Origin of the sequence: Pseudomonas sp. BF-B-26, from assembly GCF_019956495.1 — a bacterium.
Taxonomy (GTDB): Bacteria; Pseudomonadota; Gammaproteobacteria; order Pseudomonadales; family Pseudomonadaceae; genus Aquipseudomonas.
Genome location: NZ_JAHBDP010000053.1, coordinates 1 through 57671, shown reverse-complemented (window position 1 = coordinate 57671; position 57671 = coordinate 1). Strand labels below are relative to the sequence as shown.

The 57671-nt window shown below is 57.7% G+C and carries 52 protein-coding genes, 1 other RNA gene and 1 pseudogene (1 of these 54 running past the window's edge); 25 read left to right on the top strand and 29 right to left on the bottom strand.

What is annotated here, in order from left to right; translation table 11 throughout:
• The 4 genes from glmM to rlmE all read right to left on the bottom strand — a co-directional run.
• Positions 1–217, bottom strand: partial view of a phosphoglucosamine mutase gene (gene glmM, locus KGB03_RS04515; RefSeq protein WP_111450463.1) — the beginning only. 1121 nt of this gene lie to the left of the window's left edge; only the first 217 of its 1338 coding nucleotides appear in the window; its start codon is at positions 215–217; its stop codon lies off the left edge, out of view.
• Positions 218–233: 16 nt separating this feature from the next.
• The gene (folP, locus tag KGB03_RS04510; RefSeq protein ID WP_192410117.1) at positions 234–1085 is read right to left on the bottom strand and encodes a dihydropteroate synthase; all 852 of its coding nucleotides are present in this window, start codon (positions 1083–1085) and stop codon (positions 234–236) included.
• An 8-nt stretch (positions 1086–1093) separates the two neighbouring features.
• The gene (gene ftsH / locus KGB03_RS04505) at positions 1094–3004 is read right to left on the bottom strand and encodes an ATP-dependent zinc metalloprotease FtsH (RefSeq protein WP_111450465.1); all 1911 of its coding nucleotides are present in this window, start codon (positions 3002–3004) and stop codon (positions 1094–1096) included.
• 202 nt (positions 3005–3206) lie between these two features.
• Entirely contained in the window at positions 3207–3836 is a 630-nt protein-coding gene (rlmE, locus tag KGB03_RS04500; protein ID WP_008005470.1) for a 23S rRNA (uridine(2552)-2'-O)-methyltransferase RlmE, read from the bottom strand.
• A gap of 105 nt (positions 3837–3941) precedes the next feature.
• Here rlmE and KGB03_RS04495 point away from each other — a divergent pair, with 105 nt between their 5' ends.
• Positions 3942–4250, top strand: coding sequence for a YhbY family RNA-binding protein (locus KGB03_RS04495; protein WP_008005472.1), 309 nt, complete (start codon positions 3942–3944; stop codon positions 4248–4250).
• 9 nt (positions 4251–4259) lie between these two features.
• Here KGB03_RS04495 and KGB03_RS04490 read toward each other — a convergent pair whose 3' ends face one another.
• The 8 genes from KGB03_RS04490 to grpE all read right to left on the bottom strand — a co-directional run bounded on the left by KGB03_RS04490 (position 4260) and on the right by grpE (position 14881).
• Positions 4260–4664 (bottom strand): MFS transporter, encoded by a 405-nt coding sequence (locus KGB03_RS04490; protein ID WP_192410116.1) that lies wholly within the window; start codon positions 4662–4664, stop codon positions 4260–4262.
• Between the two features lie 28 nt (positions 4665–4692).
• Positions 4693–5169, bottom strand: coding sequence for a transcription elongation factor GreA (greA, locus tag KGB03_RS04485; protein WP_007933522.1), 477 nt, complete (start codon positions 5167–5169; stop codon positions 4693–4695).
• Positions 5166–8387, bottom strand: a complete 3222-nt coding sequence (gene carB, locus KGB03_RS04480; RefSeq protein ID WP_192410115.1) for a carbamoyl-phosphate synthase large subunit — start codon at positions 8385–8387, stop codon at positions 5166–5168. The genes greA and carB overlap by 4 nt, the downstream gene beginning before the upstream one ends.
• A 118-nt stretch (positions 8388–8505) precedes the next feature.
• Positions 8506–9642 carry a glutamine-hydrolyzing carbamoyl-phosphate synthase small subunit gene (carA, locus tag KGB03_RS04475; RefSeq protein ID WP_123365215.1) on the bottom strand — a complete coding sequence of 379 codons (1137 nt, stop codon included), beginning with the start codon at positions 9640–9642 and terminating at the stop codon, positions 8506–8508.
• Positions 9643–9901: 259 nt separating this feature from the next.
• The gene (gene dapB / locus KGB03_RS04470; RefSeq protein WP_223526448.1) at positions 9902–10708 is read right to left on the bottom strand and encodes a 4-hydroxy-tetrahydrodipicolinate reductase; all 807 of its coding nucleotides are present in this window, start codon (positions 10706–10708) and stop codon (positions 9902–9904) included.
• 9 nt (positions 10709–10717) lie between these two features.
• Positions 10718–11842, bottom strand: a complete 1125-nt coding sequence (gene dnaJ / locus KGB03_RS04465) for a molecular chaperone DnaJ (protein WP_008149037.1) — start codon at positions 11840–11842, stop codon at positions 10718–10720.
• 453 nt (positions 11843–12295) lie between these two features.
• A complete protein-coding gene (gene dnaK / locus KGB03_RS04460) occupies positions 12296–14212 on the bottom strand; it encodes a molecular chaperone DnaK (RefSeq protein WP_008149038.1) in 1917 nt (638 codons plus the stop codon).
• A gap of 102 nt (positions 14213–14314) precedes the next feature.
• Positions 14315–14881 carry a nucleotide exchange factor GrpE gene (gene grpE, locus KGB03_RS04455; RefSeq protein WP_223526447.1) on the bottom strand — a complete coding sequence of 189 codons (567 nt, stop codon included), beginning with the start codon at positions 14879–14881 and terminating at the stop codon, positions 14315–14317.
• Between the two features lie 241 nt (positions 14882–15122).
• On the opposite strand from grpE, the gene recN reads away from it, so the two are divergent.
• Positions 15123–16796 carry a DNA repair protein RecN gene (recN, locus tag KGB03_RS04450; RefSeq protein WP_192410113.1) on the top strand — a complete coding sequence of 558 codons (1674 nt, stop codon included), beginning with the start codon at positions 15123–15125 and terminating at the stop codon, positions 16794–16796.
• A gap of 75 nt (positions 16797–16871) precedes the next feature.
• Here the strand turns inward: recN and fur are convergent, their stop codons facing one another.
• Positions 16872–17276, bottom strand: a complete 405-nt coding sequence (gene fur / locus KGB03_RS04445) for a ferric iron uptake transcriptional regulator (protein WP_003197684.1) — start codon at positions 17274–17276, stop codon at positions 16872–16874.
• A 97-nt stretch (positions 17277–17373) separates the two neighbouring features.
• Between fur and KGB03_RS04440 the strand changes: the two genes are divergently transcribed.
• Complete coding sequence (locus KGB03_RS04440) at positions 17374–17901, top strand: outer membrane protein assembly factor BamE (RefSeq protein ID WP_008149042.1); 528 nt, start codon at positions 17374–17376, stop codon at positions 17899–17901.
• A 61-nt stretch (positions 17902–17962) separates the two neighbouring features.
• Here KGB03_RS04440 and KGB03_RS04435 read toward each other — a convergent pair whose 3' ends face one another.
• Genes KGB03_RS04435 through KGB03_RS04425 form a run of 3 tightly spaced genes read right to left on the bottom strand, consistent with a single transcriptional unit; the run spans position 17963 to position 20115 of the window.
• On the bottom strand, positions 17963–18277 hold the full coding sequence (locus KGB03_RS04435) for an RnfH family protein (protein ID WP_223526446.1): 315 nt from the start codon (positions 18275–18277) through the stop codon (positions 17963–17965).
• Positions 18270–18704 carry a type II toxin-antitoxin system RatA family toxin gene (locus KGB03_RS04430; protein ID WP_008149044.1) on the bottom strand — a complete coding sequence of 145 codons (435 nt, stop codon included), beginning with the start codon at positions 18702–18704 and terminating at the stop codon, positions 18270–18272. Before KGB03_RS04430 ends, KGB03_RS04435 begins: the two co-directional genes overlap by 8 nt.
• 7 nt (positions 18705–18711) lie before the next feature.
• Entirely contained in the window at positions 18712–20115 is a 1404-nt protein-coding gene (locus KGB03_RS04425; protein ID WP_223526445.1) for a sodium-dependent transporter, read from the bottom strand.
• A 118-nt stretch (positions 20116–20233) separates the two neighbouring features.
• On the opposite strand from KGB03_RS04425, the gene smpB reads away from it, so the two are divergent.
• Entirely contained in the window at positions 20234–20716 is a 483-nt protein-coding gene (smpB, locus tag KGB03_RS04420; protein ID WP_008149046.1) for an SsrA-binding protein SmpB, read from the top strand.
• Positions 20717–20863: 147 nt separating this feature from the next.
• Here smpB and KGB03_RS04415 read toward each other — a convergent pair whose 3' ends face one another.
• Positions 20864–21631, bottom strand: a complete 768-nt coding sequence (locus KGB03_RS04415; RefSeq protein ID WP_008149047.1) for a GntR family transcriptional regulator — start codon at positions 21629–21631, stop codon at positions 20864–20866.
• Between the two features lie 262 nt (positions 21632–21893).
• Between KGB03_RS04415 and KGB03_RS04410 the strand changes: the two genes are divergently transcribed.
• The 6 genes from KGB03_RS04410 to KGB03_RS04385 all read left to right on the top strand — a co-directional run bounded on the left by KGB03_RS04410 (position 21894) and on the right by KGB03_RS04385 (position 29896).
• Positions 21894–23588, top strand: a complete 1695-nt coding sequence (locus tag KGB03_RS04410) for a lactate permease LctP family transporter (protein ID WP_192410111.1) — start codon at positions 21894–21896, stop codon at positions 23586–23588.
• 153 nt (positions 23589–23741) lie between these two features.
• A complete protein-coding gene (locus KGB03_RS04405) occupies positions 23742–24566 on the top strand; it encodes a (Fe-S)-binding protein (protein WP_111450476.1) in 825 nt (274 codons plus the stop codon).
• Complete coding sequence (locus tag KGB03_RS04400; RefSeq protein WP_076028708.1) at positions 24563–26017, top strand: LutB/LldF family L-lactate oxidation iron-sulfur protein; 1455 nt, start codon at positions 24563–24565, stop codon at positions 26015–26017. Before KGB03_RS04405 ends, KGB03_RS04400 begins: the two co-directional genes overlap by 4 nt.
• Entirely contained in the window at positions 26017–26688 is a 672-nt protein-coding gene (locus KGB03_RS04395) for a lactate utilization protein C (protein ID WP_218538069.1), read from the top strand. The genes KGB03_RS04400 and KGB03_RS04395 overlap by 1 nt, the downstream gene beginning before the upstream one ends.
• Entirely contained in the window at positions 26685–29525 is a 2841-nt protein-coding gene (locus KGB03_RS04390) for an FAD-binding and (Fe-S)-binding domain-containing protein (RefSeq protein WP_218538070.1), read from the top strand. Before KGB03_RS04395 ends, KGB03_RS04390 begins: the two co-directional genes overlap by 4 nt.
• 98 nt (positions 29526–29623) lie before the next feature.
• On the top strand, positions 29624–29896 hold the full coding sequence (locus tag KGB03_RS04385) for a hypothetical protein (RefSeq protein WP_111450479.1): 273 nt from the start codon (positions 29624–29626) through the stop codon (positions 29894–29896).
• A 72-nt stretch (positions 29897–29968) separates the two neighbouring features.
• Here KGB03_RS04385 and KGB03_RS04380 read toward each other — a convergent pair whose 3' ends face one another.
• Complete coding sequence (locus KGB03_RS04380) at positions 29969–30175, bottom strand: hypothetical protein (protein ID WP_218538071.1); 207 nt, start codon at positions 30173–30175, stop codon at positions 29969–29971.
• A gap of 37 nt (positions 30176–30212) precedes the next feature.
• On the opposite strand from KGB03_RS04380, the gene KGB03_RS04375 reads away from it, so the two are divergent.
• From KGB03_RS04375 to KGB03_RS04335, 9 genes are all read left to right on the top strand, one after another.
• Positions 30213–30464 carry a hypothetical protein gene (locus KGB03_RS04375; protein ID WP_223526444.1) on the top strand — a complete coding sequence of 84 codons (252 nt, stop codon included), beginning with the start codon at positions 30213–30215 and terminating at the stop codon, positions 30462–30464.
• Positions 30465–30578: 114 nt separating this feature from the next.
• Positions 30579–30972, top strand: a transfer-messenger RNA (tmRNA) gene (gene ssrA / locus KGB03_RS04370).
• 187 nt (positions 30973–31159) lie between these two features.
• Complete coding sequence (locus tag KGB03_RS04365) at positions 31160–32416, top strand: integrase domain-containing protein (protein WP_223526443.1); 1257 nt, start codon at positions 31160–31162, stop codon at positions 32414–32416.
• 948 nt (positions 32417–33364) lie between these two features.
• Positions 33365–34345, top strand: a complete 981-nt coding sequence (locus KGB03_RS04360; protein WP_223526442.1) for an integrase domain-containing protein — start codon at positions 33365–33367, stop codon at positions 34343–34345.
• Positions 34342–34617 carry a hypothetical protein gene (locus KGB03_RS04355; RefSeq protein WP_223526441.1) on the top strand — a complete coding sequence of 92 codons (276 nt, stop codon included), beginning with the start codon at positions 34342–34344 and terminating at the stop codon, positions 34615–34617. Before KGB03_RS04360 ends, KGB03_RS04355 begins: the two co-directional genes overlap by 4 nt.
• A 445-nt stretch (positions 34618–35062) precedes the next feature.
• Positions 35063–35932 carry an HNH endonuclease gene (locus KGB03_RS04350; protein WP_223526440.1) on the top strand — a complete coding sequence of 290 codons (870 nt, stop codon included), beginning with the start codon at positions 35063–35065 and terminating at the stop codon, positions 35930–35932.
• Positions 35933–36748: 816 nt separating this feature from the next.
• Positions 36749–37822 carry a DUF6575 domain-containing protein gene (locus KGB03_RS04345; RefSeq protein ID WP_223526439.1) on the top strand — a complete coding sequence of 358 codons (1074 nt, stop codon included), beginning with the start codon at positions 36749–36751 and terminating at the stop codon, positions 37820–37822.
• A gap of 515 nt (positions 37823–38337) precedes the next feature.
• A complete protein-coding gene (locus tag KGB03_RS04340; protein ID WP_139648155.1) occupies positions 38338–38721 on the top strand; it encodes a nucleotide pyrophosphohydrolase in 384 nt (127 codons plus the stop codon).
• 24 nt (positions 38722–38745) lie between these two features.
• A complete protein-coding gene (locus KGB03_RS04335; protein WP_223526438.1) occupies positions 38746–40614 on the top strand; it encodes a DNA/RNA helicase domain-containing protein in 1869 nt (622 codons plus the stop codon).
• A 63-nt stretch (positions 40615–40677) separates the two neighbouring features.
• Here KGB03_RS04335 and KGB03_RS04330 read toward each other — a convergent pair whose 3' ends face one another.
• The gene (locus KGB03_RS04330; protein WP_223526437.1) at positions 40678–41055 is read right to left on the bottom strand and encodes a hypothetical protein; all 378 of its coding nucleotides are present in this window, start codon (positions 41053–41055) and stop codon (positions 40678–40680) included.
• Here KGB03_RS04330 and KGB03_RS04325 point away from each other — a divergent pair.
• The 4 genes from KGB03_RS04325 (at position 41054) to rimJ (ending at position 44526) form a co-directional block, all read left to right on the top strand.
• A complete protein-coding gene (locus KGB03_RS04325; RefSeq protein WP_218538073.1) occupies positions 41054–41515 on the top strand; it encodes an isochorismatase family protein in 462 nt (153 codons plus the stop codon). The genes KGB03_RS04330 and KGB03_RS04325 overlap by 2 nt on opposite strands.
• Positions 41516–41595: 80 nt before the next feature.
• Positions 41596–42345: a hypothetical protein gene (locus tag KGB03_RS04320; protein WP_223526436.1), complete on the top strand. Its 750-nt coding sequence runs from the start codon at positions 41596–41598 to the stop codon at positions 42343–42345.
• Positions 42342–43748: a DUF2252 domain-containing protein gene (locus KGB03_RS04315; protein WP_223526435.1), complete on the top strand. Its 1407-nt coding sequence runs from the start codon at positions 42342–42344 to the stop codon at positions 43746–43748. The genes KGB03_RS04320 and KGB03_RS04315 overlap by 4 nt, the downstream gene beginning before the upstream one ends.
• A gap of 211 nt (positions 43749–43959) precedes the next feature.
• On the top strand, positions 43960–44526 hold the full coding sequence (rimJ, locus tag KGB03_RS04310) for a ribosomal protein S5-alanine N-acetyltransferase (RefSeq protein ID WP_223526434.1): 567 nt from the start codon (positions 43960–43962) through the stop codon (positions 44524–44526).
• 12 nt (positions 44527–44538) lie between these two features.
• On the opposite strand, the gene KGB03_RS04305 is transcribed toward rimJ, so the two are convergent.
• From KGB03_RS04305 to KGB03_RS04295, 3 genes are all read right to left on the bottom strand, one after another.
• A complete protein-coding gene (locus tag KGB03_RS04305; protein WP_223526433.1) occupies positions 44539–45471 on the bottom strand; it encodes a metallophosphoesterase in 933 nt (310 codons plus the stop codon).
• 364 nt (positions 45472–45835) lie between these two features.
• Complete coding sequence (locus KGB03_RS04300) at positions 45836–46669, bottom strand: phosphatase PAP2 family protein (RefSeq protein ID WP_218538075.1); 834 nt, start codon at positions 46667–46669, stop codon at positions 45836–45838.
• Positions 46670–46695: 26 nt separating this feature from the next.
• The gene (locus KGB03_RS04295; protein WP_218538076.1) at positions 46696–47367 is read right to left on the bottom strand and encodes a histidine phosphatase family protein; all 672 of its coding nucleotides are present in this window, start codon (positions 47365–47367) and stop codon (positions 46696–46698) included.
• A 258-nt stretch (positions 47368–47625) separates the two neighbouring features.
• On the opposite strand from KGB03_RS04295, the pseudogene KGB03_RS31295 reads away from it, so the two are divergent.
• Positions 47626–48687: pseudogene (locus KGB03_RS31295) on the top strand (methyl-accepting chemotaxis protein); the annotation flags it as partial.
• On the top strand, positions 48682–49545 hold the full coding sequence (locus KGB03_RS31290; protein WP_411739894.1) for a methyl-accepting chemotaxis protein: 864 nt from the start codon (positions 48682–48684) through the stop codon (positions 49543–49545). The pseudogene KGB03_RS31295 and the gene KGB03_RS31290, both read left to right, overlap by 6 nt.
• A gap of 124 nt (positions 49546–49669) precedes the next feature.
• Here the strand turns inward: KGB03_RS31290 and KGB03_RS04285 are convergent, their stop codons facing one another.
• From KGB03_RS04285 to KGB03_RS04255, 7 genes are all read right to left on the bottom strand, one after another.
• Complete coding sequence (locus tag KGB03_RS04285; RefSeq protein WP_223526431.1) at positions 49670–50038, bottom strand: glyoxalase superfamily protein; 369 nt, start codon at positions 50036–50038, stop codon at positions 49670–49672.
• Positions 50039–50158: 120 nt separating this feature from the next.
• Positions 50159–51616, bottom strand: a complete 1458-nt coding sequence (locus KGB03_RS04280) for an N-acyl-D-amino-acid deacylase family protein (protein WP_218538082.1) — start codon at positions 51614–51616, stop codon at positions 50159–50161.
• 1 nt (position 51617) lies between these two features.
• Complete coding sequence (locus KGB03_RS04275) at positions 51618–52478, bottom strand: MurR/RpiR family transcriptional regulator (protein ID WP_223526430.1); 861 nt, start codon at positions 52476–52478, stop codon at positions 51618–51620.
• A 15-nt stretch (positions 52479–52493) separates the two neighbouring features.
• The gene (locus KGB03_RS04270) at positions 52494–53843 is read right to left on the bottom strand and encodes a GntP family permease (RefSeq protein WP_218538084.1); all 1350 of its coding nucleotides are present in this window, start codon (positions 53841–53843) and stop codon (positions 52494–52496) included.
• 186 nt (positions 53844–54029) lie between these two features.
• On the bottom strand, positions 54030–55475 hold the full coding sequence (locus KGB03_RS04265; RefSeq protein WP_223526429.1) for a SulP family inorganic anion transporter: 1446 nt from the start codon (positions 55473–55475) through the stop codon (positions 54030–54032).
• A gap of 195 nt (positions 55476–55670) precedes the next feature.
• Positions 55671–56564, bottom strand: a complete 894-nt coding sequence (locus KGB03_RS04260) for an NAD-dependent epimerase/dehydratase family protein (RefSeq protein ID WP_223526428.1) — start codon at positions 56562–56564, stop codon at positions 55671–55673.
• A 103-nt stretch (positions 56565–56667) separates the two neighbouring features.
• A complete protein-coding gene (locus tag KGB03_RS04255; RefSeq protein WP_074873581.1) occupies positions 56668–57579 on the bottom strand; it encodes a LysR family transcriptional regulator in 912 nt (303 codons plus the stop codon).
• Between the last annotated feature and the right edge of the window lie 92 nt (positions 57580–57671).

The following is a 57671-nucleotide window of genomic DNA, read 5'->3' as shown; positions in this document are numbered from 1 at the left end:
TGACATCGGCACCTGCTGAAGTAAGTCCGGCCTCGAGCGCAGATTCGAACATATAGCCAGAGATCCGAGTGTCCTTGCCCACCAATACCTTGCAGGCGCCCATTTTGCGGAACGCCATACCAGCAGCCCAGCCGAGCTTGAGCATGAAGTCAGGAGTAATCGGATATTCGCCGACCCGACCACGAATGCCGTCGGTGCCAAAGTATTTCTTAGTCATAAGTACTCCATCATTCTTATTCGGCTGATTCCACTGCGGCGATCATTCGCACCACATCGACGGTTTCGGCCACATCATGGACGCGCAATATACGCGCCCCCTTGGCCGAAGCCAGCGCTGCGAGCGCCAGACCGCCATACAGGCGCTCTCCGACCGGGCGATTCAACGCCTGACCTATCATGCTCTTTCGCGAAACCCCGACCAACAGGGGCCGCCCCAAGGCATGCAAGGCTTCCATATGCTTGAACAAGCTTAGATTGTGCTGCAAGGTTTTTGCGAAGCCAAAGCCCGGATCAAGGATGACCCGGTCCGCTGTAATTCCTACCGACGCACACTGCGCCATGCGCTCAGCGAGGAACTCGCCCACCTCTTTCGTGACGTCCTGATACTGCGGATTGTCCTGCATGTCGCCCGGCTCACCGAGCATATGCATCAGACAGACTGGCAGGCCAGTGGCTGCGGCCGCATCCAGAGCGCCATCGCGCCGCAGCGAGCGCACGTCATTGATCAACCCAGCGCCAAGTCGTGCGGCTTCGCGCATCACAGCTGGCGTGGAAGTGTCGACCGAGATAATGACATCCAGCTCTCGGTGAATTCGCTCGACGACCGGAGCTACGCGCTCAAGCTCTTCCAGCGGTGAAACCACCCTGGCACCCGGCCGGGTCGATTCGCCACCGACATCAATCAACGTCGCGCCAGCCGCCACCATAGCCTCAGCGTGGCGCAAAGCCGCATCGAGCTGGCTATATTGGCCGCCATCAGAGAAGGAATCGGGAGTGACATTGAGAATACCCATGACGTGCGTCAGGGCTAAATCAAGAACCCGATTGCCGCAAGGCAACCGGGTCGAGGACTGAACAGAAGTCATTTCAAACCTTAAACGTCAGCAGCCGGACCGCCGATCGGTGTTTCCGGACGCGGATCCTGTGCCACCGGAGGCGTTCCGGAGGTACCGGTGCCGCCCGACCAGTCGCGAGGCTCACGAGGCGTACGCCCCGCCATGATGTCGTCGATCTGATCAGCATCGATCGTTTCGTACTTCATCAAGGCATCAGCCATGGCGTCGAGCTTGTCACGGTTATCGGTGAGGATCTGCTTGGCTGTGCCGTAGCACTGATCAATGATGCTGCGCACTTCGGAGTCGATCAACTTGGCTGTCTCACCGGAGAAGCTTGCACCCTGACCGCCACCGCCGCGACCGAGGAACACTTCACCCTCTTCTTCTGCGTACATCAACGGACCGAGTTTTTCCGACAAGCCCCACTTGGTTACCATGTTCCGTGCAATCTGGCTGGCACGCATGATGTCGTTGGACGCACCGGTGGTCACACCATCGAAGCCCAGGGTCATCTCTTCAGCAATACGGCCGCCGTACAACGAGCAGATCTGGCTGATCAACGCACGCTTGGACAGGCTGTAGCGATCTTCTTCCGGCAGGAACATGGTCACACCCAGCGCACGACCGCGAGGAATGATAGACACCTTGTAGACCGGATCATGCTCAGGCACGACACGACCAACAATTGCGTGACCTGCTTCGTGATAAGCGGTGTTCTGCTTCTCTTTCTCGGACATGACCATGGATTTGCGCTCGGCGCCCATCATGATCTTGTCTTTGGCCAATTCGAACTCTTTCATTTCGACGATGCGCTTGCCGGCACGGGCCGCGAACAACGACGCTTCGTTCACCAGGTTAGCCAGGTCAGCACCGGAAAAACCAGGGGTACCACGAGCGATCACAGCCGGAGCGACATCGTCACCCATTGGCACTTTTCGCATGTGAACCTTGAGAATCTGCTCGCGACCACGGATATCCGGCAGACCGACGACAACCTGACGGTCGAAACGGCCCGGACGCAGCAACGCAGGGTCCAGTACGTCCGGACGGTTGGTTGCAGCGATGACGATAATACCGTCATTCATTTCAAAGCCGTCCATCTCTACCAGCAACTGGTTGAGTGTCTGCTCGCGCTCGTCGTGACCGCCACCCATGCCGGCGCCACGGTGGCGACCGACGGCGTCGATTTCATCGATGAAGATAATGCATGGAGCGTGTTTCTTGGCCTGTTCAAACATGTCGCGAACACGGCTGGCACCGACACCGACGAACATTTCGACGAAGTCAGAACCGGAAATGGTGAAGAACGGCACTTTGGCTTCGCCGGCAATGGCCTTGGCCAGCAAGGTTTTACCGGTACCCGGAGGACCCACCATCAGCACGCCGCGAGGAATGCGACCGCCCAGACGCTGGAATTTGCCCGGATCACGCAGGAACTCGACCAACTCACCAACCTCTTCCTTGGCTTCGTCGCAACCGGCAACGTCACCCAAGGTGGTTTTCACCTGATCTTCGGAGAGCAGGCGCGCCTTGCTCTTGCCGAAGCTCATTGGCCCGCCCTTTCCACCGCCGCCGCCCTGCATCTGCCGCATGAAGAACATGAATACGGCAATGATCACCAGGATCGGGAAGCTTGCGACCAGGAGCTGAGTCCAGATGCTTTGCTGTTCAGGCTGTTTGCCTTCGACTACGACATGATTGTCCACGAGGTCGCCGATCAGACCGTTGTCCTGGATGGCCGGACGAATGGTCTTGAAGCTGTCGCCATCGTTGCGTTTGCCGGTAATCACGTAGCCGTCAACTGCTACGCGCTCGACCTTGCCATCCTTGACCTGCTGGATGAAGTCGGAATAGTTGAGGGTCTGCGGCTCATTAGGGCTGGAGAAGTTGTTCATCACTGTCACCAGGACAGCCGCGATGATCAACCACAGGATCAGATTCTTTGCCATATCGTTCAATTAACTACCCTCTGAAGCAAGCTCCGCTAATGGCGCGCGCTTCGCATGATATTCACCGGCCTAACTTACTACATTACCTACGACTCTGGCAGGCGCCGTCTGTAACCCTTTGTGAAACACTTTCTACACAATATTCGCTAATGCTCACGGGGCGAAATACGAAAATCCTATCGACCCGCAAAAAAACCTCGATTTACTCACTACGGCCGCGGTAGCCCCAAGCCAGCATGTATTGCTCGCGGGAACTGCCACGGGAAGAGTCCGGCTTGATCATCTGGACCTTGTCGAATTTCTGACGAGCGTCCTTCACGTAAGCATCAAACCCTTCGCCCTGAAACACCTTGATCACGAAATTACCACCCGGCTTGAGTATCCGGGCCGCCAGATCAAGAGCCAGCTCACATAGAAACATGGCTTTTGGCATGTCCACCTCAGGCGTACCACTCATATTGGGGGCCATATCGGAAATCACAAGGTCCACCTGCGAATTACCCACGGCTTCAAGGATCTGAGCGAGCACTTCGTCCTGGGTGAAGTCACCCTGGATGAAAGTCACGTCCGGAATGCTGTCCATTTCCAGGATGTCCGAGGCGATCAGACGCCCCTGACCACCGATCAGCCGACTAGTGACCTGCGACCAGCCGCCGGGCGCCGCACCCAGGTCGACAACACTCATACCCGGACGGATCAGCTTGTACTTCTCCTGGACCTCCAGAAGCTTGTAACTCGCACGCGAGCGGTAACCATCCTTCTGCGCCTGCTTCACATAGGGATCATTGACATGTCTTTGCAGCCACTTAAGGCTTGTCTTGGAACGGGCCACGGGCCACCTCGAAAATAAAACGGGTCGTGATTAACTGGGCGGTCCCGTACTCGCTCGGGTAAACTGGCCGCCGCTTTTTACAAGATCAGACGCAGGGGTCAGATTATGCCGCTCACTCAAGAGCAGAAGAAACAGTACAAATCCATTGGCCACCATCTGAAACCAGTTTTGACTGTGGCTGACAACGGTTTGACTGAAGGTGTGTTAGCCGAACTTGAACGCGCTTTGGCGGATCACGAGCTGATTAAAATCAAGCTCAACATCCTCGATCGCGAGTCGCGCCTGGCGAACATTGCAGAACTGTGCAAGGTCGGCAAAGCGGACCTGGTTCAGGTCATCGGCAAGATGGCACTGATTTACCGCAAGAACTTCAGCGTCAACAAGCAGCTGTCGAACGTTCATCGCTTCAAGTGATGACAAGGGTCAAGGGTGTGCTTCGCGCACCCTGCCACTCCATCCAGGCACCGGTTGCAACACCAGCACCAGCCCGGAAAACCCCAGAACAAGATAGCTGAACACCTGCCAACGCACGGCATCCGGCCAGCCGATACGCACCGCGACATACATCGCACACGCATACAGCGCCATCATCAGCAGTTGCCCGCGAATATCGCGCCATAGACTGGCAAGGCCCTCGGCCTGAACCAGCACCAAAGCCTGAAAAATCACACACGCTGCGGCGAACCCCACCATCAGCGCATCAAGCATGCCTGCAATTTCGTCGATCAGCAGCGGTGCCAAACCAATTCGGCCCAGCACCGGCAGCAGACCAATGTGCAACAGCCACAGGCCGCCGACCCACAACATCTGAGTCAGCTGCCAAAGCATGGCACCCGCACGTAGCGGGCGCCTGCGTTTAGATGTGGCGTACTTCGACAATCTCGTACTCGATAACGCCGCCAGGCGTTTTCACGGCAACCACATCACCCTCTTCCTTGGCTATCAAGGCGCGGGCCAGTGGCGAGCCGACCGAAATCTTGCCGAGTTTGAAGTCAGCCTCATCCTCACCCACGATGTGGTAAGTGACGCGCTCGTCAGTCTCGACATTGGCGATTTCAACGGTGGTACCGAAAATCACTTTACCGGTGTGAGGAATGGTCGTGACATCAATGATGACCTGATTCTGAATCCGGCCTTCAATGTCACGAATCCGCGCCTCAACCATACCTTGCTGCTCACGAGCAGCGTGGTATTCGGCGTTTTCCTTCAGGTCACCCAACTCGCGGGCCGTGCCGATGTCCTGGCTGAGCTTCGGGCGGACGACCTTGGTCAGGTGAGTGTGTTCTTCTTCCAGGGCCTTTGCGCCCTTGACGGTCATTGGGTACTTGATCATGCCTTCAATCCTGCGTGTAGATCCTGCAAGCGGCGCACGGTCTTCTCGGGACCGAACTTCAGCGCTTCGCAGATAGCTTCGCCAGCAGCAATAGTTGTGGTGCAGTAAATCTTGTGCTGCAAGGCATTACGACGAATGGAATAGGAATCAGCGATCGACTGACGGCCTTCGGTGGTGTTGATGATCAGAGTGACTTCGTCGTTCTTGATCATGTCGACCACGTGCGGACGACCTTCGGTCACCTTATTCACACGACGCACTTTCAGGCCTGCGGCTTCGATCAGCTTGGCAGTACCGGCAGTGGCGACCACTTCGAAACCCAAGTTGATCAGATCACGGGCCACGCCTGCAACCAGTGGCTTGTCGTCGTCACGCACGCTGATGAACGCAGTACCGCCGGTCGGCAGCACTTCGCTGGCGCCCATCTGGGCCTTGGCGAATGCTTCGCCAAAGGTGTCGCCCACGCCCATCACTTCACCGGTGGACTTCATCTCTGGGCCCAGGATCGGGTCCACGCCAGGGAATTTGGCGAATGGGAACACCGCCTCTTTCACACTGTAGAAGTTCGGAATGATTTCTTTGGTGAAGCCGATTTCCTTCAGGGTCTTACCGGCCATCACGCGAGCAGCGATCATTGCCAGGGAAACACCGATGCACTTGGACACGAACGGTACGGTACGGGAAGCGCGCGGGTTGACTTCGATGACGTAGATGTCTTCGCCTTGCAGCGCCAACTGAACGTTCATCAGGCCGACAACGCCCAGTTCCAGGGCCATTTTCTTGACCTGTTCGCGCATCTCGTCCTGGATGTGTGCAGGCAGCGAGTACGGCGGCAGGGAGCATGCGGAGTCACCGGAGTGAACGCCAGCCTGCTCGATGTGCTGCATGATCGCGCCGATCACCACGTCGGTGCCGTCGCAGACCGCATCCACGTCCATTTCGATGGCGCAGTTGAGGAAGTGGTCGAGCAGCACCGGGCTGTCGTTGGACACTTTCACCGCATCGCGCAGGTAGCGCTTGAGCTCTTCTTCTTCGTAGACGATTTCCATCGCACGGCCGCCCAATACGTAGGACGGACGCACCACCAGCGGGTAACCGATCTTGGTGGCGGCACGAATCGCTTCGTCTTCGCTGCGCACGGTGGCGTTTGGCGGCTGACGCAGGTTCAGGCGCTCAACCATTTGCTGGAAGCGCTCACGGTCTTCGGCACGGTCAATTGCGTCAGGGCTGGTGCCGATGATCGGCACGCCAGCTTCTTCCAGGGCACGCGCCAGTTTCAGCGGGGTTTGGCCGCCGTACTGGACGATCACGCCTTTTGGCTTCTCGACGCGGCAGATTTCCAGCACGTCTTCCAGGGTCACTGGCTCGAAGTACAGGCGATCGGAGGTGTCGTAGTCGGTGGAAACGGTTTCCGGGTTGCAGTTGACCATGATGGTCTCGTAACCGTCTTCGCGCAGGGCCAGTGCCGCGTGCACGCAGCAGTAGTCGAACTCGATGCCCTGGCCGATACGGTTTGGACCGCCGCCGAGGATCATGATCTTGTCGCGGCCCGATGGTGCGGCTTCGCACTCTTCCTCGTAAGTCGAGTACATGTAGGCGGTGTCGGTGGCGAACTCGGCTGCGCAGGTGTCAACGCGCTTGTAGACCGGGAAGATCTCCAGCTTGTGACGGTGGCGACGCAGGGCTTTCTCGGTCACGCCCAGCAGCTTGGCCAGACGCATGTCGGAGAAGCCTTTGCGCTTGAGGCGGAACATCAAGTCGCGGTCGATGCTGGCCAGACCCAGGGTCTTGACCTTCTCTTCTTCCTTGATCAGATCTTCGATCTGCACCAGGAACCACGGATCGATCATGTTCATGCCGAAGATGTCTTCGACCGACAGGCCGGCGCGGAAGGCGTCAGCCACGTACCAGATACGCTCGGCACCCGGCACGGTCAGTTCGCGCTTGAGCACGCTCATGCTTTCCGGGTTGCTCAGGTCGAGCTTCTCGTCCAGACCGCAAACACCCACTTCCAGACCGCGCAGGGCTTTCTGCAGAGATTCCTGGAACGTCCGGCCGATGGCCATGACTTCACCGACCGACTTCATTTGAGTGGTCAGGCGTGCGTCGGCTTTCGGGAATTTCTCGAAGGCGAAGCGTGGCAGCTTGGTGACGACGTAGTCGATGGACGGCTCGAAAGATGCGGGAGTAGCGCCGCCGGTGATTTCGTTCTGCAGCTCGTCCAGGGTGTAGCCGATCGCCAGCTTGGCGGCAATACGCGCAATCGGGAAACCTGTGGCTTTCGAGGCCAGTGCCGAAGAGCGGGATACACGCGGGTTCATCTCGATCACGACCATACGGCCGGTGTCCGGGCAGATGCCGAACTGAACGTTGGAGCCGCCGGTTTCCACGCCGATCTCACGCAGTACCGCCAACGAGGCGTTACGCATGATCTGGTATTCCTTGTCCGTCAGGGTTTGTGCCGGAGCAACGGTGATCGAGTCACCGGTGTGCACGCCCATTGGGTCAAAGTTTTCGATCGAGCAGACGATGATGCAGTTGTCCTTCTTATCGCGGACAACCTCCATCTCGTATTCTTTCCAGCCGATCAGGGATTCATCGATCAGCAGCTCTTTGGTCGGCGACAGGTCGAGACCGCGGGCGCAGATTTCTTCGAACTCTTCACGGTTGTAAGCGATACCGCCACCGGTGCCGCCCATGGTGAAAGACGGACGGATGATGCACGGGAAGCCGAGCTTCTCGAGGACCGCGTTGGCCTCTTCCATGCTGTGGGCGATACCCGAACGCGGGCAGTCCAGGCCGATGGATTTCATCGCCTTGTCGAAGCGCGAACGGTCTTCAGCCTTGTCGATGGTGTCAGCGTTGGCGCCGATCATCTCTACGCCGAACTTCTCCAGAACGCCTTCGCGCTCCAGGTCCAGTGCGCAGTTCAGAGCGGTCTGGCCACCCATGGTTGGCAGCAGCGCGTCCGGGCGCTCTTTCTCGATGATCTTGGCAACGGTCTGCCACTTGATCGGCTCGATGTAGGTGGCGTCGGCCATGTCCGGGTCGGTCATGATGGTCGCTGGATTGGAGTTCACCAGGATGACGCGGTAACCCTCCTCGCGCAGGGCTTTACAGGCCTGGGCGCCGGAGTAGTCGAATTCGCAGGCCTGGCCGATCACGATAGGGCCAGCGCCGAGAATCAGGATGCTTTTAATGTCTGTACGTTTTGGCATGGGTTTGTCACTCAAATCCGCAGGTCAGTCGGCAAGCCGTCTTGTTCAATCTTTGAAGTCTTGAGGGGGCCACCGGTGTCGGGACCGCCCCCAAGCTTTGCTACATCACGGCGAGCGATTAGCGTCGCTTGGCCATTTCATTGATGAAGCGATCAAACAGTGGTGCTACGTCGTTCGGGCCAGGGCTGGCTTCAGGGTGACCCTGGAAGCTGAAGGCGCTCTTGTCGGTAAGCTCGATACCTTGCAGGGTGCCGTCGAACAGCGATTTGTGAATCGCCCGGACGTTGGCTGGCAAGGTTGCTTCGTCTACCGCAAAACCGTGGTTCTGGCTGGTGATCATCACCACACCGGTATCCAGATCCTGGACCGGGTGGTTGGCACCGTGGTGACCGTGACCCATTTTCAGGGTCTTGGCGCCGGAGGCCAGGGCCAGCAGTTGGTGACCGAGGCAGATACCGAACACCGGAATGTCGGTTTCCAGCACGTCTTTGATCGCCTGGATCGCGTAGTCGCAAGGCTCCGGATCACCAGGGCCGTTGGACAGGAACACGCCGTCCGGCTTCAATGCCAGCGCTTCAGCTGCTGGTGTCTGTGCAGGCACTACGGTCACGCGGCAACCGCGCTCGACCAGCATGCGCAGGATGTTCAGCTTGACGCCGTAGTCGTAGGCAACCACGTGGTACGGCAGCTCGGAGGCTTCGATAGTCGCGTGGCTGTCGGTTTTCAAATCCCAGACAGTCGAGCGCCACTCGTACTTCTCTTTGGTGCTGACGACTTTCGCCAGGTCCATGCCTTTGAGGCCAGGGAAACCCTGGGCGGCGGCGATGGCGGCTTCTTCGGAAATGTTGTCACCGGCCATGATGCAGCCGTTCTGCGCGCCTTTTTCACGCAGGATGCGCGTCAGGCGGCGAGTGTCGATACCGGCGATTGCCACAACGTTGTTGGCTTTCAGGTAGTCGGACAGAGACATCGTGTTACGCCAGTTGCTCGCAACCAGCGGCAGGTCACGAATGACCAGGCCAGCGGACCAGACTTGGTTGGACTCGGCGTCTTCCGGCGTGGTGCCGGTGTTGCCGATGTGCGGGTAAGTCAGGGTAACAATCTGTTGGGCGTAGGAAGGATCGGTAAGGATTTCCTGATAGCCGGTCATGGCGGTGTTGAACACCACCTCACCAACGGTTTGACCGTCGGCTCCAATGGCTTCGCCGCGAAAAATGCTGCCATCAGCAAGGGCGAGTATGGCTGGCTTAGTCAAGAAGACCTCCCGTAAATAAAGCCTGAAAGGGCGATCGCAGGTTGTAAAAAAGCGGAGTGACGTATGGACACGTCACCCCGCTTCTTCACCGAATAATTCTGCGCGCTTTTAGTGGACACACTAAAGCTGTAGCTTACAGAAAAAGGCATTTTTGGTCTACCGCCAATGAGCCTAAAAGGCCGGGGAATGCGACAGGACGTCGCTTGGCGAAGTAAAACCGGGCTCAAACTCACGATTTGAACCCGATTTCGGGCGCATCTTAACGCAGATCGAGTACGTCTTGCATGTCGTAAAGACCCGGCTCACGACCGTCCAGCCACAACGCAGCACGTACCGCGCCTTTGGCGAAGGTCATGCGACTGGACGCTTTATGCGTGATCTCCAGCCGCTCACCCTCGCAGGCGAACAGCACCGTATGATCGCCAACCACATCACCACCGCGAACAGTGGCAAAGCCGATCGTTTCACGCTCGCGAACACCGGTATGACCTTCGCGACCATACACCGCGACCTTCTGCAGATCACGATCCAGGGCGCTTGCGATGACTTCACCCATACGCAGAGCCGTACCTGAAGGCGCATCGATCTTGTGCCGATGATGAGCCTCGATGATCTCGATATCCGCGTCATCACCCAGCACACGAGCAGCCATGTCGAGCAGCTTCAGCGACAGGTTTACACCGACACTGAAATTGGCGGCGAACACGATCGGAATATCCTTGCCGGCCTCGGCCAGCAGCTGCTTCTGCGCGGCGTCCAGCCCAGTCGTGCCGATCACCATGGCCTTGCCCGCCTTACGGCAGAACGCCAGGTTTTTCAGCATGACTTCCGGGAGCGTGAAGTCGATCAGCACGTCGAACTCATCTGCCACCGCGTCCAGATTGCCGGACAGTGGAACGCCGATACGTCCCAGCGAGGCCAGCTCACCAGCGTCCACGCCAATCAGCGTACTGCCAGAGCGTACGATGGCTGCCGTCAGCCCGGTCAGCGGCGCGCGTTGCTGCACCGCCTCGACCAGAATCTTGCCCATGCGCCCGGCAGCGCCCATCACAGCTATACGTCGCATGCCGACTCCTTACAAATCGCCGAAGAAGCGCTTCACGCCTTCGAACCAACCCGTGGTTTTAGGCGAATGGCTGTTGTCGTCCGCCAGCGAACTGCGGAACTCTTCCAGCAATTCGCGCTGACGACGACCCAGGTTGACCGGGGTTTCGACCGCCACACGACACATCAAGTCACCAGCACCGCCGCCGCGCACTGGCGCAACGCCCTTGCCGCGAACACGGAACTGCTTGCCGGTCTGAGTGCCTTCAGGGATTTTCAGTTTGACTCGGCCATCAAGGGTCGGAATCTCCAGCTCGCCACCCAGCGCAGCATCGACAAAGCTGATTGGCACTTCGCAGAACAGGTGCTTGCCGTCGCGCTGGAAGATCGCGTGCTCACGCACGTTGATCACCACGTAAAGGTCGCCAGTCGGACCACCCTGAGCCCCCGCCTCGCCTTCGCCGGACAGACGAATTCGATCACCGGTATCAACGCCCGCCGGCACTTTCACCGAGAGGGTTTTGTACTCTTCGACACGACCTTGACCGTCGCACGAGTCGCACGGATCGGAAATGATCTTGCCCTGGCCATGGCAGCGCGGGCATGTCTGCTGCACCGAGAAAAAGCCCTGCTGCATACGGACTTGACCGATACCGCCACACGTCGGGCAAGTGATCGGCGAGGAGCCTTTCTTGGCACCCGAACCGTCGCACGGCTTGCAGTTGACCAATGTCGGAACACGGATATTCACGGTCGTACCGCGCACCGCTTCTTCCAGATTCAGTTCCAGGGTGTAACGCAGGTCGCTGCCACGCTGAGCGCCGCCACGAGAACCGCCGCGACCGCCGCCGAAGAAGTCACTGAAGACATCACCAAAGATGTCGGAGAAGTTCTGACCGCCAAACCCGGCACCGCCGCCACCCATGCTTGGGTCGACACCGGCATGACCGTACTGGTCGTACGCCGCTCGCTTGCTGGAATCGGACAGGACTTCGTAGGCCTCGTTGGCCTCCTTGAACATATCTTCCGACGCTTTGTCATCGGGATTACGGTCTGGATGGTGCTTCATCGCCAGGCGGCGGTAGGCCTTTTTCAGGTCTGCTTCGCTTGAGCCACGCTCAACACCCAACACTTCGTAATAGTCACGCTTTGCCATAAGTCTTTGCACTCTTAAGGACGTTCGGCAAACCTCTCCTGAGCCTTGCCAAACTCGTTGAGCCCCAATACAGGCCCGGACCCAACTCACGTCAATTCAACGATCCTGGTCTTTGATTCATTGCGGTACTTTCGGCTCGAAAAGCAGGAGCATTTCCGGCCATACCGCCAACACGGGGGCGGACTGAATGGCTTGTTCGTTAGGCAATTCCGGCGCCTGAACACCAAACCCTGCGTTGCCGCTCCTCCCCATAGCGAGCTATGAGTCGTCGCAGCGCCTTGGCTATGGCGCCCAAGCATCCGAACTTGCTCTAACGAACAAGCCACTCACTCCGCCTTTGTCGCATGCTGTAAAAATTCGCTAACTCCAGACACGCCAACGCGGGAGCAAGCCCCCGCGCGGCGACATCCTACCAGTCACCGCCTAAAGGCAGTCAACCGGCCGACCAACAACTTACTTGTGGTCTTTGACTTCTTCGAACTCAGCGTCGACGACGTCGTCAGCCTTCTCAGCCGATTCGCCTTGCGGTGCAGCACCTTCAGCAGGTTGAGCCTGCTCGGCGTACATCTTCTGCGCCACTGGAGCGGAGACTTTCGACAGTTCTTCAACCTTGGCTTCGATCGCGGCCTTGTCGTCGCCTTTGACAGCGGCTTCCAGCGCAACAACAGCAGCTTCGATTGCAGTCTTCTCTTCAGCAGTCACTTTATCGCCAGCGTCTGCGACCATTTTGCGAGTCGAGTGAACCAGCGCATCGCCCTGGTTGCGAGCGGTTGCCAGCTCTTCGAACTGGCGATCTGCGTCGACGTTGGCTTCAGCATCGCGAATCATCTGCTGAATCTCTTCCTCGGACAGACCGGAGTTGGCCTTGATCACGATCGACTGAGTCTTGCCGGTAGCCTTGTCTTTGGCGCCTACGTGCAGAATGCCGTTGGCGTCGATGTCGAAGGTCACTTCAATTTGTGGCACGCCACGTGGAGCTGGTGGAATCTCGGCCAGGTCGAACTTGCCCAAAGACTTGTTCTGAGCGGCTTGCTTACGCTCACCTTGCAACACGTGAATGGTCACAGCGCCCTGGTTGTCGTCGGCAGTCGAGAACACTTGCGATTTCTTGGTAGGAATCGTGGTGTTTTTCTCGATCAGCGCGGTCATCACGCCGCCCATGGTTTCGATACCCAGGGTCAGCGGGCTAACGTCCAGCAGCAGAACGTCTTTCACGTCACCGGCCAATACTGCACCCTGGATAGCAGCACCCATGGCAACGGCTTCGTCCGGGTTCACATCTTTACGCGCTTCTTTACCGAAGAACTCGGTCACCAGTTTCTGAACCAGTGGCATACGGGTCTGACCGCCGACCAGGATCACGTCGTTGATGGCTCCAATGTCGATGCCAGAGTCTTTCAGAGCGATGCGGCAAGGTTCGATGGTGCGCTGAACCAGGTCTTCTACCAGCGCTTCGAGCTTGGCGCGGGAGATTTTCACGTTCAAGTGCTTAGGACCGGTGGCGTCTGCAGTGATGTACGGCAGGTTCACGTCGGTCGAATTGCTCGAAGACAGTTCGATCTTGGCTTTTTCAGCGGCTTCTTTCAGGCGCTGCATGGCCAGCGGATCACCCTTAAGGTTCATGCCGCTTTCTTTCTTGAATTCGTCAACGAGGTAGTCGATCAGACGAATGTCAAAGTCTTCACCACCCAGGAACGTGTCACCGTTGGTGGCCAGAACTTCGAACTGGTGCTCGCCATCGACTTCAGCGATTTCGATCACGGAAACGTCGAAAGTACCGCCGCCCAAGTCGTAAACGATCACGGTGTGATCGCCCTTCGCCTTGTCCATACCGTAAGCCAGAGCGGCTGCGGTTGGTTCGTTGATGATACGTTTTACGTCCAGGCCCGCAATGCGGCCGGCGTCTTTGGTGGCTTGACGCTGGCTGTCGTTGAAGTACGCCGGAACGGTGATTACCGCTTCGGTCACTGGCTCGCCGAGGTAGTCTTCGGCGGTCTTCTTCATTTTCTTCAGAATTTCAGCCGAGATTTGTGGCGGCGACATTTTCTGGCCGTTCACTTCAACCCACGCATCGCCGTTATCAGCCTTGGCGATTTTGTACGGGACCATCTTGATGTCTTTCTGTACGACTTCTTCGTCGAACTTACGACCGATCAGACGCTTCACCGCATACAGGGTGTTGTGCGGATTGGTCACAGCCTGACGCTTGGCCGATTGACCAACGAGGATTTCGCCATCGTTGGCGTAAGCGATGATCGACGGCGTGGTACGCGTGCCTTCAGCGTTTTCAATAACTTTGGCTACGCCGTTTTCAAGCACGGAGACGCAGGAGTTGGTAGTCCCCAGGTCGATACCGATAATTTTGCCCATGTTCACTCTCCCGAAACTTTGGATTTTGTTGCCGCAGCAGTGGTGGCTATCTGCGGTAGCACTTAAACGCTTGACTTCTAAATGGGGGCCTTGCGGCTAATTTCAAGCCTGCTCGTCAATCGAAGGCGAAACCGGTGCCGGCGCCTTGCTGACCACGACCATGGCCGGGCGCAACAGGCGACCGTTGAGCTGATAGCCCTTCTGGAACACCTTGAGCACGCTGTTCGGCTCGACATCGGCGCTTTCCTGCATGGCCATTGCCTGATGCTGAACGGCGTTGAACGGCTCGCCATGCGGATCGATCGCTTCCAGGTGATAACGCTTCAGGGTGTCCTGGAACATTTTCAGGGTCAGCTCGATGCCTTCGCGCATTGGACGAATGCTTTCATCGTCCGGGCTGGACAACTCCAGACCACGCTCCAGGCTGTCGATGATCGGCAACAAGTCACCGGCGAATTTCTCCAATGCGAACTTGTGAGCCTTTTCTACATCCTGCTCGGCGCGACGGCGGACGTTCTGCAGATCAGCCGCTACACGCAAAGCCTGATCATGAGCGCCAGCCAATTGCTCTTCGAGCACTTGAACACGAGCCGCCAGTTCATCACCCGAGTCCTGGGCAGCCTGATCGGCGTCTAGATTTTGCGTATCCACTGTCTGTTCGTCAGCCATAGATTTCTCCTTTCAATATCGTCCGCGAGCTCAACTCGCGCTTCTGCCCAGCTATATGGGGCCGCAAAATTCAGCTTCAAGGGGCGCTTATTTATTAACCCTACAAACAACAGCTGCATTGTCATTCCCTGGCGCACTAAGGATTTCGTCGGATCAAGCAAATCGAGCTAAGGGAGGGCATTGTCAGCCAGAAACAAAACACTGTATAAATAACCAGACCTAAAGCCTGGGAGCGGCCTTTATGCTGGTGCACCTGTCCGTACATAACTACGCCATCGTTGAACATCTCGATCTCGAACTCGATCGCGGGATGAGCGTGATCACCGGGGAAACCGGCGCCGGCAAGTCGATCATGCTCGACGCCCTCGGCCTGACCCTGGGCGATCGCGCCGACAGCGGCGTGGTCCGTCCCGGTGCCGACAAGGCCGATATCCTGGCAACCTTCGATTTGGTCGATATCCCGGAAGCCAGTGCCTGGCTGGCCGAGCGCGACCTGGAGAGCGATGGCCCGTGCATTCTGCGCCGGGTGATCACCGCCGAAGGGCGCTCGCGTGGCTACATCAACGGCACGCCCTGCCCTCTCGGCGACCTCAAGGCCCTGGGTGAACTGCTGATCGATATCCACAGCCAGCATGAACATCAATCCCTGCTCAAGACCGACACGCACCGCCGCCTGCTCGACGAGTACGCGGGTGCAACAGACCTTGCCCGCCAGGTACACCTGGCCGCCCAACGCTGGCGCCAGACCCGCCAGGAGCTGGAACGCCTTTCCAATTCCGGCGATGAGCAACGCGCTCGCCATCAATTGCTCAGTTATCAACTCGAAGAGCTGGAAAACCTCGGCCTCGGCGAAAGTGAGCTGGAGCAGCTGGAGCAGGAACACAAGAACCTGACCAACGCCGAAACCCTGCTGGGCATTTGCCGGCAAGTGGTCGAACAATGCAGCGAAAGTGATTCAGGGAATGTACTGAACGCCCTCACTGCCAGCCTCAATCGCCTTTCGAGCGTCAACAATTCGATTGGGGCCCTGGGCGAAGCCAGCAGTCTGCTGACCAGCGCACAGATCCAGGTCGAAGAAGCCGTGGGAGAACTGAACCGCTTCCTTGATAACTTCGATGCCGATCCGGCGCGTCTTCAGTACCTGGAGGAACGTCTTGATGCGATCTATACCATGGCGCGCAAACACCGCATCCAGCCGACCGAAGTGGCCGAGATGCAGCAGCGCTTGCTGGATGAAATCGAAACCCTGAATGCCAACGACGAATCCATCGAGCGACTGAGCGATGAACTGGCCTCCTATGCCCGCCACTATCAGGAAAAGGCTCGCGAGCTCAGCGATTTGCGCCATCAGGCCTCGAACAGCCTGGCCAGCGCCGTGGAGCATGAAATCCAGCGACTGGGCATGCCTGGTGGGCGCTTCACTATCGAGCTGCGCCCCAATAGTAGTGATGAACTGCTACCCAATGGTCTTGAGCAGGTAGAGCTGCTGGTGAGTGCTAACCCGGGCCAACCTTTGAAAGCGCTGGCAAAAGTGGCATCCGGCGGCGAATTGTCACGGATCAGCCTGGCGATTCAAGTGATCACCGCGCAGACCTCCCGCGTACCGACCCTGGTGTTCGACGAAGTGGACGTGGGCATTGGCGGTCCGACCGCCGAAATCGTGGGCCAATTGCTGCGTCGACTTGGGGAGCGCGGGCAGGTATTGACGGTAACTCACTTGCCGCAAGTAGCTGCGCAGGGACATCAACATCTATTCGTACACAAAGTGCGCGGCGAAGATGCCACTCACACAGCCGTCGCCAAGTTGAGCAAGAACGATCGTGTCGAAGAAGTGGCGCGAATGCTGGGAGGCATCGACCTTACAAAGGAATCTCTGGCTCACGCCAGGAAAATGGTCGTCACCGCCAAAATTTAAGAACGGCAGAAAGCACGAAGGCGACCCTGGGGTCGCCTTCGCTCGTTTCGCGAACCTTAAGTTCGCGCGACATGCTTACTTTTTCTTGCGCACGTACAGCACAAGATTGTGATCAACCATCTCGAAGCCATACTTGTCGACGATTGCCTTCTGCAGTCGCTCGATTTCTTCGTCGAAGAATTCGATCACTTCACTGGTCTCGACGTTGACCATATGGTCGTGATGCTTGCCGTCGTCCAGCTCGAAGACCGCATGGCCTCCGTCGAAGTTGTGCCGCACCACAAGGCCAGCTGCCTCGAACTGGGTCAGAACACGGTAAACCGTGGCCAGACCGACGTCCTCACCAGCCTCCATCAGCGCCTTGTAGACGTCCTCGGCACTCATGTGGCGTTGCTCGGCGGAATCGAGCATTTGCAGAATCTTGACCCGTGGAAGGGTCACTTTGAGGCCGGCTTTGCGTAGTTCGCTATTTTCAACCATGGTCAGCTTTCTCGCGATGCTGCTTCGCAGCTTCTCTTAATGCGGGTATGATCGGCGTTTACGTTGTCCCAGCCAAGATAGTGGAAGTCGCCCACCGATGCAAAACACCAAGCTCTTGCTAACCAGTTTCACCTTTGTGGGACTGCTCGCACTCGCCGGTTGTTCATTCCCCGGGGTTTACAAAATCGACATCCAGCAGGGCAATGTCGTCACGCAGGACATGATAGACCAGTTACGCCCGGGAATGACCCGCAAGCAAGTACGGTTTATCATGGGCAACCCTCTGTTGACCGACACGTTCCATGCCGATCGCTGGGATTATCTGTACAGCCTGCAACCGGGTGGCGGCGAACGCCAACAGGAACGCATTAGCGTTATCTTCAACCCAAATGACCAGCTTGTCAGCCTCTCTGGTGATTTCATGCCAGGCGTGAGCCGCGACGAAGCCATTCTCGGCAAGGACAGCGGCACTACAGTTGCTGCGCCAGCAGAAAACGCCGAGAAGCCGAAACCAGAAAAACCGGTCAAGCCAGGTTCGTTGCTGGACCAGATCCAGAAGGATGTCGACGGTGTAGAAACCGTTCCAGTCCCGACTCCAGAACCTTTGGAAACCTCGCCGCAATAATTTGCGACGCAATAAAAAACCCGGCATGTCCGGGTTTTTTATTGTCCAGCATTTGAGCGAGTCACTGACTCCGGTTTTTGGCCTCAGCAGCCTTGACTGCGCGCAACCGACGAACTTCTTTCGGATCAGCCAGCAATGGCCGGTATATCTCAATGCGATCTCCAGCCTGGACAGGATGCTTGTCCGGATCAGCGATCACTTTACCGAAGATCCCCACCGGGCAACTGGCCAGATCCAGCTCCGAAAACGCCTCGCCAATGCCTGATGCCAGCAAAGCCGCCCGCACGGTTGCTCCTGCTGGAACCGTCACCGAGAGAAGCACCTGACGATCTATGGCGGCATACACCACCTCAACGTCGATCATGGCCTCAACCATGCATCTGCTTGGCGCGCTGGCAGAAGGCATCCACCAGCGTATTGGCCGCCTGATTGAACAACGGCCCCAGGGTCGCGCGGACAATCGGCCCGGCGTAATCGAACGACAGGTCCAGGCTGATCTTGCAGGCTTTCTCGCCCAACGGCTTGAACACCCAGACACCATGCAACTGATTGAACGGGCCTTCCTCGAGGTTCATCTCGATCGAATGCCCGGGCACCAGTGTGTTGCGTGTCACGAAATGCTGGCTGAGGCCACCCTTGGCCACGCCGACGCTAGCGCGCATATGCTCAGGAGAACTCTCCAGGACTTCCGCCGTTGAGCACCACGGCAGAAATTCCGGGTAACGCGCCACGTCGTTGACCAGGTCATACAGCGCTTGCGCCGGATACGGCAGCAGGGCCGAACGTTGAATGTGTGTCGTCATGTCAGCGTCACTTCCACAGCTGGGCGGCAAATACTACGAGAATGCCGATGGGCGCCACATAGCGCATCAAGAACAAGGACAGAGCGAACAACGCAGGGTTGCGGATCGACAATTCGTCGCGTACCGCTTCACGGCCCATCACCCAGCCTGCAAACACCACGAAACACAAACCACCGAGTGGCAACATGATCCGCGAGGTGAAGAAATCGATTACACCAAAGAAGTCCAGGCCACCGGCCGCGCCCCATTGATAGAGGTGGAACATCCCGCCTTCGCTCACGAAAAATTTGGCTTCCTTCCAGATATTGAAGGAAAACACCGTGCCCAGACCGACAAACCAGCAAATGAAGGCCAGCCAAAAAGTCACCCAGGCGCGGCTGACTTTCGTGCGTTCAACCAGGTAAGCCACCATCGGCTCAAGCAGGGAAATCGCCGAACTCCAGGCTGCAATCGCTACGAGCACGAAGAACACTACGCCCATCAACTGGCCGAACGCTACGTTACCAAACGCAAAGGGCAGACTGACGAACATCAAGCCGGGACCTTCGCTTGGGTTCAGGCCGCCAGCGAACACAATCGGAAACAACGCCAGACCAGCCACCAGGGAAACGAAGGTATCGAGCAGTGCCACGCCAACGATGGTGCCGGAAATCGACGAATTCTTTGGCATATAAGCGCCGTAGATCATGATGGAACCGACACCCACGCTCAGCGAAAAGAACGCGTGCCCCATGGCTGGCAGCAAGCCGTCGAGTACTTTTTCCGGGTGGAAATCAAACATGAAATGCACGCCTTCCATGAAATGCCCGGTCGTCATGCTGTAACCCAGCAGAACAATCACCATCACAAACAGCAGCGGCATCATGATTCGCAAGCTGCGTTCCAGCCCCGCAACCACGCCTTTAGCGATCACCACGGCCGACAGCAGCATGAAAATCGTGTGCCAAAGTGTCAGGCGCCACGGATCAGCGATCACATTGCCGAAGTAAGCGCCAACCTGGTCGGGCGTTGCACCCTGGAAGTCGCCACGGCCCATATCGATGATGTAATCCAGCGACCAGCCACCCACCACACTATAGAAAGACAGGATCAGCAAGGCCGTGATCATCCCGGCGAATGCGCCCCAGGACCATTTACCCGAATGCCCGGCTTCCAGCGCCAAAACCTTCAAGGCGTTGGCCGGGCTTTGACGTGCACGACGGCCGATCAAGGTTTCGGCCAGCATGACCGGCACACCGATCAGCGCGATACAGGCCAGGAACATCAGCACAAAGGCGCCACCGCCGTAGACACCGACCATGTACGGGAATTTCCAGATACTACCCAGGCCCACGGCCGAACCGGTCGCGGCGAGTATGAAGACCCAGCGGCTAGCCCAACTGCCGTGGACAGAAACCTTGTCTGTCGACATCGTTATCACGCCCAAGCGTTCAAAAAAGAGGCCGCATTGTCCGGGATTCAATCAACCTGCTCAAGCACGTAGCGATACCGTAGCCGACTCGCTTGCAACTCCCTATAATGCCGCCCCTATGGCTAAACAGAAGAAACACCCAACAGGGACCATCGCGCAAAATAAAAAGGCGCGACACGATTACTTCATCGAGCATAAGTTCGAGGCTGGTCTGGTCCTGGCCGGCTGGGAAGTAAAAAGTCTGCGGGCAAGCAAGCTGCAACTGGTTGACAGTTACGTACTGCTCAAGGATGGCGAAGCCTGGCTGCTCGGCAGCCACATTACGCCACTGATGACCGCCAGCACCCACGTCATCGCTGATCCGACCCGCACCCGAAAGTTGCTGCTCAACCGGCGCGAGCTGGAAAAACTGGCCACGGCCGTGCAGCAAAAAGGTTACGCCTGCGTATGCCTGTCCTGGTACTGGAGCAAGCACATGGTCAAGTGCGAGATCGCTCTGGGCAAGGGCAAGAAGGAATACGACAAGCGTGATACCGAACGCGAGCGCGACGCCGGTCGCGAGTTGCAGCGCGCGGTGCGCAACAAGGGCAAGGAAGATTAATTTTCCTTCTGCCCGAAGCCGCCTTCGCGAGCAAGCCCGCTCCCACACTGGACCTTGTCTGGAGATAAATTGATGCCTGACATCGATCTAATGTGGGAGCGGGCTTGCTCGCGAAGGCGATCGCACAATCACCACAGTACTTACTGACTACATCCCCTTGCGCCGCTCCGCCCGAGCCATGCGCTGTACTTCCTGACGCACTTCTTCCAGCACTTCCTGCACATACAAAATGTGTCGACTGGAGACTTCCCGCGCCTGCTCGGCCCTTCCTTCAATAATCGCCAGGTACAACTCCCGGTGCTGCGTGATCAGCATGTCGCGGGTTTCCGTACGCTGCTTGTACATCCCGCCGATGTTGGTCACCACGTTACGCTTGAGCAGATCGAACAACCCGCGAATGGTGTGCAGCAACACCGCGTTGTGACTGGCCTCAGCAATGGCCAGGTGGAATTTCGCATCCGCCGCGCCCTCTTCCGCCCGACTTACCTCGTCGTGACGCGTATAGCAGTCCTGCAATTCGTTGAAGGCCGCGGTCAATCGCTCGCGATCAACGTCCGTAGCACGCATGGCTGCGTAATAGGCACAGGAGGCTTCCAGGGTGTGACGAAATTCCAGCAGATCGCGCTGCGCTTCAGGGTTGCTTTCCAGCAGATGCAGCAGCGGATCGCTGAAGGTTGACCCCAGCGACTCCACCACATAATTGCCCCCGCCCTGGCGACTGACCAGCAAGCCTTTGGCCGCCAGTTTCTGAATCGCTTCGCGCAACGAGGGGCGTGACACGCCGAACTGCTCAGCCAACGCACGTTCGGCCGGCAAGCGCTCACCCGCCTTCAGCGTGCCCTCGAGAATCATCCCCTCGAGCTGCTCGACAATATCGTCAGACAAACGGCGCTGACGAATCTGATCAAACCCCATAACTCATTTCTCCACGATCCCGACGGCTCGCCGGGGTGTCTATTCTGGCCTATCAGGGCTGTGTCAGCACCTGCCAGACGGCATTTGGTCGAGCGGACCAAATGACTTCTGCACCGCGCATTCGACAAAAGTTTTAGGGCGGCAAATTGACACGCCGCCTACAACGCTTTTACCCTAGCCAACAGCGATTGTAAATTGGTATTACCAATTATCCAAGAACGCTGACCAGTGCCTGACCAACAACAATTAGGGGCCACCCCATATGCAAACCTGGCAACAGCTCTATTCTCCGCTCGGCAGTCTCGGCGTGTCCGCGCTCGCAGCCGTTATCCCCATCGTGTTTTTCTTCCTGGCATTGGCCGTGTTCCGACTCAAAGGACACGTGGCCGGGAGCATCACGCTGGCCTTGTCCATTGCCGTGGCGATCTTCGCCTTCCAGATGCCCGTCGACATGGCCTTCGCCGCCGCCGGCTATGGCTTCGCCTACGGCCTGTGGCCGATTGCCTGGATCATCGTGGCGGCGGTATTCCTCTACAAACTGACGGTCAAGAGTGGTCAGTTCGAAGTGATCCGCAGCTCGGTGCTGTCGATTACCGACGACCAGCGCCTGCAAGTGCTGCTGATCGGCTTCTGCTTCGGCGCCTTCCTGGAAGGTGCCGCCGGTTTCGGTGCGCCGGTCGCGATTACCGCCGCACTGTTGGTAGGACTGGGCTTCAACCCGTTGTACGCCGCGGGTCTGTGCCTGATCGCCAACACCGCACCGGTTGCCTTCGGCGCTCTGGGGATTCCGATCATTGTCGCCGGGCAGGTTACGGGTATCGACGCGTTCAAGATCGGCGCCATGACGGGCCGCCAACTGCCGTTGCTGTCGCTGTTTGTGCCGTTCTGGCTGGTGTTCATGATGGATGGCCTGCGCGGCGTTCGCGAAACCTGGCCGGCAGCACTGGTGGCCGGCTTGAGCTTTGCCATCACCCAATATTTCACGTCGAACTTCATCGGCCCGGAACTGCCGGACATCACCTCGGCCCTGGTCAGCCTGATTTCCCTGACACTGTTCCTGAAAGTCTGGCAACCCAAACGCGCCGCAGGCCAACACATCGTCGGTGCCGTCTCGGCTTCTGTGGTGAGCGCCAGCGCTGGCGGTTTCGGCCTGCCGCGCAGCACCGTGGCTTCGCCCTACAGCTTCGGTGAAATTCTCAAAGCCTGGTCACCGTTCCTGATCCTCACCGTGCTGGTGACCATCTGGACCTTGAAACCCTTCAAGGCGATGTTTGCCGCTGGCGGGTCGATGTACAGCTGGGTGTTCAACTTCGCAATCCCGCACCTGGACCAAATGGTGATCAAGGTCGCACCGATCGTGGCCGCCCCGACCGCTATCCCGGCGGTGTTCAAACTCGATCCGATTTCCGCGACCGGCACAGCGATTTTCTTCTCCGCGCTGATCTCGATGCTGATACTGAAGATCAATGTCAAAACTGGTCTTACCACTTTGAAAGAGACCTTCTACGAGCTGCGCTGGCCGATTCTGTCCATCGGTATGGTGCTCGCCTTTGCCTTCGTCACTAACTACTCGGGCATGTCCTCGACCATGGCGCTGGTTCTGGCAGGCACCGGCGCAGCCTTCCCGTTCTTCTCGCCGTTCCTCGGCTGGCTGGGTGTGTTCCTGACCGGTTCCGATACCTCGTCCAACGCGCTGTTCAGTTCGCTGCAAGCGACCACTGCGCACCAGATCGGCGTCAACGATGTGTTGCTGGTTGCGGCGAACACCAGCGGTGGCGTGACCGGCAAGATGATCTCGCCACAATCGATCGCCGTCGCCTGCGCCGCGACCGGTCTGGTGGGCAAGGAATCGGATCTGTTCCGTTTCACCCTCAAGCACAGCCTGTTCTTTGCAACGATCGTCGGTTTGATCACCCTGGCTCAGGCCTACTGGTTCACCGGCATGCTGGTGCACTAAGTACTACACGATAAAAAAGCAAAAACCGACGCCGGACCACGATTCCGGCGTCAGCTATTCACAACCCGGTCTGTAAGGCTGCTGAAAGCTTGCCACTCTATATTTCAGCAGCCTCGACAGACGGATAACCGGGACCACCCGGAGACACGCCTGATGAGCGAGCTTTTTTACAACGCTGTGCCGAATGCGACCCGCGTCGCCCCGCCACTGCCCGAGCCTAGGCAATACCCCAGCGAGAAACCGTCACGGGTCTACCTGTTCGGAACCTGCGTGGTGGATTTGTTCTACCCCGAAGCCGGGATGGACGCGATTCACTTGCTGGAACGCGAAGGCATTCGTGTCGAGTATCCACAGGGGCAAAGCTGCTGCGGACAACCGGCCTACACCTCGGGTTACACCGAGCAGGCGAGGACCGTGGCACGCTCGCAACTGGCGCTGTTTGCCGGGGACTATCCGGTGGTGGTGCCGTCGGGATCGTGTGCCGGAATGTTGCGCGAACACTACGCCGACTTGTTCAAGGACGAGCCGGACACGCTGAAACAGGTTCAGGCGCTGGCTGCCCGGACTTATGAACTGGCCGAGTTTTTGTTGTTCGTCTGCAAGGTGCAGCTCAAGGACAGTGGCGAGCCAGTCAAAGTAGCGTTGCACACGTCGTGCTCGGCACGTCGTGAGATGAACACCCACTTGCATGGCCGCGAGTTGTTGGCGCAGCTGCGTAACGTGGAACGAGTCGACCACAGCCATGAAAGTGAATGCTGTGGCTTCGGTGGGACTTTCAGCGTCCGTATGCCAGACATTTCCGGCGCGATGGTGGCTGACAAGACCCGGTCGTTGAAGGAATCCGGCGCGCACAAGGTACTGAGTGCCGACTGCGGTTGCCTGATGAACATCAACGGCTCGCTGGAGAAACAGAAGGAAGCATTGCGGGGCCAACACCTGGCCAGCTTCCTTTGGCAGCGAACCGGAGGTGTTCTATGAACGCTTCCGCGATTATTCCTACGGTTGCCGTGGAAGAAGATTTTCGCATCCGCGCTCACAAGGCGCTGGATGACAAGCAGCTGCGAAATAACTTTCGCACGGCGATGGATTCGCTGATGACCAAACGGGCAGCGTCCTTCAGCGATGCCCACGAAAGAGAACATTTGCGAGCGCTGGGCAATGCTGTCCGTGCCCGTGCGTTATCCAAGTTGCCCGACCTGCTCGAGCAGCTTGAACAGAACCTGACCCGCAACGGTGTGACAGTGCACTGGGCGGAAACGGTGGACGAAGCCAATGGCATCGTCCTCTCGATCATCCGCGCTCACGAGGGGCGGCAAGTGATCAAGGGCAAATCGATGGTCAGCGAAGAGATGGAAATGAATCATTTCCTCGCTGAACAGGGCATTGAATGCCTGGAATCGGACATGGGCGAGTACATCGTCCAGCTCGACCACGAGAAGCCTTCACACATTATTATGCCGGCGATCCACAAGAATGCCGGTCAGGTCGCGTCCTTGTTCCACGACAAACTTGGCGTGGAATACACCAAGGACGTTGACCAACTCATTCAGATCGGTCGCAAGGTCTTGCGGCAGAAATTCTTCGAAGCGGACATCGGCGTCTCCGGCGTCAACTTCGCCGTGGCCGAAACCGGCACCTTGCTGCTGGTGGAAAACGAAGGCAACGGGCGCATGACCACCACCGTGCCACCGGTGCACATCGCCGTCACCGGCATCGAAAAAGTCGTGGAAAACCTGCGCGATGTGGTGCCGCTGCTGTCACTGCTGACCCGCTCAGCCCTCGGCCAGCCGATCACCACCTACGTCAACATGATCTCCGGCCCGCGCAAGGAACATGAACTCGACGGCCCTCAGGAAGTGCACCTGGTATTGCTCGACAACGGTCGCAGCCAAGCCTTCGCCGACAGCGAATTGCGCCAGACCCTGAACTGCATCCGCTGTGGCGCCTGTATGAATCATTGCCCGGTCTACACCCGAATCGGCGGCCACGCCTATGGGGAGGTTTACCCTGGGCCTATCGGAAAAATCATCACCCCGCACATGGTCGGCCTGGCGAAAGTCCCGGACCACCCGAGTGCCTCGTCGCTGTGTGGCGCCTGCGGTGAAGTCTGTCCGGTAAAAATTCCGATCCCGGCGCTGCTGCGTCGCCTACGGGAAGAGAACGTCAAAGCCCCGGACAGCCCTCATCAAGTGATGCGCGGCCAGGGCAGCAAGTACTCGCGCAAAGAACGGTTTATCTGGAATGCCTGGGCGAAGCTCAACAGCTCACCCACGCTTTATCGACTGTTCGGCTTCTTCGCCACTCGATTGCGAGCACTGGCACCCAGTAACGTCGGTCCCTGGACGCAAAACCACAGCGCACCGAAACCCGCTGCCCGCTCACTGCATGACATGGCCCGCGAGCATTTGGCCAAACAGGGAGATCGCTGATGAGCGCCAAGCAAAATATCCTCGCCAAGTTGCGGAACAGTCTCGCGGGGACCACACCAGTGCCTGACGAATTCGACGTCGAACTGGTGACAGCGCCCTACACCTACACGGCCGAGCAACGCATCCCACAGCTGCGCAAACTGATGGAAGCGGTGCACACCGAAATCCACCTGACGTCCGGCGAAGGCTGGCCTTCGTTGCTTGCTCAGTTGTTGCGGGACCGTCAGTTGCCGAGTTTGTTGATTGCACCGACTACGCCTCACGGGCAACGCGTCACTCAGCACTGGGCGAAAAATCCTGATCTGCCAACGCTCAAGTCCTACGACCGTCCGGTTGAAGCATGGAAGACCGAACTGTTCAACGACACGCCGGCCAGCCTGACCGGCACCCTCGGCGCAATCGCCGCCACAGGTAGCCTGATTCTCTGGCCGACGCGGGAAGAACCGCGCCTGATGAGCCTGGTGCCGCCCGTGCATTTCGCCCTGCTCAAGGCCAGTGAAATCCGCGACAACTTCTATCAAGTGCAGCAGGAATTCGAGTGGGCCCAAGGCATGCCAACCAACGCCCTGCTGGTGTCCGGTCCGTCAAAAACCGCTGACATCGAGCAGGTCCTGGCCTACGGCGCTCACGGTCCGAAAGACCTCGTGGTCATGATCCTGGAGGACCAATGAATCTACCCGCGGCTTTCCTGCGAGATGCGCAGCAACTGATTCCCCTGGAGCGACGTTTCGACGATCCGTTGTCGACGTTGGCCTTTGGCACCGACGCCAGTTTCTACCGGCTGATTCCGAAACTGGTGATTCGTGTCGAGTCGGAAGATGAGGTAGTCGCGCTGCTCAAACTCGCGCAACGGGATCAAGTTCCTGTGACCTTCCGCGCCGCCGGCACCAGTCTGTCCGGCCAGGCCATCAGCGACTCGGTGTTGATCGTGCTGGGGGATAACTGGAACGGTCGCGAGATTCGCGGGCAAGGTACGCAAATCCGCCTGCAACCGGGCGTGATCGGCGCGCAGGCCAACGCGTGGCTGGCGCCGTTCGGGCGCAAGATCGGCCCGGACCCGGCGTCGATCAATGCCTGTAAAATCGGCGGCATCGTCGCCAACAATGCCAGCGGCATGTGCTGCGGTACAGCGCAAAACACCTATCACACGTTGGCTGGCATTCGTCTGGTGCTGGCCGACGGCAGCCGTCTCGATACCGAAGATGCGGCGAGTGTTGCGGCGTTTCGTGAGAGCCACGCGTCACTGCTTGAACGCTTGGCAACGTTGGGCCGCGAAACCCGCGCCAATGCCGAACTGGCGGCGAGAATTCGCCACAAATACCGTCTGAAAAACACCACCGGGCTGTCACTCAATGCGTTGGTGGATTTCGACGAGCCTGTGGATATCTTGAGCCACTTGCTGGTGGGCTCCGAAGGCACCCTCGGTTTCATCAGCGCGGTGACTTACGACACGGTGATCGACCACCCGAACAAGGCCTCAGCGCTGATCGTGTTTCCAGATGTGGAAACCTGCTGCAACGCCGTGACTGTGCTGAAAAGCCAACCGGTGTCGGCTGTGGAGCTGCTGGATCGACGCAGTCTGCGTTCGGTGCAGGACAAACCCGGCATGCCCGTTTTCGTACAACAACTGTCGAACAATGCCTGCGCGCTGCTGATCGAATCCCGCGCCGCATCGTCCACGTTGCTACAGGAACAACTGGCGCACATCATGGCGTCGTTGACTTCTTTCCCGGTGGAAAAACAAGTCGACTTCACCGAAGACCCGGTGGAAAACGCCCGGCTCTGGGCGATCCGCAAAGACACCTTCCCCGCCGTCGGCGCCGTGCGCAAAACCGGCACCACGGTGATCATCGAAGACGTGACGTTCCCGGTTGAACAACTGGCCACCGGCGTAAACCGCCTGATCGAGCTGTTCGACAAACATCACTACGACGAAGCGATCCTTTTCGGACACGCGCTGGAAGGCAATCTGCACTTCGTCTTCACCCAAGGCTTCAACAACCCGGCAGAAGTCGCACGCTATCAGGCGTTCATGGACGACGTGGCGCAACTGGTAGCCGTGGAGTTCGGCGGCTCGCTGAAAGCTGAACACGGCACCGGGCGCAACATGGCACCCTTTGTCGAACTGGAATGGGGCAGCGATGCCTACCAGTTGATGTGGCAGCTTAAACGCCTGCTCGACCCCAACGGTATTCTCAACCCGGACGTGGTGCTCAGCGAGGATCCGCAGATCCACCTCAAGCACCTGAAGCCGTTGCCGGCCGCCGATGAGATTGTGGATAAGTGCATCGAGTGCGGTTTCTGTGAACCGGTCTGCCCGTCGAAAGGACTGACCCTGAGCCCGCGCCAGCGCATCGTGATCTGGCGTGATATTCAAGCGAAGAAACGCGCTGGCGTGGACACCACCGAACTCGAAGCCGCTTACGAATACCAAGGCATCGACACCTGCGCCGCCACCGGCCTCTGCGCGCAACGTTGCCCTGTAGGAATCAACACCGGCGAGCTGGTGAAAAAGCTCCGTAGTCGGCAGGCAACTCATACGAAAACGGCCAATTGGCTGGAAGGTAATTTCGCCACTGCGCTGCAAGGCGCGCGTTTCACCCTGCACGTGGCCAATGGCGCGCGGATGCTGTTGGGGGCTCCACGCTTGGCAAAACTGTCGGCGACGTTGACGCGCCTATCCAAAGGTCAGGTTCCGCAATGGACCAATGCCATGCCGCAACCGGAAAAAGCCATTCGTTTCAGCCCGATCGTGTCGGACGATCGCCCTCGAGTGGTGTATCTGGCGGCGTGTGTGTCGCGGGCAATGGGCCCGGCGGCGGGTGATAAAGAGCAAATGTCGCTGTACGACAAAACCCGTGGGCTGCTGGAAAAGGCCGGTTACCAAGTGGTCTTTCCGGACAACCTGGACAACCTCTGCTGCGGTCAACCGTTCGCCTCCAAAGGCTACGCCGAACAGGCCGAACACAAACGCCAGGAGCTGATCGGCGCCTTGCTGCACGCCAGTCGCGGCGGGCTCGACCCGATCTACTGCGACACCAGTCCGTGTACGTTACGGCTGGTTCAGGACTTGGGCGATGTGCGCCTGGACCTGTACGACCCGGTGCGCTTCATCCGTACGCACTTGATGGATCGCCTCGATTTCACACCGCAGGAAGCGCCGATTGCGGTGCACGTCACTTGCAGCACGCAGCACCTTGGCGAAAGTCAGGCGCTGATTGATCTGGCGCGTAAATGCAGCAAAAACGTGGTCATTCCCGAAGGCATTCACTGCTGCGGTTTTGCAGGGGATAAAGGCTTTACTACGCCGGAACTGAACGCACATTCGTTGCGCACGCTCAAGGATGCGGTGCAGCAGTGCAGCGAGGGGATTTCGACCAGCCGCACGTGTGAGATCGGTCTGACGCAGCACGGCGGAATTGATTACCACGGGCTAGTCTATTTGGTGGATCGGGTAACGCAGGCGAGGGTCTTGCAAGAAAAACAGAACCCTGATGCGCTGCCATAGTCCACAGAATAAGCCCGGACGTTACCGGGCTTTACCCAAACTCGGCAGCCCGTCCTGACGGCCAGCGATGTCTGGACCCTCAGTTCAAGGAGATACACATGAAACGTTCTGTACTGTTAGGTCTGTTCGTTACTGTCTCGCTGATGGCGTCCACCTCGTTTGCCGCTGACGACCTCTGTACGGTCAACCTGAAAACCATCGAAAATGCCAAGGCACAGACTCCTCCGGAGATGGCTGATCAGGTAATGGAAAGCGTCACGAAAGCCAAAGCCGATCAGGCAAAAGGCACCAAGGAAGGGACAGATGATTGCATCGCCGAGACCGAACAAACTATCCAGCAACTCAAGAACGCGAACAAAGGCGGGAAGTAACCCAGCACAAGGCCAACCTTCGGGTTGGCCATCTGGGCCTTGTTGGCGTATACCGCGCAAGCTTGTTGCTCATCAGGATTCAAAGAGCAACAGGCTGGCGGCTGCACAGTTAAGCCATAACGCGATCTGAAGCAGCTGGCGAAATTGCTCATTGCTTCTGACAAACAGTTTTTTCATAGCCTTTCTCAAGAAACCGAATTCCTGCGCAGCGCCGTGGTCTTTTAAGTAGGCCTCATCCATCGTGGCTTGTTTTTCGACTCGGCCGAGCCGCCCGCTCATACGGCAGCACCGAGACCATCAGTACAAGGAGATATCCATGAAATGTACCGCACTCGCTGGTTTGGTCATGTCTGCTGCAATGTTGGCCTCTCCCGTATTTGCAGCGGACAACGACCTTTGTACCAGCAAGCTGCAGGAGCTCGAAGCCAAAGTGAATGCGCTACCAACGACCTCCACCAACGCACCGGAGATCAAAAGACTGCTGGCCAGCGCCAAAACTTCAAAAGCCGCCGGGGACGACAAGAAATGCGCCACCGAGGCCATCCAGGCATTGGCGCTGACAAACTGAGCAACGAACCCAACCCATGATCACTCGCGGCCACCTTCGGGTTGGCCTTCTGACGTGTGTTGGCGTACACTGCGCAGGCTTGTTGCTCACTTTGATTCACAGAGCAACAGGCTCGGGGCCGTTTAGGATTCGACGCCGGTTGCGAAACTTTAGGTGCATGCCGAGTTGGTAACAGAACTCGTAAATCCACTGTTGCAACTTTCTATAGTTGCCAATGACGAAACCTACGGGGAATACGCTCTCGCTGCGTAAGCAGCCTTAGCCCTTCCCTTCTGGTACCTTCGGGTCCAGCAATCATCAGGGGATGTCTGTAAACCCAAAGTGATTGTCATATAGAACAGAATCGCCGTGCAGTACGTTGTGGACGAAGCGGCTAAAACTTACACAACTCGCCCAAAGCACCCTGCCCGTCGGGTCGCTGAGGGTTAACTTAATAGACACGGCTACGCATGTAGTACCGACAGCGGAGTACTGGCGGACGGGGGTTCAAATCCCCCCGGCTCCACCAAATGATCAAAAAAAGACGTCCAAGGACGTCTTTTTTTGTGCCTGCGATCCAGTAAATACGCGGCCTCCAGCGCTTTTGCGGTCCTCTGAGATTTTTTGAGTTCCAGCCATTCGGGTATTCCAAACGGTATTCCAGCCCATCCGGTGCTAATCTTTGGAATACCGAATCAGTGCCTGAGGACAATCTCATGCCTGCCCAAAACCTCCGCCTCTCCGATCGACAGCTCAAGGGAGTCAAACCCGCGTCCAAGGATTACGTCCTCACCGACGGTGACGGTTTGCAGCTCCGCGTACGCAGCAACGGCTCGTTGCTGTGGAATTTCAACTACCGCGAACCGCGCACCAAAAAGCGCATCAACATCGGCTTCGGGACCTACCCCGAACTGTCACTGGCGAACGCACGAAAGAAGGCAGTCGAAGCGCGAGAGCTGCTCGCCCAGGGCATCGATCCGAAGGTGCAGCGCAATACGCTGAATGAAGCCAAGCGCGCAGAAACGGAACACACCTTCGAGAACGTGGCCGCCGCCTGGTTCGAGCTTAAGAAAGACTCGGTCACGCCGGCCTACGCTGAAGACATTTGGCGGTCGCTCACGCTACATGTGCTTCCCGACTTGAAGACGACGCCACTCGCGAAAATCACCGCGCCGATGGTGATCGAACTGCTTCGTCCGATCGAAGCGAAAGGGAGCCTGGAAACGGTGAAGCGTCTTAGCCAGCGGCTAAACGAGATCATGACCTACGGAGTGAACTCAGGCCTGATCTTCGCCAACCCACTCAGCGGCATCCGAGCGGTTTTCAAGAAGCCCAAGAAAGAAAATATGGCCGCGCTCCCGCCCGAAGAGCTCCCCGAGCTCATGCTGGAGATCGCGAACGCCAGTATCAAACGCACGACCCGCTGTCTGATCGAATGGCAGTTGCATACCATGACTCGCCCTGCCGAGGCGGCAACTACTCGCTGGGCAGACATCGACTTTGAGAGGCGTGTCTGGACCATCCCTCCGGAGCGAATGAAGAAGCGCCGTCCACACAGCATCCCGTTGAGTGATCACGCTGTTGCACTACTGGAATCACTCAAGTCTCACAGCGGCCATCGCGAATACGTCTTCCCGGCAGACAGAAATCCGCGCACCCACGCCAATAGCCAAACTGCCAACATGGCGTTGAAGCGTATGGGCTTCCAGGATCGCTTGGTCAGCCACGGCATGCGTTCGATGGCGAGCACCATCTTGAATGAGCATGGCTGGGACCCGGAGCTTATTGAAGTCGCACTGGCGCACGTCGACAAGGATGAGGTGCGGAGCGCCTACAACCGCGCCGACTACATTGAGCGCCGGCGTCCGATGATGGCCTGGTGGAGTGAGCACATCCAGAAAGCCGCCACCGGTAGCCTGCTCGCCTCAGCATACGGCCAAGTCAGAGACAAGAACGTGGTGCCGATCCGCTAGCGCTGTAGAGGCGCAATAACGGCGGCGACAGCAACTGAGCGCTCAAGATTCAGGGAAAGCAGCCTCGTTTATCCGCTTGTAAGCGCGGGTCCTTCCAAACAGGGCTGCAAAGCCGCCCTGTTTGGAAGGACCTCACTTTGAAAAGCTAAAAGCCACGACGTTGTCCGGGGCTTACCAAGGAATTCCACAGGTGGATAACCGCCCTGAAAGTCCAAAGAAGCGGTGGGTTTCGACCCTTGACCGGGTGTATCCACAGGCGTAGAACTGGCCGTGCAAGCGCTGTCGATGACAGCACCCCAGGTGGCCAGAACCTTCAAGGTCACGCCGCTCCCGCGGTGGTTCTCCCTAAAGGCGATTCGCATCCGGCAGCTCGCCCGGTCACCTCACTCGGTGATGGATGCTCTCTAATCTCATGGCCCTAGTGCGCCAGCTACACCGTACCTCGCTGTCCTGCAGCAAGCTATCCGCTTGGCCGAATCTTGCGCCAACCTGCGCCCGTCTCTTTCTCCCGGAAAGAGACGGGCACTTCTAACACTGCTGCAGCCCTGATCGCACAGGGCTTTGCGGCAATCCCCCTCGTGACAATCGGCGTGACAAACGCCGATGTCACCAGCAACAGCGCGGCAGATGATGGTGCCGCAGACCACGGAATGGACTGCACCTGACTGACAGTCAGGCATGCCCCGGTCATCGCATTGCTGCTTTCACCCGGCTCAGGATCTCGCGGCACTGGTCTCGTCAGCCAGTGCCACCTCCACCCGCCCACCGGTAACGGTGCTCAGGAGGCCAGATCATGAGATGCCCTTGCTCCCGGTCGTAAGGAGCTGCCAGTCCCGCATTAGTGGACACCCTCACAGGTCGCAGGGGCCTTGATCCCTGATAACACTCAGCATTCTTGGCGGGATGACGTGGGGCGAGGATCGAAGAACGGAAGATGAGGTGACCGACATGGCATTGGTGGGTAGACGCGATGGCCGCAATTTCGGCTACGGCAGGCAATTGAGTTACGCAGGGCCGCAGGCGCTAAAAGATATGTTCGGCGGTGGCCACTACGGCACGGTCAAGGCACACAGTGATCGGTGGCAGGCATTCGTAAAGTGGTGCCGCTCCGAACAGGGGCCAAGGATCAATGATGCGCGGCAGATTGATCGTGACATGTTGGCGGAATACGCAACGTATCTGCGCGACTTGGTTAGGCGCGGTGACCTTGCTGTCAGCACCGCACACAACCGGCTATCCAGCGTTAACAGGACCATGGCAGCGCTTCGCGGTGATCAGCATGTGAAACTGCCAAGTCCGAGCAAGGCGTTGGGTATGCAGCGCACCGGGGTTCGTCATTCGGTGCCACAGGGCCAAGACCGCGGACAAGTAAAGCAAATCGTCGACGCGCTTTGTAATCGAGATCAGCGACGGGCCGCCGCGATCATTCTGTTGGCACGAGCTACCGGCATGCGCTTGCGTGAGGCAATCTTGGCTGACCTGCAACGACTAAATCGTGAGGCTAGAGACATCGGCAAGATCAACATCCAGGACGGCACCAAGGGCGGTCGAAGCGGTGCCTCGGCACCCCGTTGGATTACGGTGAACGATGCGGTTCGAGTAGCGCTTGGATATGCAGAGAAGGAGTCGCCAGAGGGTAGCCGCAACCTGATTGCGCCACACGAAAGCTACCTGAATGTTCTGCAGGATATTATCCGCCCAGCGCGGGACATCCTCCATGGACACAACCTCAAAGGCTTCCATGAACTACGAGCGGCGTACGCATGTGACCGCTACGAGCAAATCACCCAACACCGCGCGCCTATCAACGGCGGTAAATGCTACCAGTTAGATCTGCGCCTTGATCGTGAGACACGGAGGCAAATCAGCTATGAGCTGGGGCACGGTCGGATCGATGTGGTCGCTGCCTACATTGGAGGACGCACATGAGTAAGCCATCCGATATGGAATTATTCTTAGCTGGCGTGCTGACCGGATCGCACGCCACACGGCAACGCCATTTGCGGCAGGCGAGAATCATCCAAGCTGAAATCTCAGAGCGCTGGCAGCGACAGACGCCTTGGGCTTGGCAGAAAAAGCATGTGGCTTGGTTTCTTGAGCATCGCCTAAATCGACGCAGCGAGGCGACGCGGTATTACTATTTGCTGACCGTGCGGCTGCTCACTCGTCGTTTACAAAAAACATGGGTTTTCAATCTCTGAGTGAGACCGGTTGAATCCACAACCCATAGCCGCCCTTCGCGGAAGACAGCTATCGGCCGATTCTGTTGAAAAAGTCGGTTTTTCCAGGCTGGCCCCATGCTGACCGCTGAAACGCTTTTTTTGCACGTCGCTACGCCAAATCTGAGCCCCGACTCTTCTGCTCAAAGTTAAGATTTCAATCTCACGCGCGTGCTTTTCTGCCGAGGAAACCAGGGCCGACTTTTTCAACAGAATCGGCCAAATGCAGTCAGTAGACAAGCAAGGCCATGTCTACGTGCACTGTTAAATTTGTCGCCTAGGGGGCCTTCGCCAATGCCTAGCAGGCTATATAATTCAGTATTTCCGCCTGCAGTTCCCAATATCAACTTCTCGTTGGCACCACACACAAACTACCGCCACTCTTGTGTCCGACTATTTATGATCAATCAAAGGAACTGGAAGCCATATGGGAAACTTATCATCTGAGCGGCTCAAACCTGATGTTATCTACACAAGGAAAGATCTCAGACAACTTTTCGACATCAAAGACGCCACCCTCAACAACGGCATTTTTCGACCCAAGGGATACGACTCGGTTTGGCTATTTGTGACCGAGCAGAAGACATCTGACCGGACCCAATACGTTGATTCTCTTACGGGCGACATTCTGGGTATGCAGGGGCAGCTCATGGGGCGAACAGACCACTTAGTTCGCGAGCACAAGGACCGTGGGCTGGAACTACTGGTCTTCTATCGCCGTGAAAAATACGAGCACTCCGGCGCAGGTTTCCGATACGAGGGCGCTTTCTCTTACGAAAGCGATTCGGGCTCGGGGCCCACCGCCTTCATTTTAAAACGCAAACGCACCGAGAGCATTGATACCGACCTGAAGGAAATTGAGCGAAAGGAAGACGCCCAAGGCGCGTTCAACCCCTCCGACGTCAGGGACGCACGCGAGCGGACTCTCGCCTCAATCGTTCGGCGACGCGGCCAAACTCGATTTAGGAAACTGCTGCTAAAAGCTTACAAGGGGCGTTGCGCCATGACGAAATGTGAGGTCGAGCCAGTACTTGAGGCCGCACATATCCATCCCTACCTGGGGGACCAGACTGACGTGGTCTCTAACGGCCTGTTACTACGAGCGGATATTCACACCTTGTTCGATTTGGGGATGCTCTGGGTCGAGCCAGAAAATTTGTCGATTCGAATTTCGGATCGGCTGAAAAACAGCGAGTACGCATCCCTGGAAGGACAACTTCTGACCCTTCCTGAAATCGAATCAGACCACCCTAGCCAGGCTGCGCTAGAGTTCAGGCTCAAGTTTAATCAAGAGTGACCCCGTCCGTGACCACCCTGAGCGCCGCAGTGCCATGCGCGCGCAGGGGGCTGACGTCGAACTAGGGACACTACCGGCCGGCCCGCCGACTTTGGCTAAAGCGCAAGCTACTGCGAATTTGCACTCCACTTAACCAGCCGGTTGCATTTGACCTGACCATAGATTGCATCGGATTTGACCAGCACGCTTTGTAATCATGCTCAGCAGAGAACGGCCAAAAGCAACCGCTCAGCTGTGTCTATCAAACCTAGGGTGATTGAACCTTTAGCCTGCCAGTCGTCGGCGAGCGGCGTGTCCGAGGCCATTGTTACTTTCGGAAATGCTACCGGTATGAAATGATGGCGTAATGCCTTAAATTTCGGGCCGCCGAACCATAAAAAGGAACTTTATGTCTTACACGTATAGCGCCCAGCTCGCGCAGCTGTCTGCGAATGGATATCAATGTCCACCAGCAGGGACATCTCCGATTCAACGGGATGCGTGGCGGTGGGTAGCAAATCCCGTTAGTACGCAGTGTTTCGCTCCGGTGGCCGTTCGAAACCCTCCTCGCTTGCTTCGGGCCTCTGACCCAGTCGAGAAGTGCTCCTGCTGGGGCCTATCTATGCATATGTCGTATGCCCAAAGCGTAAGTGCTTTCCAAAGCGTTCAAAAAAGCTTTCGCATGGCACGTAAGGTGTTTGGTGGACATGTAGCCAATTTGTTAATTACACCCAATGACGGAGCCTGTACTGCAGCGGATCGTTACGGCCATTTTGACTTTCACCCGTACACTACGGGCAACGTTCATAATAACGTGTCCACAGTGCGAGCAATTCCATGAGTTTTCTCCGCATTGAAGGTCAAAAAATAGATGCTCGAACTCTCTCCAAGCATCAGTGGAATGCTGATCTGATTGAGTTTGAAGGCCCATTATTGAGCCTGTATAAAAGCGAGTCCGGCAATGACTTGTTGTACGCTTGGCTCGACTGTACTGAAATTCGTAATCGCTGGTGCATTATACCAGTGAGCCGAAAGTCTCTTCGAGATTATCTGGAGCAACAGATAACACTAAGGGATATATATGTAGAGTCTGAGTGGATAGTTATATTTCATACCGGTATATCCGCAAAGCGCAGTGGCTTTCTTCGTACAAACTGGGACAAGCTACCAGAGGCGTATTTACCTGAAATTGACTCGTACCTGACTCCTGAGATAGCAACTCCAGCGGCGGAAAAGTTGGCTGAGGAGATCACAGAGTCTTATTTTCTTGGTTTGGATGGCGAGCTGTACATAGATGATTTTTCACTAATCCCTAAGATATATCAGCAGCTTTATTCATTTCACTATGGGCTGGAGCATCTTGATCGCCCAGCAGTACACGGTGCTTTGAGTAAACTTGCAGGCAGTTGGACTGGGGGGTTCAGTGCGGTCCACCTCTTCACTGGATTAAATTCCGTAACACCATCTATTCACAGAGCGAAAGTATCAGAGATTCAGTTTGCCTCTCCAGGACACATCAAGCTCAACTTGTTGTCTGATCTTGCTCGCAGGATTGAAACATCCGCCCATCAGATTTTTGATGAAACTTCTTTCGTGGCGTTGGAGCAGTATTATTCGACCGTTTACCGATATTTCAAAGATAACAAAATATCCGGATTTGATGACGAAAGGGCAATGTCGGCCACTCTCGCCCCTGAAATCCTGACCCGCCTGAAAGAGTTTGTAGACTTCTTCTTTAACTTGATGAAGTGGGATGATTATCGAAGTAGCTTTGATTATCTGAATGTCGACGCCCTACATCAATTGCGCGTTTTACTTGCTTACTATCGCAGGCTTAAAAAGCTAAGACCTTACTTGGTAGATGGCAACCTATTTCTAGGTAAGTCCCGAATTGTCGGAGCTTCCGACTAGAATACATAGAATAAACGAAAGTTCGAAAGCTATGCTGCCGCGTTAGGCTTGAGTTGTCTACGTGGCAGTTTAGACCCTGAATTCGTGATGGCAGCTTTGGGGTCAGGCTGTGTGAAAACGTTTGTGAGCGTAGCGACTACCAAAAATAGGGCTGAAAACCGCGCTTCTATCCAAAATCCGATCTCACAAACCAGCCGAGCAATTTCAGATTTCACGCACAAGCGCGCTCTTCAATTTCTGGTTGGGGTTTTCACACAGCCTGGGTTGAAAGCGGCCCTCTACCAATCATAGTTTTGGGTCGTTTGCTGTCGATCACCATAATTGGATCGCCCACCTATCTTGCAAGCACGAATGGCTGCCACGCTCAATGCAGATAGCGAACACCGGCAGCAATCCGGCCGGCAGCCAACATGAGAGAAAAAACACAAAAAAATCTGCGAAAGCAGCAAAAACTCTTACAATCCAAGGCCGGATTTCCTACACATTTCTTCCACCGATGACCAAGAGACAACTCCGTGAGTGACTCAGACAGCTCATCCGCGCCACTGGTTGACGTAGTGAAGCTTGCCGCATCCCTTCAGCGGTTCGCAGATGATCGCGACTGGCAGCAGTTCCACTCCCCCAAAAATCTCATCCTGGCTCTCACTGGCGAGGTAGGAGAGCTGTGCGAGATTTTCCAATGGATGAGCGATGCCGATTCGATCTCCGCCGCAACAGATCCCGAAATCGGCCAAGCCGTTAAGGACGAATTGGCGGACGTATTGATGTACCTGGTTCGCCTGAGCAGCGTACTCGGCATTGACCTCAACGAGGCGGTGACACGGAAACTCGCCTCGAATGGCCAGAAGTACCCCGTGGATAAAGCCAAAAGCAACAGCAAAAAGTACGACCGACTTTGACCACCCCGAATCTAAGGACAACCCGTGATCGTTTACGCTGCGACCAAACAGCAATTTCTTAAAGACAACGATAACGATGACATCGAGGAGGTGATCCTCAGGCATTACAAGGAAGCTACCGGCAAGAACGTTGGCACCTCGGAAATCAGGTCGTGGCAAGGATCCCTGACGTACATGGCCAAGGTCCTTAGAGATGAGGGCCTGCCAAGCAACGCAGGCTTGGCCATTGAATTGCACATTCCGCAGTCGTCGAAGCGAATCGACTTTCTACTCACCGGTCGCGACGAAAACCAGGCAAAAAAAGCCGTACTGATCGAGTTGAAGCAATGGAGTAAGGCCAACGCCACAACCAAGGATGCCATCGTCAAAACGGCGTTGGGTGGCGGCCTCATTGAGACCATTCACCCGTCCTATCAGGTATGGTCATATGCAGCGCTGCTGGAAGGCTTCAACGAGGCGGTGTATGACAAAAGCATCGAAATCCGTCCGTGTGCCTACCTCCATAACTACGTCAGCGACGGCGTTATAGATTCAGCTCACTACGAGCCCCACATCAGCAAGGCTCCGCTGTTTCTGAAAGGCCCGGAAGAGCTCAGTAAACTCAGAAGCTTTCTGAAAAAGCATATAAGTCATGGCGACAACAAAGAGGTTCTTTACGAGCTGTCCGAAGGAAAAATTCGCCCGTCCAAGGCGCTAGCCGAAGCCCTCGGTGGGTTGATGAAAGGCAAACCCGAGTTCGTATTGATTGACGATCAGAAAGCAATTTTTGAGTCGGCGCTGGCGGCGGCAAGCGAGGCCTCGGACCAAGCCCCCAAGGTGATGATCATTGAAGGTGGACCGGGCACCGGGAAGACCGTTCTGGCTATCAATCTGCTGGTGAGGCTCACCGAATTGAAGCTGATGAGCAAATACGTCTCCAAGAACGCAGCCCCGCGTAAGGTCTACGAGAGCAAACTGGTTGGCACCATCAAGCGCAGTCATTTCTCGAATTTCTTTTCAGGCTCTGGGGCATTCATCGACACTGAGCCCAACACATTCGATGCGCTTATCGTGGACGAAGCTCACCGGCTGAATGAGAAAAGCGGGCTTTATGGAAACCTTGGGGAAAACCAGATCAAGGAGCTGATTGATTCAGCGAAATGCTCAATTTTCTTCATTGATGAAGACCAGCGTGTAACCTTGAGCGATATCGGCAGCAAGCAGGCGATACGCGCCTTTGCAAAAGCCAAGGGTGCTGTGGTTGAAGAACACGTGCTTTCTTCGCAGTTTCGCTGCAGTGGTTCTGACGGTTACCTAGCATGGCTGGATGACACGCTAGGCATTCGCTCGACGGCAAATCCGACGCTTGAGACTCAAGAGTACGAGTTTAAGGTGTTCGACTCACCTCAGGCGATGCATGAAGCAATCAACGAGAAAAACCACGGAAACAAAGCTCGTGTGGTCGCGGGCTATTGCTGGCCTTGGCTGAGCAAGAAAGACTCCACCGCTGCTGATATCGTCATTGGTGACTACAAACGCCAATGGAACCTGGATCAGGATGGCAGCCTATGGATCATCGCTGAGAACTCCATTGAGCAGGTTGGCTGTATTCATACCTGCCAAGGTTTGGAAGTCGACTACATCGGAGTGATCATCGGGCCAGACCTAGTCGTCCGTGACGGCAAAGTAGTGACATCCCCGGATGAGCGCGACAAGCACGATAAATCGATTCGCGGCTGGAAAAAAATGATGAAAGAGCAACCTACCCTGGCGAAAAAAGAAACAGACCTGATCATCAAAAATACATACCGAACCCTGATGACACGCGGGATGAAGGGTTGCTACCTGTACTGCACCGACAAAGAGACTGCGCAATACTTCGAGAGTCGGCTTAGTCAACACAGCAATCATTGACGGTATCGTTTGCTAGGAGCCCTGTACCTGCGAGTGGGGACATCGTACGCGCAGAGGCCACAATCAACAGGGCGACCATTTGCTTGATAGATTCGATCCCGATTCGTTTTTGGGGGCAGAGCTCAAAAAGCACCGTCCATCGGAATCCAGACCACGTAGCGTTCCAACTGGTATTCCAAGCAAGTTGACCAATAGATTATTAACCAAAAAAAACAGATAGATACCGACTTGTTTCAGATTACCCCGGCCCACCAAATACGAAGCAAAACAAAACCCGCCAAGTGCGGGTTTTGTTGCATCTGGGGTTTGGTCATTTTTGCAGGCAGCCTCACCATCCCCGGCAAAAGCAGGCCTGCTCGCGATAAGGCTCGCAAGCCCCCCCAAAACAACCTCGCGACCAATGCCACCATCGTCGTCGCGACCTCCCACGGAGACGCCCATGCGCCAAGCCCTCCTTATCATCGACGTCCAGCCCAGCTTCGCCCCACCTCAATGGCTCATCGAAGGTATCCAAACACTCATCGGTACCCTGCCCAGCGTCGCCACGGTCGAGCGCCACGACGAATCCAAAACCCCGTTCCAAAAACAACTCGGCTGGCACCCCGCTCCAGACGATGACAGCCTGATTCAGGCCGACCGTATCTTTATCAAGCACGGCTACGCGCCTTCGCAGGAAACCATCGAGTATTTGAAAAGCCTGAAGGTGGATCGCGTACTCGTCTGCGGTCTTCAGACCGAGACTTGCTGCCTGGCGGCGGGGTTTTCGTTGTTTGATGCGGGGTTGCAGCCGACGCTGATCACGGATCTGACGATGGGGTCATCGCTGGATCGGACTGGAGAGTTGGGTGTCAGGCTTTGGAAGCATCATTTCAAGCACACGCTAAAATCGAGTGAGCTGTAATCAACATATTAGTCGGCGATACAACACAACGGAACCTATGCTGCGGGTTTACCTGCAACCACTCACTCAGGAAGATCAACATGAACGTATGGATCGCAGCCGTCCTGGTCGCCATGGTTTCTGTGCCTGTACACGCCGCCACCGAGATCGCTCCTCATGTCGAGCAGGTCACCTTCAACAAGGGCTCCGACACCGTCAAGTTCGCCCGTTCCATCAAAGGCCCGCTCACCGCGCAGTACCGTCTAAACGCCAAGGCCGGTCAAATGATGACCGTGGACTTCAAGTCTTCCAACACCTCCACCTACTTCAACATCACCGCAAAAGGTGCGGACTACGCGTTGTTTAACGGATCGATCATGGGCAATCACTTTCTGGGACTATTGCCCGCCGATGGCGAATACACGGTTCAGGTATACCTGATGCGCAACGCCGCTCGGCGCAATGAGGTGGCCAACTACAGCCTTTCATTAAGCCTGAACTCGGGTGATGCGACGGACAGCAACCAGCCGTTCGACCAGACACTTGAATTGCAGGGCATTGGCTTTCACGTGACGAGCGAGTCGGTCGATGGAAATCGTACTCTACGCATTGCACCCCAAGGTCTGAAAATCGATCACTCAAAGATCGTACGCCCCCTCACCGGCACCATCGTCCGAGCCGAGGTCGCCGACCTTGATCGCAATGGCTCCCCAGAGATTTACGTGTTCATCAGGTCACCGGGGCGTGGGATGCCGGGCGAGCTCATTGCTTACACTTCGTATGAAGACCCGAAGCCCTTCTACACTCATCTCTCACACGTACGAAAACACTCATCAAACGAGCCCACATGACCAACCTCAACGACCGTTTGAAGCAAGGCAAGGATGCTCGCAAGAACTGCTCCCGCAGTTCGCAGGCGGCCATGGGGAAAATAGATCGCGACCCGCTGCCGCTGATCAAAACGTCCAGTGAAGGCCGCATTAAATCGCTGGTCGAGTTGCGCTACGGCCGCATGCTGGTCTCGCCGTTCACCTTCTATCGCGGCAACGCGCTGTTGCAAGCCCACGACTTGGCCGCAACATCCAACATGGGGCTGGTATCGCCCATCTGCGGCGACAGTCACCTGATGAACTTCGGCGGTTTTGCAACGCCAGAACGCAATCTGCTGTTCAGCGTCAACGATTTCGACGAAGCCCATCCCGGCCCTTGGGAGTGGGACTTGAAACGGCTGGTGGCCAGTTTTGTGGTGGCAGCGCGCGACCTGCGCCATGGCGACACGGTCGAAGAAACGGTCTGCCGCCAGGTGGTCGGCGCCTACCAGCAGACCATGCTCGAATGCGCCGAACAAAGCGCTATGGAAACCTGGTACGAGTCCATCAGTTACCGCGATTTGCGGCAGCAGGCGAGCAAAGCAACACTGGAGCATGTAGAGCGCGCCATCGAGAAAGCTGAACGGCGTACCCATGCTGAACTGCTGCCAAAAATCAGTGACCGTGACGCACAGGGCCGTCTGATCATTCGCGATGACCTGCCGGAAATTTTCCATTTACACGAAAACACCACGCTGCTGGATGCCGACGACGACTGGCTGCGCCTGTCGGACTGGCGCCCACTTTACGACGCATTCATGCGCGACTATCCCGGCACGCTGCAAGCCGACCGCCGCGAGCTGTTATCGCGTTTTCACGCTCAGGACATGGCGTTCAAAGTGGTCGGTGTGGGCAGCGTCGGGACTCGATGCCTGGTGGCCCTGCTGACCGATGATCAGGAGTTCCCGCTGTTCTTACAGTTCAAGGAGGCGCGTCGTTCGGTGCTTGCCGATTATGTGAAGACAAAATCGCGGGTGCGGCATAACGGTCAGCGCGTGGTCGATGGCCAACGGTTGATGCAATCGGCCAGTGACCTGTTCCTCGGCTGGACCACCGGCCCCAGCGGTCGACACTTCTATGTGCGCCAGTTGCGCGATATGAAAGTCTCGGCTGAACTCGAGACGTTCGACGCCGAAACCTTCGCCGCCTACGGACGCGTTTGTGGTCGCGCGTTGGCCCGCGCCCACGCCAAATCGTCGGGAAACGCCGCACACATCAGCGGCTACATCGGCAAAAGCGATGCGCTGGCCGACGCGCTGTTCAAGTATGCGCAAAGCTACACCGCACAGAATGAGCGCGACTTCGAACGATTCCAGCAGGCCTGCCGCAAGGGCCGTTTGCGGGCGCGCTCGGAAGCGGACTTTGCGGCGGATCATTTGCCGTAGGCGTGTCTCAGGGAGTGAAACGGCGGGCACTCATCGACATGAATTTTTCTTCACCCCACGACCTTCCACCAACGGGTACATTGCGCTCGCTCATTCAAGAAACTACGGTTTGCCCGCCCTCCCGCGGGCTTTTTTTTGCCTGCTGTTTTGTTGTGTTTCCCCGCTGACCACGCAATGCTTGCGCGACGATCCCCGTGAACCGGAGCGCCCTATGCCGCTGCTATCCCTGCCCTGCAAACGCTTGATACTGGCAGTGCTCGACCCCGATCAGGCTGCGCTGGAAAGCGACTTCTACCGGCGTAACTTGAGGCATCTCGCCCGGTGGTCGCCGATTCGCCCCGTCGATTACCACAGCCCGGAACGCATCCGCCCGCGCCTTGAGGTGCAAGCCAGCGCTTTCCAGGCCGGCCTGGCGGTGCATTTCGCGTTGCTGGATCCGGACAACGGCCAGATGATCGGCGCCTGCAACTTCAGCGGCATCACTCGCGGGGCGTTTCAGGCCTGCTATCTCGGTTACCACATCGACGAATCTCATCAGGGCCAAGGCTTGATGCAGGAAGCACTGGAAGCGGGAATCGGCTACATGTTCGATGAGCAGAAGCTGCACCGGATCATGGCCAATTACATCCCTGGCAATGAACGCAGTGCGCGGCTGCTGGAGCGCCTGGGATTTGAACGTGAGGGCTATGCCAAGGCCTACTTAAGTATCGCCGGGCGCTGGCAGGATCATGTGTTGACGGCGTTGATCAACCCGGCGCCGAGTACCGGGTTCCGCTAAGCGCTCATCGTGTTATTGCACGACCACCTTTTGCGCAACGTCGGGCAACAGACAGCCTTTGGCCATCCACTGACAATCCCGGTCCCAACGATAACCGGTTTCCAGGTTGCCTCGATCGTCATAGTAGGCCAGCCGCAATTGACCGGGATTCAAATCAAGTTTGGCAAAACCGGCGTGTGCAGTGGCAAACGAGCTGTCCTGCCCTCCGGCGCCAAGGGCGTAGAGTTTCTGGCCCCCGGCCCCGGAAACCACCCAGGCTGGCTCGGCGGCGCGAAGCAGCAGTTGCTGATTGTGGTCGTGCCCGGCGAGGAACACGTCGACCTTGTTGCGTTCCAGCGCGGGCAACAACAGGTTGACCAGTTCACCGTCCTCACCATGCTGGCCATGATTGCGGACCGGGTGATGGGCCGCCGCAATGCGCCATACAGGTGCCGGTCCCGGTTGCTGGAAGGCTTGGTCAAGCATGTCGATCTGACGCTGAAAGGATTCCCGTGGCGCCGAGGTGTCGAGGAACACCATTCGCACCAACGGGCGCCCATCGACGCTGCCGAAATCCTTGACATAGAAGTTGCTCGACATCTGCCAGCGACCCGAGCCCTTGCGCCGCCGGCCATATTCGAGCTCGACCTTTTGCGACTTGGGGTAATCGTGATTGCCCAGTACGGCGTAAAACGGCACATGACTCAGCCACTGGCCCCAATAGACGCGCTCGAATTTCATTTGCCAGCCAAGGTCGTGGGTACTGGTCAGCGGTTTGCCATAGAAGTTGTCGCCCAACAACACGACCATGTCCAGCCGCCCGTCTCTGTCCGCGACTCTCTCCATGGCCTGCCCCACCCGCCACTGTTGCAGATCACCACTGCCCTGGTCGCCCAAGGCAATCATCGACACGGCAGAAGGATCCAGGCCACTCAACGGAACAAATGGCGCCGGAGGTATAAACATCCAGTACCCGACCATCGTGGCGCCAATCAGTAGGATGACCGCGACGATGCTTAACTTGCGAACAGCTTTTCCGGGCACAAAACGTTTTGCAGCCGGCGATGGAATTGGAGGGCGTTTCAATCAAGGGCTCACTTGGCATGGCCAGCCAGGCGTTAAGGGATAGCAAGGGTTGCTATTAATAGATCACACCAGTTGTTCACACTTTGTTAAGAATTCACCCCGTATACCTTTTTTAGCCCGTTGTATTTCTGTAAGAGCGAGCCTGCTGCAAAGGCAATCTCCCGAACACCGCCCCACAAGACGGATAACAAAAACCCGCCACCCTCTTCAGGACTGGCGGGTTTTGTTGTTCAAGTCTTTTGAATCAGCTAACCGTTTGCGTCTGTGCAACGCTTTCAGACCGCTCATGCGCTTGCAGCACCGGCTGCTCCAGCCGCGCCCGCCCGTAGAACGCCAGCGCTGTCAGCAAACACGCCAGCCATACAAAGATCCCGGCCCAAAAGGTGTGGGACATGTAGTGCCAGCCCTGCACAACCCGCGTCGTGCCGTAGACGAAACCGAGCAGCAGCGAGCCGTACATCACCGCTTTGGAATAGCGCCAGCGGTAGCGGCGCGCCACAAAGTACAGCGCGAGCATGGTGAAACCGCCCGAGGCGTGCCCGCCCGGCCAGCAACGCCCCTTGCCGGCGACTTTCAGCAGATCGAAATTCTGATACCACTCCTTATGCTCGATTTTCCCCGCGTACTGGGTCGTTTCGACCGGGCAGTACACGCTGGTGTGGCCCTTGAGGTAGTGGATCACCCCAGTGCTGATGGAGAACGCGAGCACCACATAGAGGAAGTCCCGGCGGTGCTTGGTGGCGAACCGAAGCACCGGCGCGACTTTGATTTTTTCCAGGAATGCGATGATTTTCGAATGCTTTTCGGCCTTCAGACGCGGCCAGAGAAACGACAGCAAAGCGCCGATGATCGCTATTTCACCGGTCCAGTTCGGGATGATCCGCGCCCATTTATGGGTGATCTTTTCGAACAGTTGGATATGATCCAGCGGAAACGTCTGCGTGACCGGGTCATAAAAAAGATCATTGAAAGCGATGTCGATTTTGGTCAGGTCGAACATCAGGAAAACCACGACCGCACAGGCCAGCGGAATGCCAAAGTTCACCCAATAAAAGCGGTAACGGGAAGAAGTCAACATCGTGTGTCCTGATCCAGAAAGTGAATTCATTCGGCAGTCATCGAGCGCCAGTCCGAGGCTTCGATGAAACCGAGCATGCGGGGTGCCAGAGGCGTTTCGGCCGAGATAAACAAAGAAGCGCCATAGCCCAGCGTAGACGCCGGCAACTTGAGGTCTTTCTCAAGTTGCGACATGCATTCGCTGTGGGTCACCAGAATCAGGTTTCGCCCGGCCACCTTGTGCGCCAGAGCGTCCCGCAGCATGGTGCCCTTGCAATTGATCAACCATTCTTCACCAACCCCGACCTTGTTGAACATGTAACCAGCGGTCTGCGCTGTACGCAACATGGGGCTGTTGTAAATGTCGGCCTTGTTCAGCCCCAGTTGTTCGAACTGCTCACCCACACCCACCGCGACGCTGCGAGAGCGAGCGGTAATGCCATCGTTACCGCTCAGGCAGGCAGCGCTGGAATGATCGCAGCGTTCAACGTGACGCACCAGCACGATTACGTTGCCCTTGGCCCAATCGGCCGCCAACGCCCGGGCGCCGGTCACATTGCCATGGGCCAGGTCCGGTACAGCGGCCGGCTGCAACAGCCACACCGTCAGCGGAATCACCAGCAGCGCCGAGGCGAGCACGACAGCCGCATTGCGATAGCGGGCAAAACGGCTCAGATCAATCGAGCGTTTTATCCCGAACAGATTCAGTCTCAATACCACATCAAACCGCCTCTCAGGCACGCATCACTTTCTTCGGTGCGGCGAGAGTAAAGAGGCTGGCGTCGGCAGTCGGTGAAACGCATGTGAAAAAAAGCTTAAGACCTGCAAAAGCCTTGTTACACATCGGTCCCGCAAAAACCATTCAGCTCTCGTAATTGCTGCCGATACAGTCCTGCTACACACCTTGCTGGCTACCAAAAACAACAATCTTCCAGCCAACCGACGATCTAGAAGCACAACGTTCCTGGAGGACTTTTGATGAATAGCTGGTTCGGCAATATCAGCGTGAACATGAAGCTGGGCCTGGGGTTCGGCCTGGTCCTGGCCCTGACCTGCGTCCTCGCCCTGACCGGCTGGACAAGCCTGGGCGGACTGATTGACCGCAGCAACTGGATGAGCGACATCACCCAGCTCAATGCCGGCCTGACCAAGCTGCGTGTGGTACGCCTGCAATACATGCTGACCAACGGCGATGAAACTGCCGCACAGAATGTCCAGACCACACTCGAGGCGTTCTCCGCTCAGCAACAAGCGCTGCTGGTGAAATTCAAGAGCCCGGAAAACCTCAAGCTGCTCAAAGAGCAAGGCGCCGTCATCGACGCCTACAAGACGTCCCTGAACAAAATGCGCAGCGCGTACCGCACCGGTAACAGCGCGCGCGACACCATGGGCGCCAATGCCGAGACCGCGAACACGCTGATCAACGCCATCAACACCAACGTGCAGCAAATGCCGCTGAGCGACCAACGCTTCGAACAATTCCAGGCCATCACGGCGGCCAACGAAGCCTTCTTGCTGGCCCGCTACGAAGTGCGCGGCTACACCGCGACCACCAACGCCGAGACCGAGCAAAAAGCCGTCGGCCAACTGGACGTGGCCATCGCCAGCCTGAAACCCCTCAACGTGCATTTCGCCGACACTCAGCAAGACGCCCTGCGTCAGCTGGAAACCGCACTGACCAACTACCGCAGCGCCTTGCAGGCTTATAAAGCGGCGAACAGCGATGCGGTGCAGGCGCGCAAAGAAATGACCGACCAGGGCGCCGCTATCGTGACCCTGAGTGATCAGCTGTATCAGATCCAGCTCGACCGCCGTGACATCGAAAGCGCCCAGGCTCGCACCCTGCAACTGATCAGCACCTTGCTGGCGTTGCTGGTGGGCATCATTGCTGCCGTGATCATCACCCGTCAGATTACCGGCCCGCTGCGCGACACGTTGGCCGTGGTTGAACGTATCGCCAGCGGCGACCTGTCCCAGGACGTCAAAGTGACTCGCCGCGACGAACTCGGCGTGTTGCAACAAGGCATCGCTCGCATGGGCGTAACCCTGCGCGACTTGATCAGCGGCATCCGCGACGGCGTCACCCAGATCGCCAGCGCTGCCGAAGAGCTGTCCGCCGTGACCGAGCAAACCAGCGCCGGGGTCAACAGCCAGAAGATCGAGACCGATCAAGTGGCCACCGCCATGCACGAGATGACGGCCACCGTGCAGGAAGTCGCGCGCAACGCCGAACAAGCCTCCCAGGCGGCCGCCGCTGCTGACGGCGAAGCCCGTGAAGGCGATAAAGTGGTGAACGAAGCCATCGCCCAGATCGAACGCTTGGCCACCGAAGTGGCGCGCTCCACCGAAGCCATGAGCGTGCTGCAACAGGAAAGCGACAAGATCGGCAGCGTCATGGACGTGATCAAGGCCGTGGCCGAACAGACCAACCTGCTGGCGCTCAACGCCGCCATCGAAGCGGCACGTGCCGGTGAAGCCGGTCGTGGTTTTGCCGTGGTGGCCGACGAAGTCCGTGGCCTGGCTCAGCGCACGCAGAAATCCACCGAAGAAATCGAAGGCCTGGTGGCCGGTCTGCAGAACGGCACGCAACAAGTGTCGGCGGTGATGAACAACAGCCGCGCCCTGACCGACAGCAGCGTCGCGCTGACTCGCAAGGCTGGCGTGTCACTGGAAAACATCACCCGCACGGTGTCCAACATCCAGTCGATGAACCAGCAGATCGCTGCCGCCGCCGAGCAGCAAAGCGCCGTGGCCGAAGAGATCAGCCGCAGCATCATCAACGTGCGCGACGTATCCGAACAGACCGCCGCCGCCAGCGACGAAACGGCAGCGTCCAGTGTTGAACTGGCGCGCTTGGGCAGTCAGTTGCAGCAGATGGTGAGCCACTTCCGGGTGTAATCACACCTGATCGTTCCCACGCTCCCGCGTGGGAATGCCTCAATGGACGCTCTGCGTCCGCTCTTGGGACGCGGAGCGTCCCGGGCTGCATTCCCACGCAGAGCGTGGGAACGATCAATCCGCCTTACACACAAATCGCATTGGTAAACACCAACCGATTGCCGAACGGATCGCTGATCGTCATGTCCTGGCTGCCCCACGGCATCGCCTGGATTTGTGGGTATGCGAATTTATATTCCTTGGCCAGCAATTGTTGCTGAAAGGCCTCCAGCTCATCGGTCTCGATCCGCAACGCAGAGCCCGGTGTGCTGTCGCCATGGTGTTCGGATAGATGCAGCACACACTCACCGCGGGAGACTTGCAGGTACAACGGAAAGTCGGGCTCGAAACGATGCTGCCAGTCGATCTTGAATCCCAGGAAGTCGACGTAGAACTCCACGGTCTTGATTTCATCGAAAATCCGCAGGATCGGGGTGGTTTTACCGAAGCTCATGGAGTTGCTCCCAGACTGATAAGGCCCAGAGTGTAGCTGGGCGAGATGTCAGCGCTTCGGCTTGGTAATGGCTTTCTTTAGTCTCAATATGCCATCACTGTGACGCAGCGCTCGGAATGGTTACCGGAATCCCTCACGCAAGTCCCCTTGCCGTGCCAGAAACCGCCCTTCCCTTCTGCCGTTTGCCTGGCCTTCGCTGTAGCTCAAGACACCGTTGACCCAAACCCCATCGATACCTTCCGCCGCCCGTTGCGGATCATTGAAATCCGCCACATCGCGAATCGTCACAGGATTGAACAACACCAGATCAGCCCAATGTCCTTCACGGATTTCGCCACGTTCCTTCAAGCCAAATCGCGCTGCCGACAACCCGGTCATTTTGTGCACGGCGGTGTGCAGCGCAAACAGCCCCACGTCGCGACTGAAATGTCCGAGTACACGTGGGAATGCGCCCCACAAGCGGGGATGCGGAAACGGGTCTTCCGGCAATCCGTCAGAGCCGACCATCGACAGCGGATGCGCGAGGATTCTTCGTACGTCCGCTTCGTCCATTCCGTAATACACCGCGCCGGCCGGTTGCAGGCGTCGAGCGGCATCCAGCAGCGGCACCCCCCACTCGGCAGCGATGTCGATCAGGTCACGGCCACCCACTTCAGGGTGCGGCGTTGACCAAGTGATGGTGATGCGATGAGCGTCGGTGACTTGCTTGAGGTCCAGCGTCGATGAACTCGCCGCGTAGGGATAACAGTCACAGCCTACCGGGTGGGTTTTCGCCGCCTGTTCAAGGGCCGCCAACAGTTGGGGACTGCGCCCCCAGTTACCGGCGCCGGCACATTTGAGGTGGGAAATGATCACCGGTGTTTTGGCATGACGGCCGATCTGGAACGCCTCATCCATGGCCTCCAGCACCGGCTCGAATTCGCTGCGCAAATGGGTGGTGTAGACCGCGCCGAAGGCCGTCAGCTCTTCAGTCAGTTGCATGACTTCGTCGGTGGAAGCCGAAAACGCGTTGGCATAGGCAAGCCCCGTGGACAGGCCCAACGCACCGGCCTCAAGACTGTCGCGCAGTTGCTCGCGCATCGCGCTGATTTCGTCCGGCGTGGCGGTGCGAAACAGATCGTCGAGGTGGTTGCTGCGCAGCGCCGTGTGACCGACAAGTGCGGCCACGTTCAGCGTGGTGTGCGCCGCTTCGACGGCTGCGCGGTAGTCGCTGAACCTGGGATAAACAAACGCCGCGGCGGTGCCGAGCAGGTTCATCGGGTCGGGCGGATCGCCGCGCAAACTCACCGGCGAAGCGCTGATCCCGCAGTTGCCGACAATCACCGTGGTCACGCCCTGGCTGAGCTTGGGCAGCATCTGCGGCTGGCGGATCACCACGGTGTCGTCGTGGGTGTGCACGTCGATGAAACCTGGCGCCAACACGCGGCCGGCGGCGTCGATTTCTTCGGTGGCGCGGGCATCGTGCAAGTCGCCGATACGCTCGATGCGGCCGTTCAGAATCGCCACGTCGGCGGGATAACCGGGCGCGTTGCTGCCGTCGATAATCAGGGCGTTGCGGATCAGCGTGTCGTACATCATGTCAGTCTCCCAGCGGCAAATGATCGTCGCCGCCGCGGTAATCGTCGAGGGCGAGTTTGATCCGCCGCAGACGCTCTTGATTGTCTTCAGGATTGGCCAGCGCCAGCTCGGTGGCGAGCACGTCGATGGCCAGCAACATGCCGTAGCGCGCAGCCGTGGGTTTATAGATGAACGAGGTTTCGACACCTTGCAGCGGCAGCAGCACATCAGCCAATAGCGCCAGCGGCGAGTCGGCCCGGGTAATGGCGAGAATTCGTGCGCCGTAGCTGCGCGCCAGCTCGACAGCCTCGAGCAGTTCGGGGGTGATGCCAGTCAGCGAGCAGGCAATGACGGCGCGTTCGGCATCGAGGCTGGCGGCGGTGACGCGCATCATCACCGGGTCGTGGCACACCGCAATCGGGTAGCCGAATCGCACCAGCCGCACTTGCAATTCATCACTGCACAAGGTCGAGCAACCGCCCATGCCGAAGGCGTGAATCATCCGCGCCTTGCCCAGCAATTTCACCGCGTCGGCGAAACGTGATTCGTCGAAGGCCGACAGATGCTGGCGCAGGGTCGATTCGATATCGCCAACAATTTGCCCATAGAACGCCGACTGCTCGGGCGTACCCGCCGGGTCCAAAAAGCGACTGCCGACGCCGCTGGCCTGGGCTAGTTGCAGCCGCAGATCGCGCAAGTCGCGGCAGCCGACGGTGCGAGCAAAACGCGAGAGCGTGGCGGTGCTGACTTCCGCTCGCAACGCCAGTTCATCGAGACTGGCGGCGGAAGCAAATCCTACGTCGTCGAGCATCAGCCGAGCGATGCGTCCTTCGCCCGCGCTGAAGGAATCCTGACGGGCGCGGATCTGGTAGAGGATGTCCATGGCGGGCGGCTCCGGCTAAAGCAGGTAAGAAAGGCCAACGGTCAGACCGAAGGCGACAACCGAGATAATGGTCTCGAGCACCGTCCAGGTCTTGAAGGTCTGGGCGACGGTCATGTTGAAGTATTCCTTGATCAACCAGAAACCGCCGTCGTTGACGTGGGAAAAGATAACCGACCCCGCGCCTGTCGCCAGCACCAACAGCTCTGGATGGGGATAACCCAGACCAATGGCCACCGGCGCGACGATGCCCGACGCGGTGGTCATGGCCACCGTGGCAGAACCGGTGGCGATGCGCATCAATGCAGCGAACAGCCAGCCCATCAACAGCGGCGACAGGTGAAATTCGTGGGCCAGGCTAACAATCTGGTCGGTGACTCCAGCGTCCACCAGAATCCGGTTCAAGCCACCGCCCGCGCCCACCAACAAAGTGATGCTGGCGGTCGGTGCCAGGCATTCGTTGGTGAATTTCAGAATAGATTCGCGGTTGAAGCCCTGGGCCAGGCCAAGTGTCCAGAAGCTCAGCAAGGTCGCCAGCAGCAAGGCGATCACCGAATTGCCGATGAACAATAGAAACTGATTGAAACCGCTGCCCGGCGTGGAAATCAGATTGGCCCAGCCGCCGATCAGCATCAGCACCACCGGCAGCAGAATGGTCGCCATGGTGATGCCGAAACCCGGCAGGCTGTCACGCGGTTCACGCTCAAGGAACTGACGTTCCAGCGGGTTATCTTCCGGCAGTTGAATGCGCGGCACGATGAACTTGGCGTAGAGGGGGCCGGCGATGATCGCGGTCGGTATCCCGATCAGGATCGCGTAGAGCAAGGTCTGCCCCACCGAGGCCTGATAAGCCTGCACTGCCAGCATCGCCGCCGGGTGTGGCGGCACCAGCGCGTGGACCACCGAGAGCCCGGCGACCATCGGCAAACCGACCATCAGAATCGACACGCCCACGCGCCGCGCCACGGTAAATGCGATCGGCACCAGCAGTACAAAACCGACTTCGAAGAACAGCGGCAGTCCGACAAGGAAAGCGATGCAGACCATCGCCCAGTGCGCATTTTTCTCACCGAAGCGGTCGATCAACGTTCGCGCCATCTGCTCGGCACCGCCGGACTCGGCCATCATTTTGCCAAGCATCGTGCCCAGCGCGACCACCAGTGCGATATGGCCCAGCGTCTTGCCGACACCCGCCTCATACGCCCCCACCACGCCCGACGGCGGCATCCCGGCCAGCAGCGCCAGGCCGATGGACACCAGGGTGATGACAATGAACGGATTGAGTCGGTAACGGGCGATCAGAACGATCAGCGCGATGATGGCGATGGCGGCGTAAACCAGCAGCCAATAGCCGAAGGACGGTGTCATGCGGTACTCCTCGAAAGGGTCACGTCGAATGGGTTGTGAAACTCATAAAACATTTCGATGGGTGATTTTCAAACGAGGTGAAAGTAATTTTCGTAGAGAGATAAGGGTTGTCGCGCAGAGGTATGGGCGGTCGTAGGTTATGAAAATCAGGCAGGTGGATTTTCATCACACCTGCCGGGATTGGTGTTAGTCGTGATTCACGCGAGCGCGCTTGAGCAGCTTCTTGCAGCGTTCGGACAAGTGCAGCACGCGCAGGTGCTTGCCGGCCTTGGCGTAGCGTTCACGCAGCGTTTTTAGCGCAGCTATCGCCGAGTAGTCGACGAAGCTCAGATGGCGACAATCGATCGTCACTACGGGTGGGTCGTTGGCGGGGTCGAACTGGTTGAGAAAAGGCGTGGTCGAGGCGAAAAACAGCGTGCCATGCAGGTGGTAGAGCTTGCTGCCGTCCACTTCAAGATGACTGTCGGCATAGAGCTCGCGGGCCTGCTGCCAGGCAAAGTTCAGCGCCGCAATGATGATCCCGCAGAGGACCGCAGTGGCCAGATCGGTGAACACCGTAATGACCGTTACCGCGATGATCACCAACACGTCATTCACCGGCACTTTGTTCAACACCCGAAGCGAGGCCCAGGCGAAGGTCTGCTGCGACACCACGAACATCACCCCGACCAATGCGGCCAGCGGGATGCGCTCGATCAGCGGCGAAAGGAAGAGGATGAACAGCAAAATCATCACCCCGGCCACCACACCGGATAGCCGACCGCGACCGCCGGAACTGAGGTTGATCACTGTCTGCCCGATCATGGCGCAACCGCCCATGCCGCCAAACACACCGGAAACCATGTTGGCCGCGCCCAGCGCCACACACTCGCGATCCGGGTAGCCACGGCTCTCGGTGATCTCGTCGGTGAGGTTCAGGGTCAGCAAGGTTTCCAGCAGACCGACCAACGCCATCAATATCGCGTAGGGAGCGATGATGCGCAGGGTTTCCAGGCTCCAAGGGATGTCTGGCAGCGCAAAGGTCGGCAAGCCGCCGGCAATGTGCGCCATGTCACCCAAGGTGCGGGTTGGCAGACCGAGCAGATAAACCGCCAGCCCGACACCCAGAATCGCCACCAGCGCCGGCGGTACGGCGCGCGTCAGGCGCGGCAGCACGTAGACGATGGCCATCGTCACGGCAACCAGCCCCGCCATCAGGTACAGCGGCGTGCCGCTGAGCCAGACGTCACCGCTCTTGAAGTGTTCCAGCTGCGCCAGGGCAATGATGATCGCCAGGCCGTTGACGAAGCCGAGCATCACCGGGTGCGGCACCATGCGCACCAACTTGCCAAGCCTCAGCAGCCCGAACGCCAGCATGATCAACCCACCCAGCAACACGGTAGCCAGCAAATACTGCACACCGTGCTGCACCACCAGCGCGACGATCACCACGGCCATTGATCCGGCAGCACCGGACACCATGCCCGGTCGCCCGCCGAAGAGCGCGGTCAAGGTGCAAATGATGAAAGCGCCGTAAAGCCCCATCAATGGATTGAGGTGTGCAACCAGCGCGAAGGCGATGCATTCGGGCAGAAGAGCGAAAGACGTGGTGAGCCCGGCCAGGACATCGGCGCGCAGATGTTTGGGTTTCATGTCTGATCTAAATACAGGCGGGAAAAGAGGGGGCGGATGTTACGGAATTGAGGGCGGCCCGGCCAGTTGTTGGGCTGCTGAAAACGCTTTCGCGGGCAAGCCCGCTCCCACATTTAACCGAGTTCTCCTGAAGAAATACGGTCGAATGTGGGAGCGGGCTTGCTCGCGAAAGCTGCGACGCGGTCTAGAGCGAACTCAAACCATCTCGTCACGAATCCATTCAATCACCGATGCCCGCTTCGGCGCCCAGCCCAGCAACTCCCGCGCCTTTTTACCGCGAACCCGGCTGTTGGAGCCCAGGCCATAGTTGGCCATTTCATAACCCCACTCGGCTTCGGCCTCTTTCAGCGGCCAGTCTTGTGGCTCACCCAGACTCAGCGCTTGGGCAATCGCAGTGGTCATGTCGATGAACGATGCTTCACCGCTTTCGACGAAGTAGAAGGTGCCCGGTACGTTTTTGGTCAGCGCCAGCAGGTACAGGGAAACCACGTCTTCGATGTGCACGTTGGACCAGATGTTCTGGCCGGTACCGACATGCCGGACCACGCCAGTTTTACGCGCCTGTTTCAGCAAACGCGGCAACTGCACGCTGTCGCGATTCACGCCCAGGCTGTGGCCGTAGATCAGGGTGTTGCAGATGACTGCCGAGTTCACCCCGTCCTTTGCTGCGGCCAGGATCAGGTTGTCGATGGCCACGCGCGCAGCCTTGTCGACGGTCGGTGCCGGCAGGTTGTCTTCGAAATAGATAACATCGCTGGATTTGCCGCCCGACGCATCGCCGACAATGCTCGAGCCGCTGGTGTGCAGGAACACTTTGTTGGAACCGCGAAGTGCATCGAGCAACGCTTCTACCGCGCCGCGATGGTCGCTGCTGGCGGCGTTGATCACGGCATCGGCAGCGCGGGCCTGTTCGGCCAGCAGGGCGCTGTCGTCAAGCGTGCCGAGCACCGGGGTGATACCCAGAGCGCTCAGTTCATTGGCTTGCTCGGCGTTGCGCACCAGACCGGTGACCTTGTAGCCGGCGCGGACCAGCCCCGTGGCGATGGAGCCGCCGATAAAACCTGCAGCGCCGGTTACGAATACGTTCATGGAGAGACTCCCTGCGTTAATAAGTGATGCAGCCAGTATTGAGGACCGATGCCTGTGGAAACAGACAGCGTTGCCCAATTCACTCTTGCGCAGGGGTCACGAATCAGCCCTTGAAATCCGCGTTCGCATAAGCCGCCAATTTGCCTTGGATGAAGTCCAGGAAGCATTGAATCCGTAGGGCAAGTTGCGAGTTGCGGTAGTACACGGCATTGATCGGCTGACGATAACCGCTGTTGAAATCCGCCAGCAGCACCTGCAAACGTCCGGCGCGGATGTCATCAATCGTCATGAAGTGCGACAGGCAGGCAATGCCTTGGCCTTCCAGCGCCAAGTGCCTGATCGTCTCGCCGCTGGAGGCGCTGATCGACGCCTGAATCGGCCAGCGATCGCCATGCACGTAACGCAGCGGCCATTGGTTGAGGCCTTCGTTGTGGGTAAAGCCCAGCAGCGTGTGCCCGGACAAGTCCGCCACTTCAGCCGGTACTCCATGTTTTTCAAGATACGCCGGGCTGGCGACGATGTGCAGCGGACTGCATCCCAGGGAGCGGGCATGCAGCGTCGAGTCGGCGAGCGTGCCGATGCGGATGGCGATGTCGGTGCTTTGCTCGAGCAAATCGATGATCAAATCGTTGCTGTTGAGTTCCAGCTGGATGTCCGGATAGAGCCGGCGGAACTCGTCGATGTACGGCACGATGGCGTGCAGCATGAACGGCGATGCGGCATTGATCCGCAGACGCCCGGACGGGGTTTGCTGACGTGAGGTCAGGCGCTCTTCCAGCTCGTCCATCTGATCGAGAATCAGCTTGGCGTGCTCGAAGAAATACTTGCCCTCTTCGGTCAGGTCCATGCGCCGCGTGGTGCGGTTGATCAGCGTGGTATCGAGTTTCGCCTCCAGCCGCGACAGCGTACGGCTGACCGCTGAAGGCGTTTGCCCGACCTGTTCGGCCGCAGCGGAAATCGACCCGCATTCAATCACGCAGACGAAAATCTGCAACTCATCGGATCTGGCTTTCACGGATGTTCCTTATCGATAATTTCGCACAGCGCATAAATCGCTTTCTGTAGGAGCACGGCTTGCCGGCGATGGCGTCCTCAAGAGCGCCATCG

What these genes read in the sequence shown, in the direction of transcription:
- dnaK (WP_008149038.1), bottom strand. Translation starts at nt 14,212, where the DNA reads ATGGGCAAAATTATCGGTATCGACCTGGGGACTACCAACTCCTGCGTC.
- carB (WP_192410115.1), bottom strand. Translation starts at nt 8,387, where the DNA reads ATGCCAAAACGTACAGACATTAAAAGCATCCTGATTCTCGGCGCTGGC.
- KGB03_RS04435 (WP_223526446.1), bottom strand. Translation starts at nt 18,277, where the DNA reads ATGGTTGAGGCCATGATCGACGTTGAGGTGGTGTATGCCGCCATAGAT.
- ftsH (WP_111450465.1), bottom strand. Translation starts at nt 3,004, where the DNA reads ATGGCAAAGAATCTGATCCTGTGGTTGATCATCGCGGCTGTCCTGGTG.
- KGB03_RS04270 (WP_218538084.1), bottom strand. Translation starts at nt 53,843, where the DNA reads ATGACACCGTCCTTCGGCTATTGGCTGCTGGTTTACGCCGCCATCGCC.
- KGB03_RS04390 (WP_218538070.1), top strand. Translation starts at nt 26,685, where the DNA reads ATGAATCTACCCGCGGCTTTCCTGCGAGATGCGCAGCAACTGATTCCC.
- KGB03_RS04300 (WP_218538075.1), bottom strand. Translation starts at nt 46,669, where the DNA reads ATGTTGACTTCTTCCCGTTACCGCTTTTATTGGGTGAACTTTGGCATT.
- KGB03_RS04495 (WP_008005472.1), top strand. Translation starts at nt 3,942, where the DNA reads ATGCCGCTCACTCAAGAGCAGAAGAAACAGTACAAATCCATTGGCCAC.
- KGB03_RS04275 (WP_223526430.1), bottom strand. Translation starts at nt 52,478, where the DNA reads ATGGACATCCTCTACCAGATCCGCGCCCGTCAGGATTCCTTCAGCGCG.
- smpB (WP_008149046.1), top strand. Translation starts at nt 20,234, where the DNA reads ATGGCTAAACAGAAGAAACACCCAACAGGGACCATCGCGCAAAATAAA.
- KGB03_RS04320 (WP_223526436.1), top strand. Translation starts at nt 41,596, where the DNA reads ATGAACGTATGGATCGCAGCCGTCCTGGTCGCCATGGTTTCTGTGCCT.
- KGB03_RS04440 (WP_008149042.1), top strand. Translation starts at nt 17,374, where the DNA reads ATGCAAAACACCAAGCTCTTGCTAACCAGTTTCACCTTTGTGGGACTG.
- KGB03_RS04405 (WP_111450476.1), top strand. Translation starts at nt 23,742, where the DNA reads ATGAGCGAGCTTTTTTACAACGCTGTGCCGAATGCGACCCGCGTCGCC.
- fur (WP_003197684.1), bottom strand. Translation starts at nt 17,276, where the DNA reads ATGGTTGAAAATAGCGAACTACGCAAAGCCGGCCTCAAAGTGACCCTT.
- KGB03_RS04305 (WP_223526433.1), bottom strand. Translation starts at nt 45,471, where the DNA reads ATGTTTATACCTCCGGCGCCATTTGTTCCGTTGAGTGGCCTGGATCCT.
- KGB03_RS04330 (WP_223526437.1), bottom strand. Translation starts at nt 41,055, where the DNA reads ATGGGCGTCTCCGTGGGAGGTCGCGACGACGATGGTGGCATTGGTCGC.
- KGB03_RS04425 (WP_223526445.1), bottom strand. Translation starts at nt 20,115, where the DNA reads ATGTCGACAGACAAGGTTTCTGTCCACGGCAGTTGGGCTAGCCGCTGG.
- dapB (WP_223526448.1), bottom strand. Translation starts at nt 10,708, where the DNA reads ATGCGACGTATAGCTGTGATGGGCGCTGCCGGGCGCATGGGCAAGATT.
- KGB03_RS31290 (WP_411739894.1), top strand. Translation starts at nt 48,682, where the DNA reads ATGGGCGTAACCCTGCGCGACTTGATCAGCGGCATCCGCGACGGCGTC.
- KGB03_RS04380 (WP_218538071.1), bottom strand. Translation starts at nt 30,175, where the DNA reads ATGAGCGGGCGGCTCGGCCGAGTCGAAAAACAAGCCACGATGGATGAG.
- KGB03_RS04395 (WP_218538069.1), top strand. Translation starts at nt 26,017, where the DNA reads ATGAGCGCCAAGCAAAATATCCTCGCCAAGTTGCGGAACAGTCTCGCG.
- KGB03_RS04490 (WP_192410116.1), bottom strand. Translation starts at nt 4,664, where the DNA reads ATGCTTTGGCAGCTGACTCAGATGTTGTGGGTCGGCGGCCTGTGGCTG.
- KGB03_RS04280 (WP_218538082.1), bottom strand. Translation starts at nt 51,616, where the DNA reads ATGATGTACGACACGCTGATCCGCAACGCCCTGATTATCGACGGCAGC.
- KGB03_RS04285 (WP_223526431.1), bottom strand. Translation starts at nt 50,038, where the DNA reads ATGAGCTTCGGTAAAACCACCCCGATCCTGCGGATTTTCGATGAAATC.
- KGB03_RS04350 (WP_223526440.1), top strand. Translation starts at nt 35,063, where the DNA reads ATGGGAAACTTATCATCTGAGCGGCTCAAACCTGATGTTATCTACACA.
- KGB03_RS04260 (WP_223526428.1), bottom strand. Translation starts at nt 56,564, where the DNA reads ATGAACGTATTCGTAACCGGCGCTGCAGGTTTTATCGGCGGCTCCATC.
- KGB03_RS04430 (WP_008149044.1), bottom strand. Translation starts at nt 18,704, where the DNA reads ATGACGACACACATTCAACGTTCGGCCCTGCTGCCGTATCCGGCGCAA.
- KGB03_RS04265 (WP_223526429.1), bottom strand. Translation starts at nt 55,475, where the DNA reads ATGAAACCCAAACATCTGCGCGCCGATGTCCTGGCCGGGCTCACCACG.
- dnaJ (WP_008149037.1), bottom strand. Translation starts at nt 11,842, where the DNA reads ATGGCAAAGCGTGACTATTACGAAGTGTTGGGTGTTGAGCGTGGCTCA.
- recN (WP_192410113.1), top strand. Translation starts at nt 15,123, where the DNA reads ATGCTGGTGCACCTGTCCGTACATAACTACGCCATCGTTGAACATCTC.
- KGB03_RS04410 (WP_192410111.1), top strand. Translation starts at nt 21,894, where the DNA reads ATGCAAACCTGGCAACAGCTCTATTCTCCGCTCGGCAGTCTCGGCGTG.
- greA (WP_007933522.1), bottom strand. Translation starts at nt 5,169, where the DNA reads ATGATCAAGTACCCAATGACCGTCAAGGGCGCAAAGGCCCTGGAAGAA.
- KGB03_RS04355 (WP_223526441.1), top strand. Translation starts at nt 34,342, where the DNA reads ATGAGTAAGCCATCCGATATGGAATTATTCTTAGCTGGCGTGCTGACC.
- KGB03_RS04325 (WP_218538073.1), top strand. Translation starts at nt 41,054, where the DNA reads ATGCGCCAAGCCCTCCTTATCATCGACGTCCAGCCCAGCTTCGCCCCA.
- KGB03_RS04415 (WP_008149047.1), bottom strand. Translation starts at nt 21,631, where the DNA reads ATGGGGTTTGATCAGATTCGTCAGCGCCGTTTGTCTGACGATATTGTC.
- KGB03_RS04365 (WP_223526443.1), top strand. Translation starts at nt 31,160, where the DNA reads ATGCCTGCCCAAAACCTCCGCCTCTCCGATCGACAGCTCAAGGGAGTC.
- KGB03_RS04360 (WP_223526442.1), top strand. Translation starts at nt 33,365, where the DNA reads ATGGCATTGGTGGGTAGACGCGATGGCCGCAATTTCGGCTACGGCAGG.
- grpE (WP_223526447.1), bottom strand. Translation starts at nt 14,881, where the DNA reads ATGGCTGACGAACAGACAGTGGATACGCAAAATCTAGACGCCGATCAG.
- rimJ (WP_223526434.1), top strand. Translation starts at nt 43,960, where the DNA reads ATGCCGCTGCTATCCCTGCCCTGCAAACGCTTGATACTGGCAGTGCTC.
- KGB03_RS04345 (WP_223526439.1), top strand. Translation starts at nt 36,749, where the DNA reads ATGAGTTTTCTCCGCATTGAAGGTCAAAAAATAGATGCTCGAACTCTC.
- KGB03_RS04400 (WP_076028708.1), top strand. Translation starts at nt 24,563, where the DNA reads ATGAACGCTTCCGCGATTATTCCTACGGTTGCCGTGGAAGAAGATTTT.
- folP (WP_192410117.1), bottom strand. Translation starts at nt 1,085, where the DNA reads ATGACTTCTGTTCAGTCCTCGACCCGGTTGCCTTGCGGCAATCGGGTT.
- KGB03_RS04375 (WP_223526444.1), top strand. Translation starts at nt 30,213, where the DNA reads ATGAAATGTACCGCACTCGCTGGTTTGGTCATGTCTGCTGCAATGTTG.
- KGB03_RS04385 (WP_111450479.1), top strand. Translation starts at nt 29,624, where the DNA reads ATGAAACGTTCTGTACTGTTAGGTCTGTTCGTTACTGTCTCGCTGATG.
- KGB03_RS04315 (WP_223526435.1), top strand. Translation starts at nt 42,342, where the DNA reads ATGACCAACCTCAACGACCGTTTGAAGCAAGGCAAGGATGCTCGCAAG.